Consider the following 56385-nt stretch of genomic DNA (forward strand, 5'->3'; position numbering starts at 1 on the left):
GCCTCCACATACGCGCACACAAAAGTCCCTCTCTATGCAAATGCCCCTTGTTGGTCAGCGACGTCCTGCTCTCCCACGGACTTCCTCCGCAGTACCATCGGCGCTCGGGAGCTTAACTTCTGGGTTCGGAATGGGACCAGGTGTGCCTTCCCTGCCATAATCGCTGACCAACAAGGGGTATTCGACTTTCAAGCGAGGCTTTCGCTCACGTACCCTGAGGGCCGCACAGTGTGATTGTTCGATCGAAGAAGGATCGCGTTTGGTAAAAGTATGTTTGAAAAGAAGAGCTCGACCGATTAGTATTGCTCGACTAAATGCGTTGCCGCACGTACATCTGCAACCTATCAACCTCGTAGTCTACAAGGGGTCTTACCGAAAGGAAAACTCATCTTGGGATGGGCTTCCCGCTTAGATGCTTTCAGCGGTTATCCCAACCGGACTCAGCTACCGGGCTCTGCCATTGGTTGACAACCCGTACACCGGAGGTCCGTCCACCCCGGTCCTCTCGTACTAGGGGCAGCCTCCCTCAATTTTCCTACGCCCACAGAGGATAGGGACCGAACTGTCTCACGACGTTCTGAACCCAGCTCGCGTACCGCTTTAAATGGCGAACAGCCATACCCTTGGGACCTGCTCCAGCCCCAGGATGCGATGAGCCGACATCGAGGTGCCAAACCTTCCCGTCGATGTGGACTCTTGGGGAAGATCAGCCTGTTATCCCCGGAGTACCTTTTGTCCGTTGAGCGACGGCCATACCACTCTGAGCCGCCGGATCACTAGAACCTGGTTTCCCATCTGCTCGACTTGTAAGTCTCGCAGTCAAGCCTGCTTATGCTCTTGCACTCAAAAGAATGGTTGCCGACCATTCTGAGCAGACCTTACGTGCGCCTCCGTTACATTTTAGGAGGCGACCGCCCCAGTCAAACTACCCACCTGACACGGTCCCCACGCCGGATAACGGTCGCAGGTTAGGATGCCGAAACGTCGAGGGTGGTATTCCAAGGGTGACTCCCCAGAAACTGGCGTCCCTGGTTCAAAGTCTCCCACCTATCCTCTACACGACGAACCGGCAGCCAATGTCAAGCTGCAGTAAAGGTTCACGGGGTCTTTCCGTCCTTCTGCGGGTAAGTCGCATCTTCACGACTAGTGCAATTTCACCGGGTCTATGGTTGAGACAGCGTCCAAATCGTTACGCCTTTCGTGCAGGTCGGAACTTACCCGACAAGGAATTTCGCTACCTTAGGACCGTTATAGTTACGGCCGCCGTTTACTGGGGCTTAGATTCGCTGCTTCGCATACGCTAACAACTCCTCGTGACCTTCCAGCACCGGGCAGGCGTCAGACCCTATACGTCGTCTTACGACTTCAGCAGAGTCCTGTGTTTTTGATAAACAGTCGCTTGGACCTATTTACTGTGACCGGCCGAGGCTCAAAGAGCGTGTCTTATCACCCAAACCGGCACCCCTTCTTCCGAAGTTACGGGGCAATTTTGCCGAGTTCCTTAACCATAGTTCTCCCGATCGCCTTGGTATGCTCTACCCACCTACCTGTGTCGGTTTTGGTACGGGCTCCGACAAGCTCCCTAGAGGTTTTTCTTGGAAGTATGGGCTCACTAGCTTCACTCAGTTGCTTCGTCAGACACCTCAGCCTCATAAGAAGCGCGTTTTACTACTTCTTAGCCTACGTGTCTTCACGGGGACGTCCAGAACCCCGACCAGCTACCCTGCTCCGTCACCCCATTGGTGATAGCGCTTGTGCGGAGGGACAGGAATATCTACCTGTTGTGCATCGACTACGCCTTCCGGCCTCGCCTTAGCTCCCGCCTGACCCTGGGAGGATTAGCCTTGCCCAGGAACCCTTAGGTGTACGGCGGACGAGTTTTTTACTCGTCTTTCGTTACTCATGCCAGCATTCTCACTTCTGGTCAGTCCACAGCCGGTTATCCGACTGCTTCAACCCAAACAGAAAGCTCCCCTACCACTTACACATACGTGCAAGTCCGCCGCTTCGGTACTATGCTTAGCCCCGTATATTGTCGGCGCATGTCCACTCGACCAGTGAGCTATTACGCACTCTTTAAATGAATGGCTGCTTCTAAGCCAACATCCTGGTTGTCTGAGCAAACGCACATCCTTTGCCACTTAGCATAGATTTTGGGACCTTAGCGGGCGGTCTGGGCTGTTTCCCTTTTGAATACACAGCTTAGCCCACATATTCTGACTCCCGGACTTTGGACCCTATGGTATTCGGAGTTTGATTAATCTTGGTAGGCGGTGAAGCCCCCGCAACTATTCAGTGCTCTACCCCCACGGGTAAACGTCCGAGGCTAGCCCTAAAGCTATTTCGGGGAGAACGAGATATCTCCAGGTTTGATAGGCCTTTCACTCCTATCCACAAGTCATCCCCTCAGTTTTCAACCTAAGTGGGTTCGGCCCTCCACGGGGTCTTACCCCCGCTTCAGCCTGCTCATGGATAGCTCACCTGGCTTCGCGTCTACGGTATGCGACTCACGCGCCCTATTCAGACTCGCTTTCGCTGCGGCTCGCTTTTGAGCTTAACCTTGCCACATGCCGTAACTCGCTGGCTCATTCTACAAAAGGCACGCCGTCACAGACAAAAGTCTGCTCCGACTGCTTGTAGGCAAACGGTTTCAGGTACTATTTCACTCCCCTCATCGGGGTACTTTTCACCTTTCCCTCACGGTACTGGTTCACTATCGGTCACAAGAGAGTATTTAGGATTGGAGGGTGGACCCCCCAGGTTCCCACCGGGTTTCACGTGTCCGGCAGTACTCAGGTGCCACACGAGAAGACATCGCAGATTCGCATACGGGGCTTTAACCCTCTTTGGCCGGCCTTTCCATACCGTTTTGCTTCCACGATGTTTTGTAACTTCTATGGTGTGTGGTCCTACAACCCCGAAAGCGCTTGCGCAACTTCCGGTTTGTCCTATATCCCCGTTCGCTCGCCACTACTTGGGGAATCTCGTTTGATTTCTCTTCCTCGGGGTACTTAGATGTTTCAGTTCCCCCGGTTACCTCACTCCTGCCTATAGATTCAGCAGGAAGTACTAGACGATTAAATCTAGTGGGTTTACCCATTCGGACATCCACGGGTCAAAGGTTATGTGCACCTCACCGTGGCTTATCGCAGCTTATCACGTCCTTCATCGGCTTCTTGTGCCAAGGCATCCACCGTTTGCCCTTACCATCTTCTTTTAATGGTTTGAACATACTTGATTGCACTTTTGCCGTATCGGCAAAAGTATCTACAGATGCGATCTTCTTGAAGAAAATCGAATTAATCACACTATGCAGCTCTCAAGGTACGCGAGGGCGAACCCTCGAGACCGGATACTGACGCATATGCGGACAAAGATTTCAGTGTTGATACATTGCGAGGGTACTCAAATAAAGTAAATCAATCTAGATGAGGGTATCTCCCTAGAAAGGAGGTGATCCAGCCGCACCTTCCGGTACGGCTACCTTGTTACGACTTCACCCCCCTTACCAACCACACCTTCGGCGTCTCCCTCCAAACGGTTAGGCTGACGACTTCGGGTGCAATCGACTCGGGTGGTGTGACGGGCGGTGTGTACAAGACCCGGGAACGCATTCACCGCGGCGTGCTGATCCGCGATTACTAGCAACTCCGACTTCATGGAGGCGGGTTGCAGCCTCCAATCCGAACTGGGGCCGGCTTTCGAGATTCGCTCACCCTTGCGGGTTGGCAGCTCATTGTGCCGGCCATTGTAGCACGTGTGTAGCCCAGGACATAAGGGGCATGATGACTTGACGTCGTCCCCACCTTCCTCCGGCTTGACGCCGGCGGTCTCGTATAGGTGCCCGGCCGAGCCGCTGGCAATATACGACGAGGGTTGCGCTCGTTGCAGGACTTAACCTAACATCTCACGACACGAGCTGACGACAGCCATGCACCACCTGTATAGGCTCCTTTCGGCCACGACGTTTCCGCCGCTTCACCTATATGTCAAGCCCTGGTAAGGTTCTTCGCGTTGCTTCGAATTAAACCACATGCTCCGCTGCTTGTGCGGGTCCCCGTCAATTCCTTTGAGTTTTAGCCTTGCGGCCGTACTCCCCAGGCGGGACACTTAATGCGTTAGCTGCGGCACGGAGGAAAGGCTCCCCCACACCTAGTGTCCATCGTTTACAGCTAGGACTACCAGGGTATCTAATCCTGTTTGCTCCCCTAGCTTTCGCTCCTCAGCGTCAGTTATGGCCCAGAAGGCCGCCTTCGCCACTGGTGTTCTTCCTAATATCTGCGCATTCCACCGCTACACTAGGAATTCCACCTTCCCCTACCAAACTCAAGTCTGCCGGTATCGGGAGCGGACGGAGGTTGAGCCTCCGGATTTAACTCCCGACCTAACAGACCGCCTACGAGCGCTTTACGCCCAATGAATCCGGATAACGCTTGCCCCCTACGTATTACCGCGGCTGCTGGCACGTAGTTAGCCGGGGCTTCTTCTGCAGGTACCGTCACTTACGCCTCGTCCCTGCTGAAAGCGGTTTACAACCCGAAGGCCTTCGTCCCGCACGCGGCGTCGCTGCATCAGGCTTTCGCCCATTGTGCAAGATTCCCCACTGCTGCCTCCCGTAGGAGTCTGGGCCGTGTCTCAGTCCCAATCTGGCTGGTCGGTCTCTCAACCCAGCTACCCATCATTGCCTTGGTAGGCCTCTACCCCACCAACAAGCTAACAGGCCGCGGGCCCATCCTTCTCCGCAAAAGCTTTCTCACTTGAGTCATGCGGCTCAAGTGAAGTATCGGGTATTATCCTCGGTTTCCCGAGGCTATCCCCAAGAGGAGGGCAGGTTGCCCACGTGTTACTCAGCCGTTCGCCACTTTATACACACCTAAAAGGTGCTTTAATCGTTCGACTTGCATGTGTTAGGCGCGCCGCCAGCGTTCATCCTGAGCCAGGATCGAACTCTCCATTCAAACTGATACAGACACATGTGCCTGTAGAGGTTAAAAGAGGTGAGTATAAATCCTCGCTTAGATCACGCTGATCTCGGATTCGCTGAAATATAAGAATTGGCGTGAATTTGCATTCACATTCGATTATTTCGCTAGTCTGTCTTTGTCGATCTTTTACGATCTCAGTATCCGGTTTTCAAGGTTCGCTGCGCTGCGCTTTTAGTAGGTCTGTCAGCGTCGCGCGGGGAATAACTATAGTCTCTACCCCCCTTCGAAAGACCCGAAAAGGCCGTCTTCACAAATCCTCCACAATTCGGGAACGAGAGGGTGGGTGGAAGGGAGGCTGACGGGTGGAAAACGCTACTTGAGTGGCGGCATGGGCTTCCATGTAGGATCTCGATAGATAACACGCGCATCACGCCAACCTTGGTAGAGCTTGGCCCACCCTGAGCGGAAATGTTTACGGTCGACAAGCGCAATGCGTATCAGCTCTTTCGCAAATGTCAAAAACGTTCCCAACCCAAACATCCAACGGTTGTAATCGCCCTTTTCTTGAAAATAGCGAGCCATATAGCCGCGGTTGCGCGTGATGTAGTAGCGCGTCATATCGGATGTGGAATTGAGCTGCCGCACAGAGCCAATCCCTTGACCAGGTACTTCTCGGCAACGCCTCAGTATGAAATCGGGAATGAGAATTGGTTGCGTCACCTTGCTGGCAAGGTATCCGTACAGAGCGTCGTCCCAGTAAATGAAGAAGCGGGCGTCCGGCAGACCGATTTGCTCAACGATCGTGCGGCGAAAGAATGCTCCTTCAAAACACATGACATTGCACTTACGGTACGCGACACCTTGAAAGCCGGCTTTAGCGAGCGGGTTGTAAATACCCATTGACGTGCTGAAACGATACTGCCAAAAGAATGGTGATCCGTCGACGTCATAGCGCTGACCTTGGATAACGTCGGCCTTGTCGCACCACGCGTCCAAACGCTCCAGACCTTCAGGCACGACGGCAACATCATCGTCCATCACCCAAAACCACTCGGCGCCAAGTTCGTACGCCTGCCGTACACCCTCGGAAAAGCCGCCGGAGCCACCGGTATTTTGAGCCATTGGCACGTACAGCACGCGGGATGTACCTCCCCGCGCGTCAGGATCGTCCTTAGTGGCGCCCCATTTCTTTTCCACTTCCGCTGAAAAACGCTCTACCAAATCGGCGGTCAGACGGGAATGTTCATTGTCGACAACGATAATGCGCCACGGAGCGCGCGTAAGCTCCACAACAGACTTCAGCAAACCGCTCAGCAGTTCCTGGCGCTTATAGGTCACTATCACAAGGGCAGGACGATTCATAATCCCCCAAAAGACGAATCCGTTTGGTGCGTATGTATCTGTCGGTATAGTATAGAACAGCTACAAAAGGAGTCAGCATGAGCAATTCAAAGACAAGCACTCATCTTGTTTCCATCATCGTTCCTATATACAACGCCGAGAAGTACCTTGCGCAATGTCTGGACAGCGTACAGGCGCAGACCTATACGAACCTTGAGATTCTCTGCATAAACGATGGTTCAAAGGACAACTCGCTCGACATCCTTCATGCGCGCGCGGCTCACGATAATCGTATCACCGTTATCGACAAAGCAAACGCGGGCTATGGAGCCGCCTGCAACCTTGGTCTTGCCACCGCCCGCGGCGACTGGATCTCAATCGTAGAGCCGGATGACTACCTTGAACCGCGCATGTATGAGGCGCTTCTCGCGCAGGCCGACGCTCTCGGAGGAAACGAACACGTTGATATCGTCCGCTCTGCATACTGGCGGATATTTGATAGCGAGAAGGGCGCTCACGACCCTGGTGCCGCCTCACAAAAGCGCGAATCTTCCCGTAATCGTCCGCTGCCCTGCGCCTATAAGGACCGCGTCAAACCGGCCGGCCAGCCGTTTTTTATCGGCGATGGCATTGAGCTTTTGCTCCACCACCCCTCGATTTGGTCGGCAATCTACCGCAGAGAATTTCTCCTTGAAAACAAAGTCCGTTTCAAAGAGATTCCCGGTGCGGGATGGGCGGATAACCCGTTTCTTGTGGCTTCTCATTGCGCGGGGGCTCGCCTTGCCTACGTTGATGAGGCATTCTATTGCTACCGAGAAAACGGCATCGCGGAAGCGCGTGATTTTGCTAGGCGTGCTCCCCTTGTACCCCTTGAGCGCTGGAACGACATGATGGATGAGGCTGAACGCCGCAACATAACCGATGAACGTGTGCTGCGAGCGCTGACGGTGCGCGGCGTTAATTATGCGCTGCTTACCAAAGAGGCTCTTGAAGAGCGCGCGGTGCACGGAAAAACAGAGACGATCGATGTGTGCGCGCACAAGCTCCTTACCCAAAGCACACATCGCCTGCGAGCTGACTTGGTCTTTTCGGACGCGCGTATTGGCAGAGCGGGAACAGTGCTGGTAGCGGAAGCGCAGGGCCTGCGGGTACCAAAAAGACACGCACTGTCACATATGCTGTATCTGATTAGTGAAGGCTGGTATCGCACGAAAACCGGCGGCGCGGCAACGGTGCTCAGCCTGCTCAAGAGTCGCCGCTCATCGTAACCGGAGCGTCGCTCGTGCCTAAACCGGCCAAACAGGTCTCATTGCGCGCGGGCTAGTTTCGTACAGGTCAATTGTGGACAGATCTAATTGCGTACCAAGAGCCCGACACTTTGTCCGAGGCTTACCTGATCGAGTGTAGTGCCTGCTTCATCCTCGGACGTCTCTATGTCCACGCGGTTAAGATTTTCGATGCCAATAGGTTGTACTGTTTCAGCAAGTTCCAACAGCTGGCTGGGTTTCATATCCGTGTAAAGCGTCGACAGAAGCTTGCCTGAATTATTGACGAGCGCCTGCGCACCCGATCCCGACAAATTCGCAATCTGCTCCCATGTGTCCTGCGTCGCCAGGATAACGTGGGTGATTTTTATATTTGACGCCGCGGCGAGAGGAGCAACGCAGGCTTCAGCGCCTCCTTTAGTAAACAATTCCGCCAAGGTAGTGGTATTTCCGGCGGCATCCGTAACCACCGTGTTAAGCGGCAGCTTTACCAGCGTTCCACTACCGGCTGTCTTATCGACTACCAAAAGGGACGCTGATTGCAGATTCGGAGCGTCACCGCGCAGCTGATCTGTTGTCAAAAGAAGCACGCTGGTAAACTCATCTTGCGAACGCGTATACCCGTCTACATCGTCCGATGAAACTTTTTGCTGAGCCAGCGCCGAGTGGAGCGCATGATCTCCCAAATGAGATTCAAGTTGCACCCGATTCCAAAGCGTTGAACATACAAGGGCTACCACAATGCAGACGGCAACCACAACAGCGCCGCCAATAATGTTGCGATACGGATTGTTGTCGCGAGGCACGTCAATGCGTTCAAATTTCTCGCGTTTCTTCAACATATACGCTCCCCGCTCACCCTATCTTCGCAATGTTTGTTCTTATCCCATTTTGACGGCAAGGCAAAACCATTGAAAAGGCTTACCGCGCGAATGGTAGCAACAAAACGGCGAGTGGAGTCATTGCGCCACAGCGCAAAAGAGAAATTGGCTTGTCAGACCCTAAAGGGTGGTCATTGCTCCCACGGTTGCAACATCCCCTGCGGATATGAAACGTCAACAAAGGTCAGTCCCTTCGCCGGCGCGGTTGGCCCAGCGGCGCACCTATCGCACGCGAGAAGTACCTCGTGTACCCAGCTCTGCGCTCGATGTCCGCGTCCAACCTCAACAAGCGTGCCAACAATAGTTCGCACCATCGTATGCAAAAAGGCGTTTCCCTTGATGTCGAAAGCGATGATTTTCTCGCCTGCCTCGTCAATTTCCACAACCGAAATATGCTCGACATAACGGTGCGTCGGTTTGTCGACGGCTGAGACAGCCTTGCAAAAACTCTTAAAATCATGTTCGCCAACAAGTGCCTGAGCAGCAGCGTTCATAGCCGAAACGTCAAGGGCGCCGCTGTACCACCACGCATGATCCCACGCCAATACCGGGCGCGGCCCCGCGGCAACGCGATACCGGTAGCTTCGTGACAGAGCGTCGAAACGTGCCGAGAAACCCTCGGGAGCCCGATAGAGATCGCGGATGGAAATATCATCATCGGTAAGCGCGTTCAGCGAACGCATGAGGCGCGTGGCAGGAATTGCCGCTTCCTCTGTCAAAACAGGCACGCTTATGTACTGCGCCAACGCCGATACGCCCGCGTCAGTCCTTCCCGCACAGGCGAAATCAACCTCACGTCGAAACATCGTTTCCAGGGCGCGGCGTAGCTCTCCAGCAACGGTACGCTCTCCAGGCTGCTCGGCGAAACCGGAAAACGCGGCGCCGCGGTAGCCAAGCTTTATTCCAAGCGTACCTGCTGAAAAGACAGATTCGCGACACTCGACAGCCTCATCCGTTTTGCACATACCCGCTCCCTAGTCCCTCTCGCTTCTCTGCCACCTACAAGATTATGCAAGCCGCTGCGACAATTGCCAACACCAACCCTAACACTATCCAGCCGCATGCGCGCGGCGCCGAAAGCAGGCTCGTGCGCGGAGCCGCTCCAAAGGCTCGATCTGACAGAGCTCGCGCGAGCTCTTCAGACCGGCGGAAAAGCGATACCACCAGAGGTACCAGCACGGAAAACCAGGATTTGAGCTCTGAAAGAACTGTACGCCGGGCTGTCGCGCCGCTTCTGATCAGCTGCGCCGTACGGATGCGGTCAAGCTCTTCCATAGTAATCGGGATGAAGCGCAAAGCGATTGAGACCATCATCGAAAACCCGTCAACATCCAGCCCGAACTTTGAAAGTGGCTTCAAGACACGAGTAAGCGCCGCGCTTACCTCAGTCGCCGATGTTGTCGCGGAGCAAACCAGAACGAAGCCGAGTGCAAGCGTCATACGAGCAACGGCCCAAACTCCACGCAGAGCTCCCGCGTACGAGAGACCCACCGCGCCTAGGCGCACATCGGGAGCTCCTACGACTACCAACGTATTTGCCGCAAGTGAAGCTATCAGCACCACAGTCAGAGGCTTGAGCGCGCGAACCACGGTAAGCGGGGCGGTTTTTGACGACGCAAGCGCTACGGCCAAAAGCGCTGTCATGCAGGCTATGCCCAAAGGCGGACGGGCAGCAAACGACCCCACCACACAGACGCACAAGGCGAGCAATTTGATACGGGGATCAAGCTGATGAAGAGGGGTGTTGGCGATGCGATAGACACCGAGACCGTTCTTAGTCATAGGCATCAACGCCGCCTTTCTCGGCATCCGTAAGACAAGACAGGAGCTGCACCGAAAGCGGCGCCTCAAGACCTGCTGCCTGATACAGGTCTTCTCTCGTCTGCGCCTCAGAGGCGCTTACCGAGGCAACAGCATGTCCATCGGCCATAAAGACAATGCGGTCGGCAAACGCGAGCCACTCCCCCACGTCATGCGAAATAACCACTACCGGACTGCCATCGTCCGCCAGTTTACGAACCGCGGCGCGGATACGCTGGCGAGAAGTACCGTCAAGTCCGGCTGTCGGCTCATCCAGCACGAAAGAGGTGAAATGGCAGGCCATAAGACCCGCGAGCGCCACACGCCGCAGCTGCCCGCCGGAAAGCTCAAAGGGAGACCGCTCCAGAAGAGCATGTTCGAGGTCGACAGTCTGCGCTGCAGTGAAAACGCAGTTTTCAAGAGAGGCTCCCGCCAGACCGCGGGCCTGAGGACCGAAAGCAATATCGTTAAAGACTGTATCGGCAAAAACCTGGTTTTCCGAATTCTGAAACGCAAGACCTACGCTGCCCAGACGAACTGCTTCTCCGTCAAGAAGCGCCCCTCCCTCCTGTGGCTGGATAACTCCTGCTATAACCTGAGCCGCCGTAGTCTTTCCGGAGCCGGAGCGTCCCGCTACAAGCACCAGCTCACCTTCCGCCTCAAGAGAGCACCGGGAGAGCGCTGTCATGCCGTCGTGGGTAACCGTTGCACCAATAAGCGCGAGCTTCTTCGCCTGCGGTTTAAGGCTCGGTATTGCTGTTGCATGCGCGTTTGAAAGCAGACGACGTCCCTCTGCCACAAGGCCCTTCTCGCGCATAAATGCGGCAAGAGCGGGCAGAGGGCATCTGCTGGAAAGATTAAAACCCTTGGCAACCGCGCTCTGCAGGACTCGGGAGAATTCCGTAGACAACATGCCCGCACGAGCGGCTAAAGCGGAGTTGGAAAGAAAGTCGTTCGGAGAGCCGCTCCACGCGATACATCCGCCATCGAGCCAGATTACACGGTCGGCGCCCCACAGCGATTCCACGGAATGCGAAAGTTCCAGCACTCCCATGCCTTCATCGACCAAAGCGTCAACGCGAGAGCGGATTTTGGCGCGCGTATATCCATCAAGTTGCGCATAGACTTCATCAAGCAAGAGATAGCGCGGCGACAGCGCGAGAGTTGACGCAAGCGCTACAAGCTGCTGCTCGCCGCCGGAAAGCCCATGCGTTGCGCGATGGCGCAGGCAGGTAATACCGCACAGAGCAAGCGCCTCGTCAACGCGACTGTCAATCTCTTTCTTCGCAAGGCCAAGATTCGACGGACCAAAAGCAACTTCCTCATACACAGCAGCGCTGACCAGCTGATTTTGAGGATCTTGCCGAATCATGCCCACCCGCGAAGAGATGCTCGCTGACGGCGCCGTTGTAACAGTGCCGTCAACGCGCACTTCTCCTGAACTCGGACACAAAGACGCATTCATTAGTCGCGCAAGCGTAGTCTTGCCCGATCCGTTTGCACCGAGAAGAACAACGCGCTCTCCTCGATGTAGCTCACAAGAGACATCGGTTAGTACCGCTTCTGTATGAGGATAGGCAAAGCCTGCCTGAGATACCGCAATCATAGTCACCACCTTTGCCTTTTGTCGCGGTCATATCCTGTGCGTTAATCACGCCCGCCAGCAATCACGCTTCATAGCACAGAGGCCCCAGCGAACGCCGGGGCCTCTGAAAGTTGCTGTATCAGCGAGTTACTCAGCAGGTTTCTCGTCTGCAGGAGCCTCTTCGGCCTTTGAAGTCTCTTTGGCCGGAGCATCACTCTCCGCCTTCTCGGCCTCCTCATCCTTCTCGACTTTTTCAGCCTTGGCAGGCGCAACCTTGGTGGCCTTCGCCTTTGCTTTCTTCGGAGCAGCCTTGGCGGTCACCGGCTCGGTTACGAGCTCAATGATAACGACCTCAGCAGCGTCTCCCTTGCGAGGACCGAGCTTCATGATGCGGGTATACCCGCCCTGGCGATCCGCCCACATACCCTGGGCAGCCTTCTCAAAGACCTCGCGGACAAGCTCAGCGTCGCCAACCTTGGCAATGGCAAGACGGCGCGCATGAAGATCGCCACGCTTTGCCCATGTGATAACGCGATCAACCTCAGGGCGAATCGCTTTGGCGCGCTCTGAAAGAGTCTTGATACGATCATTCTTAAACAGGGCTTGCACCAGGCTTTTCTTCATAGCCTTGGTGTGGCTGGCGTCAGTGCCCAGCTTCATGCCCCTCTTTTTATTGTGCCTCATAATATAGCTTCTCCTATGCGTATGTGCGGCGTTGGTTAAGCCTTAAGGGACAGACCCATAGCCTCAAGCTTTTCTTTCACTTCTTCGATGGACTTAACGCCGAAATTCCTGATGTTCAAAAGATCGTTCTCAGAGAAATCAACGAGCTGACGCACCGAATGGATGCCCGCGCGCTTAAGGCAGTTGTAGGAGCGGACGGAAAGGTCCAAATCCTCAACCTGCTTATCAAGCTCGCTGTCATCTTGGACGTCCTCATTTGCGAAAATGGAGACTTCCTCAAGGGGCTCTTCAACCTCAGTCAAGCCCATAAAGGCATTCATGTGCTGGTTGATAATGTTCGCCGCTTCGACGACAGCCTCACGAGGACTTACAGCGCCGTTGGTCTCTACCTCAAGCACCAGACGGTCGTAGTCGGTATGACGCCCAACGCGGCAGGGCTCCACCGCTTTGGCGCAGCGACGTACCGGAGAGAAGATCGAGTCGACGCTGATAAATCCAATGGGATCACCGTCATGCTCGTTATCCTCGCCAGAAACATAGCCGCGACCCTCGCCAATACGCAGTCTCATGGAGAGATGAGCTCCCTCAGAGAGCGTGCAGATGTGCTGCTCGGGATTGACAAGCTCAAAGCCGGCAGGCACCTCAATATCAGCGCCCGTAATGACCTTGGGTCCATCAACAGTGATGGAAGCCTCAGCCTCATCAAAGTTCTCAAGCGAACGGAACACAAGTCCCTTGACGTTTAAGACAATATCGGTGACGTCCTCATAGACGCCATCAACCGTCGTAAACTCATGCTGAACACCATCAATCTGAATGGCCTCGACTGCCACGCCCTCAAGAGAAGAGAGCAGGACACGGCGAAGAGAATTGCCCAGCGTATCGCCATAGCCACGCTCAAGCGGCTCAACACTTACGCGCGCGACGTTTGCGCCAATTTCCTCAACCGACACGGACGGCCGGATAAATTCGGACATTGCTACCTCCAAACGGTGTCGGCTTACTTAGAGTAAAGCTCGACGATCAGCTGAGCGTCGATGTCGAGGTCAATCTGATCACGATTGGGAAGCTCAAGTACCGTACCCTGGAGCTTGTCAAGATCAAGCTCAATCCAACCGGGAACCGCCGTATGCTCGGAAGCAATGAGAGATTCCTTGATGGGGAGAAGATCTTTGGCCTTAGAGGCAACCGCGATGACATCACCCTTCTTAATACGATACGAAGGAATATCAACGCGCTTTCCGTTGACGGTAATGTGGCCGTGACGGACGGTCTGACGTGCCTCTTTGCGCGTGCGGGCAAAACCAAGGCGGAAGACCACGTTGTCAAGGCGGGTCTCAAGAATGCTCATGAGATTGTCGCCTGTAATACCCGGAGTCTTCTTAGCAAGTTCGTAATAACCATGAAATTGGTTCTCAAGGACGCCGTAGATGAACTTGGCCTTCTGCTTCTCACGAAGCTGCATACCGTATTCGCTCTCCTGGCGACGACGGTGACGCGGCTCACGGTGAGATTCCTTATTGATACCCATCACGATGGGATCGATGCCAAGCTGGCGGCACCTCTTAAGGACCGGGGTCCTATCAATTGCCATTGCTTGTCCTTTCCTGGCTAGTTGCGACGGCGCTTTTTAGGACGGCAGCCGTTATGCGCAATAGGGGTCTTATCCTGAATGCCCGAAACCTCGAGGCCTGCGGCCTGAAGGGAACGGATAGCGGTCTCGCGGCCGGAGCCGGGACCCTTTACAAAGACAGCAACCTTATGAAGACCATGCTCCATAGCTGCCTTCGCAGCAGCCTCCGCGGCAAGCTGTGCCGCAAACGGCGTGGACTTACGGGAACCCTTAAAGCCAACGGTGCCGCCGGACTGCCAGGAAATGACGTTACCCTGGGGATCAGAAATAGACACGATCGTGTTGTTGAACGTGCTCTTAATGTGGGCCTGGCCCACTGCGATGTTCTTACGCTCCGAGCGGCGGACGCGCGTCGTGCGAGCGTTTTTCTTTTGTGCCATATGACTTCTCCTGCCTACTTCTTCTTGCCGCCCACCTGACGCTTCTTACCCTTGCGGGTGCGAGCGTTGGTGTGGGTACGCTGACCGTGGACAGGAAGCCCCTTACGATGGCGAAGACCGCGATAGCAGCCAATCTCCATCAGGCGGGCGGTGTTTTGACGCACTTCACGGCGAAGATCGCCCTCAGTGGTGTAATGTGCATCAATAAAATCACGAATCTTGGTGACCTCATCTTCGGTCAGATCCTTGACACGCGTATTTACATCGATACCAGTCTCTGTGCAAATCTTAGTTGCACGGGTCTGGCCAATGCCGTAAAGATAGGTGAGTCCGACCTCAACGCGCTTGTCGCGCGGCAGGTCGACGCCGTTAATACGGGCCAACTTGGTGCTCCTTCCTTAGCCCTGACGCTGCTTGTGGCGCGGGTTCTCGCAAATCACGTAAACCTTACCGTGGCGACGAATAACCTTGCACTTGTCGCACATCTTCTTTACCGAAGGACGTACCTTCATTTGTGTTCCTTTCGGTCTGCTGACACGAACTTATATATACTCGCCCAGCCGCAGGCGTGAAATACAGACGTATCGTCTTACTTGTACTGCTGTATCACCTATTTGTAACGATAAGTGATGCGTCCCCTCGTGAGGTCATACGGAGAAATCTCCACAACGACCTTGTCACCAGGGAGAATCCGGATGTAATTCATGCGGATTTTGCCGGAAATCGTGCAGAGGATGGTCTTGCCGTTCTCGAGCTCAACGTTAAACATAGCATTTGGCAAGGGCTCCAGGACCTTACCTTCCAGCTCAATAGCGTCTTGTTTGCTCAATGTACATCCTCTCGACACAATGACAGCGATATGAAATCATACCAAAACACCCGCTTCTCGTCCAACGGAAATTGCAAGAACACATAGTACACCATATATGGCTCCTGAAAGCCGCATATCCAAGGCGAGAAGTACCTTGCACCCGCCTATGCTTCTCCGCCCTGCATGGAGCACCAGGGGCCTTCGGCATCCTCGGTAAGGACAACCGGTCCATCAGCCGTAATGGCAATAGTGTTCTCATAGTGAGCGGCAGGCAGTCCGTCATCGGTAACAACGGTCCAGCCGTTATTCAACACCGTGCACTCATAGGTGCCCATGGCAATCATCGGCTCAATAGCAATGACCATACCCGCCTGAAGCTTCACGCCACGGCCGCGCTTGCCGTAGTTTCTCACTTCCGGATCCTCATGCATAACATGGCCGACGCCATGCCCAACAAAGTCGCGAATAACCCCGTAGCCATGAGACTCCGCGAGTTCCTGAACGGCGGCTCCGATATCGCCTAAATGATTGCCAGGAACGGCGGCTTCGATGCCCGCCTTCAGGCACTCGCGCGTAACCTCGCAAAGCGCACGGGTCTTCTCGTCAACTTCTCCGACATAAAACGTCCAGGCGTTGTCGCCTACCCAACCGTTGAGCGTCGCGCCGGTGTCAATGGAGATGATGTCCCCTTCCTGCAATACGACATTGCTTGAGGGAATACCATGAACAATCTGCTCGTTCACGGATGCGCATACGGTACCGGGAAATCCACCATACCCCTTAAACGTGGGTACCGCGCCGTGGAGGCGGATAAAAGCTTCAAGAGCCTGATCAATCTCAAGTGTTGTGACACCCGGCTTAACCATGCGGCCGGCACGGCGAAGAGCCGCCTTTGAAAGCGCGCCGGCGGCCTTCATTTCTTCAATCTCTTGAGGAGTCTTAATGTTAATCATAGGGCAAGGATCTCCTTGACATCGTTATAAACCGCATCGACAGGACGATCTCCGTCAACCTCTTTCAGAATGCCATGGCCCCGATAATACTCAATCAAAGGGCTTGTCTGGCTTTCGTAAATGTCAAGGCGCCGTTTGATAGTCTCGGGCTTATCGTCATCGCGCTGGTACATCTCACCGGAGCAATTCGGGCATACGTCAATGCCGGCCGGCGCTGTATAACCACAATTCCTGCAGGTACGCCGCGCGCTCAGGCGATCGATGATGATCTTGGGATCAACGGAGACAAGCAAAGCGGCGTCAAGGGAGAGGCCCATGGCGGACAGCTCAGAGTCAAGCGTCACCGCCTGAGCAGTGTTGCGCGGAAAGCCGTCCAAAATAAAACCCCTCTGCGCGTCGTCGGCGCTGAGGCGCTCTTTTACCAAATCAATAACGAGCTGGTCGGGAACGAGCCGGCCTGCATCCATGTAGCCCTTTGCCTCGATTCCCAAAGGAGATTGGGCTTTAGCTGCCGTGCGGAGTAAGTCCCCGGTAGAAATGTGAGCAAGACCAAAATCAGCAACAAGGCGCTGTGCCTGCGTTCCTTTTCCCGCGCCTGGCGCACCGAGAAGAACAATGTTCATGATTTGCCTAGCCTTTCTATTCTTAAACAAGAGGCCCGTTGCCGGGCCTCTTTAATCTGCTTGTATCCGACTTACTTAAAGAAGCCTTCGTAATTATGCATCTTCAGGTGACTCTCTATCGATGCCAGCGTATCCATTGCAACGCCAACCATAATCAAGACTGACGTTCCGCCAAAGGCTTGAATGAGCTGATCTCCGGTAAACCAGAAGATGATTGACGGGACAACCGCGAGCACCGCCATAAATATAGCACCAGGAAGGGTAACGCGGTCAATAACAGACTTAATGTAGTTTGCCGTAGCCGCTCCGGGACGGACGCCTGGGATAAAGCCCCCCTGCTTCTTCAGCTGATCAGCTGTCTCCTCCGGGTTGAACACCATTGAGGTGTAAAAGTACGCAAAGAACACAATCAGAAGGATTGAAAGCACCCAGTTGACCCAACCTCTGGAAAGCGCCGTAGCAAACGCCTGGACTCCCCCAACATTCGGGAAGAACACCGCTATCTGAGCCGGAAGATACAGGATGGCGGACGCAAAGATAATAGGAACGACGCCAGCCGTATTGACCTTGATAGGAAGATAGGTTGACTGTCCACCCATCAGCTTGCGGCCAACGACGCGCTTCGCGTATGTAATAGAAATGCGGCGCTGTCCACGCTCGACATATACGATGATGGGCACGATGATGAGCATGATAACAACGGTTGCCACAGTCAAAATAGCATTCCCGCGTGTGGTAACAGAAGAAATCAGAGCCGTCGGCAGACCCGCCATAATATTGGCGAAGATGATAAGCGACATGCCGTTTCCGACGCCGCGCTGCGTAATAATCTCGCCAAGCCACATGATGATGATAGCGCCGACCAGCATAGTAAAGATGACCAGCACATGCTCAAGCGCCTCGGGAACTCCGTCCATAGCCGCAAAAGAAACATGATAGCTCTTGAACAGGAAGAGGTAGCCGATAGCGTTAAGAAGCGCAAGGGCGACCGTAAGGTAGCGCGTGTATTGCGTGATCTTGCGCTGGCCGCTTTCGCCGTCCTTTGCAAGCTCGCCAAGGGACGGAATGACCGACTGCATCATCTGAAGAATAATCTGCGCCGTGATGTAGGGCATAATGCCAAGGCTGAAAACAGACATGCGGGAAAGAGCGCCGCCTGAAAACAGGTTCAAAACCGCCATGGCACCATTAGAGGAAAGACCGTTTTGGTATCCCTTAAGCATTTCCTGGAACGGAGCACCCGGTACCGGAAGATAAGCTCCAAAACGATACAGAAGAAGAATCAGTATCGTCAAAAGGATCTTATTTCTTAGTTCTGAAACGCGAAACGCGTTGGCGATTCCCTTAAGCACTACTCTGCCTCAACCTTTCCGCCGGCCGCTTCAATCTTGGCTTGCGCAGAAGCGGAGACCTTGTCCACTTTGACGGTGAGCTTCTTGGAGAGCTCACCTGCGCCGAGGACCTTGACAGGAATGTAGTTGTGCTTGATAACTCCCTTTGCGACAAGCGCATCTGCGTCAACGGTATCGCCGTCAGCAAAAAGCGCATCAAGGCGAGCTACGTTAATAGGAGCGTACTCACAACGATTATGACTAGTAAAACCAGGGAGCTTTGGAAGACGCATAGCCAATGGCTGCTGGCCGCCTTCGAAGCCCGCGCCCTTTCCGCCACCAGAGCGGGAGAGCTGGCCGTTCATACCACGTCCGGCAAAAGTACCCTTGCCGGAAGAGTTGCCGCGACCGACGCGCTTACGATTCTTGCGCGAGCCCTCAGCGGGGCGAAGATCTTTGAGCTGCATATCACTTACCTCTAGTTCTCTTCAACCTCGACAAGGTGCTTGACCTTGAAGATCATTCCACGAATGCTTGGATTATCAGGCTGTTCAACGGTGCTGCCGATCTTGTGAAGACCGAGAGCTTTCACGGTAGCCGTCTGATCCTTCTTGACGCCTGCTACCGCGCCTCGAACCAGCTTGATGGTCAGACTCTTAGCCATCGTTAGTTCTCCTTCCCGACGAACATCTCGCGGGTAGTAATGCCGCGACGCTCGGCAGCCTGCTCGGGGCTTGAGAGCGCTTTGAGGCCCTCTGCAGCCGCCTTAATGATGTTAAGGGCGTTGCTGGTGCCCAAAGACTTGGAAAGTACATTGGTGATGCCGGCAAGCTCGAACAGCGGACGGATAGGACCGCCAGCGATAACGCCGGTACCTTCAAATGCCGGCTTAATCAAAACGCGGCCGGCGCCAAAGTGACCAATCACCGCGTGAGGGACAGAGCCGGACTCAGTCAAAGGAACCTTAAACATGTTCCTCTTTGCGTCCTCAACGCCCTTTTGAATTGCGAGGGGCACCTCAGCGGAACGTCCCTGACCAATACCAACATTACCCTTGCCGTCGCCGACGACCACGAGGGCCACCAGAGACATACGACGTCCACCTTTGACGGTCTTAGAAACGCGGTGAATATAAACGACGCGCTCCTGAAGATCCGTATCCTGCTGGCGCTTACGATCTCGTGCCATTGAATCCTCCTAGAACTTCAGGCCCGCGTTGCGGGCACCGTCTGCTAAAGCCTTGACGCGACCGTGATAGATGCGACCGCCGCGGTCAAACGTGACCTCAGCGATGCCCTTCTCGATAGCGCGCTTGCCAACGAGCTCACCCACAAACTCCGCCGCCTCCTTGTTGGAACCGACAGCGCCCTTGGCGCGGAACTCGGAATCAAGCGTAGAGGCAGAGCAGAGCGTTCTGCCGGATGCGTCGTCAATGACTTGAGCGTATATGTGTGCGTTCGTGCGATGCACGGTGAGACGCGGGCGCTCGGCGGTGCCAAAGACTTTGGCGCGAACGCGGCGCTTGCGACGGGCAAGACCCGCCTTTTTCGCCTGCAACTTGTTCATTACTTCTCCTTAGACGTTGCCGCCACCTGACGGGGTGACGGTCTTTTGCCTGTCAAGACGCTTTACTTAGCAGCCTTGCCGAGCTTCCTGCGAATATGCTCACCTTCATAGTGAATACCCTTGCCCTTGTATGGCTCAGGCGGGCGCTTCATACGAATTTCTGCAGCAACCTGACCGACCTGCTCTTTAGAGATGCCCTTGACCGTAATGTGAGTATTGTCAGGAACCTCAAACGTAATGTTTGCAGGCGCCGCATACACAACAGGATGGGAATATCCCAAGGAAAGATCCAGGTCTTTGCCCTTGAGTGTAGCACGGTAACCAACGCCGGTAAGCTCAAGCTTCTTCTCAAAGCCTTCGGATACTCCGACAACCATGTTGTGAAGAAGGGTGCGAACGAGTCCCTGCTGAGCATTGGACTCGCTTGACTCATCAACGCGGGAAACGAGAAGCTCCTCGCCCTCCTGCTTGATGGAGACAAGCTCTGAGAACGTGCGGTCAAGCTCTCCCTTAGAACCTTTAACGGTTACGTGAGTGTTATCAACTGTCACAGTGACTCCGGCTGGAATCTGGACAGGCTTCTTACCAATACGAGACACAACAGTCTCCTTTCATTCCTGCCGAGAGTTACCAGATATAGGCGATGACCTCGCCGCCGATGCCTACCTTACGAGCATCACGGTCGCACATCATGCCTTTAGAGGTGGACACCACTGCCGTGCCAAGACCGCCGATGACGCGAGGAAGCTTCTCGGCGGTGGAGTAAATGCGCAGACCGGGCTTGGAAATACGGCGAATGCCACGGATGATGCGTGCGCGCTTCTCGCCATACTTAAGCGTAATGTGAAGCGTCTTTTGGGGCTTCGTATCCTCAACGGAATACCCCTCGATGTAGCCCTCTTCAGAAATGACGCGGGCAATCTCAACGAGCACCTTGCTCGACAGCATAGAAACACTGTCCTTGCCTGCTGAGTTTGCGTTACGAATGCGCGTCAGCATGTCCGAAATGGGATCGGTAATCTTCATTGATCCTTCTCCTTTTGTTAATGATGAAACTGCGTGTCCGGTTCGTCCGCGCCCTTAGCGTGAACGCCTGGACGCCAGAGCTCCCTGTCCTTACCAGCTTGCCTTGCGGACACCAGGAAGCTCGCCCTTGTTCGCTAACTCGCGGAAGCACACACGGCACAGACCAAACTTGCGGTACACGGAGTGGGGACGCCCACAACGCTGACAGCGGTTCTGTGTACGGGTAGAGTACTTCGGCTCGCGCGACGCTTTGACGATCATCGAAGTCTTAGCCACAAATCCTCCTTCAAATGCAACTAGGCGGACGCCTAGAAGATTTCTTGCTCGTAGTTGTACTTAGTCCTGTTTGAACGGGAAGTGGAAGGCCTCAAGCAGTGCCTTGCCCTCCTCGTCGGTGTTGGCGGTAGTAACGATAGTAATATCCATACCGCGCGTATGATCAACCTTGTCAAAGTCAATCTCCGGGAAGATGAGCTGTTCCGTTACGCCCATAGAAAAGTTGCCGCGCCCGTCAAAGCTCTTGGCGGAAATGCCACGGAAGTCGCGGATACGAGGGATTGCGATGGCAATCAGACGATCCAAAAACTCCCACATGCGCTCCCCGCGAAGCGTAACTTTAGCGCCAATCGGCATACCCTGGCGAAGTTTGAACGTAGCAATCGACTTACGCGCGTGCGTGATGAGCGGCTGCTGGCCGGTAATCGTACGCAAGTCAGACACGGCGCCATCGATGGCCTTGGCGTCAGTTGCCGCCTCGCCAACGCCCATGTTGACAACGATTTTCTCAAACTTTGGAATCTGGTTGACGTTTGCGTAACCAAACTGCTTCTGCAGCGCGTCACGAACCGTCTTGTAGTACTCCTCTTTCAGACGAGGAACATACTTTTTCTCTGCCATGACTGTCTCCTTGACTCTTGGGGATTTACGTGCGGGGATCGCCTCGCACCTCCTGGTTTGGCACGCCAGGAGCCATACGCGCTCTCGACAGAACTAGCCTATAGAAAGACGCAATGAATTATATTAGCCTTTATCTCCCACAATTGAAACAACAATTTTAGGCTTTGTGCAAATTGTGGACACATCGCGCCTGTAGTCGATGCGCGCTGCGCGCCGGATGCCGTGCGACATAAAAAACGATCCGACATATACGCCGGATCGTTTAAACGTACCTTGTACGAAGAGCGTGGCACAAGCGAGAAGAACTTAGAGCTCCTCGCCGGAACGCTTGGAAACGCGGATCTTCGTGCCATCATCCTTGACGCTATAACCAACGCGAGTCGGTTTGTCGTCTTTAGGGTCAATGAGAGCGACGTTGGAGGCATCAATTGCCGCCTCGTGCTCAACAATACCGCCCTGCTGGTTTGCCGCATTGGGCTTCATGTGGCGCTTTACCACAGCGACACCCTCAACAACAACCTTGTTGTCTTTGGGGATAACACGCAGGACTTCTCCGCGCGTACCCTTGTCCTTACCAGTGAGGACCTCGACCGTGTCGCCTTTCCTGATCTTCATCTTGGGCATGTGTCAGTCCTCCTTACAGCGTCTCGGGTGCGAGTGAGACGATCTTCATGTACTTATGGTCACGCAGCTCGCGAGCGACTGGTCCAAAGATACGGGTACCCTTGGGCTCACCCTCTTTGTCGACCAAAACGCACGCGTTCTGGTCAAAGCGGATGTAGCTACCGTCCTTGCGACGGGTGTCCTTAGCAGTGCGAACGATGACGCAGCGAACGATGTCGCCCTTCTTCACCGAACCGCCGGGAGTTGCCTCCTGGACAGCGCCAATGATGACGTCGGCAAGGCCGGCGTAACGACGCTTGGAGCCACCAAGGACCTTGACGCACTTGACGCGTCGGGCGCCGCTGTTGTCAGCGACGTTAAGCATGGTCTCCATCTGAATCATGTGACGTTCCTCCGGAACTTGGTTTCTTAAGAGCGCGCAGGCTCATAAGAAACGACGAATGTTACTTACTTAGCGCGCTCAACGATCTCAGCGAGACGCCAGCGCTTGGTCTTTGACAAGGGGCGGGTCTCCATAACGCGAACCGTATCGCCCAAACCAGCCTCGTTCTTCTCGTCATGAACGTGAAGTTTCTTGCCGATAGTCATCATCTTGCCGTACTTAGGGTGGTGCTTGCGGTAGGTAATCTCAACCGTGATCGTCTTCTCGCCAGAGATGGAGACGACGGTTCCGGTACGAACCTTACGCGCATTCCTGCTTTCGGTCTCTGCCATAACTTATCTCCTGCGACTATTTCTGATCTGCGGCTGATTCCGCAGCAATTTGACGGGAACGCATCTCGGTCTGAACGCGAGCAATGTCGCGCTTGACCGTCTTCACGCGGGCCGTGTTGTCCAGCTGGCTGGTTGCCATCTGGAAGCGAAGGTTAAAGAGCTCTGCACGGCCTTCTTCGAGCTTCTTAGAAAGCTCTTCATCGCTCATCGCCTTGATGTCCGTGTATTTCATTATTCCTCCCCGTCCTGGTCGGCGCGGGTGACAATCTTGGTCTTGATGGGAAGCTTGTGCTGTGCCAGACGAAGTGCCTCGCGGGCGACCTCTTCGGAAACGCCGTCAATCTCAAACATGATACGGCCAGGCTTAACTACAGCGACCCACTCTTCAGGATTACCCTTACCCTTACCCATGCGGGTTTCTGCCGGCTTCTTTGAAACAGGCTTGTCGGGGAAGATGGTAATCCAGACCTTACCGCCACGCTTCATTTCGCGGGTAATAGCGATACGGGCAGCCTCAATCTGGCGGTTAGTAATCCAGTGAGCCTCCTCTGCACGGATGCCCCAGGAGCCGAAGTGCAGCTGGGTATTACCCTTTGCATGGCCCTTCATGGAACCGCGCTGAACCTTACGGTGCAAAACACGCTTAGGTGCAAGCATTAACGGCCCCTCCTCTCATTGCGACGGCGAGGACGCGAGGAGCCTTCAAGCGCCGGATTTGGCGCAGGCTGACCCGGCATCTTTTCGCCAAGATAAATCCAAACCTTGATACCGCAGGCACCCATGGTGGTACGAGCAGTTGAAGTGCCGTAAGCGACAACAGCGCGAAGGGTGTGCAGAGGCACGCGACCCTCACGGTACCACTCACGACGGCCCATCTCGGCGCCGTTCAGACGGCCGGAGCACTGAATACGGATTCCCTTTGCTCCCGCTTTGCGGGCGGACTGAACCGCCTTACGCATAGCGCGGCGGAATGCGACACGCTGCTCAAGCTGCTCTGCGATGGACTGGGCAACGAGGGTTGCGTCAAGCTCAGGACGCTTGACCTCGATGACGTCAACATTGACCTGACCCTTGCCAACCTTGGCGACACGCTCAAGGTCAGTGCGAAGTCCGTCAATCTCCGCACCCTTTTTGCCAATGACAATGCCGGGGCGGGCAGAGAAAATCGTGACCTTGATTTTGTCGCCAGCGCGCTCGATATCGATGCGGGCGATGGCCGCCTTCTCAAGACGCTTCTCGAGATACGAGCGGATAACAAGGTCATTGCCAAGATTCTCGGCGTAGTTCTTATCGGCGTACCAACGGGAGCGCCAGTTCTCGGTTACACCAAGACGAAAGCCGGTAGGCTGAACTTTCTGACCCATATGTTCCTACGCCTCCTTTCGGGGTGCAACGACAACAGTGATATGGCTCGTACGCTTATTGATGCGCGAAGCCGATCCCTTTGCGCGGGGACGGATGCGCTTGAGCGTCGGGCCCTCATCAACATAGGCACTCTTGACAATAAGGTCGTTTGCGTGCAGGTGATTGTTGTACTCAGCGTTAGCGACAGCCGAGCTCAAAACCTTTGCGACATCCACAGCGGCCGCACGCGTTGAAAACTGAAGGACCTCGAGGGCCTTCTCGACAGACTTGCCACGCACCAGCGCGATAATTGCGCGAGCCTTGCGAGGGGCAACGCGTACATACTTTGCGGTAGCGCGAACCTCAATTGAATCGGTTTTTTTAGCCATTTACTACACTCCCCCTAGTTGGCCTTGTGACCACGGAAGGTGCGGGTCAGCGCGAATTCGCCCAGCTTATGACCGACCATGGATTCGGTGATGTACACAGGAACGTGCTTGCGGCCGTCGTGAACGGCGATTGTATGGCCAACCATCTCAGGGAAGATGGTGGAGGAACGTGACCAGGTCTTGATAACGTCCTTCTTACCAGCCTCGTTCATTGCAGCGACACGCGCAAGGAGGCGAGTCTCCACAAACGGGCCTTTTTTGAGACTTCTGCTCATAAATCTACTCCTACTCGTGTCTTACTTGGACTTGCGACGACGGATGATCAGGCGGTTTGAAGCCTTCTTCGGGTCGCGGGTCTTGTAGCCTTTGGTCGGTTTACCCCACGGGGTAACGGAGGGACGGCCGGAAGTGTGGTTCTTGCCCTCGCCGCCGCCGTGCGGGTGGTCAACAGGGTTCATGACCGTACCGCGGACGGTAGGACGAACGCCAGCCCAACGCGCGCGACCGGCCTTGCCGATAACGATGTTGGAGTGCTCGGCATTGCCGACCTCACCGATGGTGGCGCGGCAGCCGAGAAGAACGCGGCGCAGCTCCGAAGACGGAAGACGCAAAACGGCGTACCCGTTGTCCTTACCCATGAGCTGAACGGAAGTACCGGCGGAGCGAGCCATCGCAGCGCCTTTACCGGGCTGGAACTCAACCGCGTGCACAAGCGTACCGACAGGAATCTGCTCAAGTGTTGTGCAGTTGCCGGGCTTGATGTCGACGTCCTTTATGCCGGAGACAACAGTGTCACCGACAGTCAGTCCCTCCGGGCAAAGGATGTACGCCTTCGCGCCGTCCGCATAGTGCAGAAGCGCAATGCGTGCGGAGCGGTTTGGATCGTACTCGACCGTAGCAACCTTCGCGGGAATATCGTCCTTGCGGCGCTTGAAGTCGATGCGGCGATACTGACGCTTGTGTCCACCGCCCTGATGACGTGTGGTAATGCGGCCGTTGTTATTGCGACCGGCTTTTTTAGGCAGGGGCTCGAGAAGAGACTTCTCGGGCTTATCAGTCGTAATCTCTGAGAAATCAGAGATCGTCTGGAAGCGCCTGCCTGCGCTTGTTGGCTTTAGATGCCTTACTGCCATAAAACTTTTCCCTTTCTTTCCGTTGGCCAGTCCGTTTGGGAATTGGCGGACTGACACCGGACAACCACGGCGCCGCGCGTATCTATCGAGGCGCCCTTAACACCCGTGCAGGATTCTACACGGGTGGAAAAACCTACTTACTCAGCCGATTGATTGGCAAAAATCTCGATCTGCTCGCCGGCGGCAAGCGTCACGATTGCCTTTTTCCAGCTGCGAGTCTTGCCCTTTTGCTGATAACGAACACGCTTGCTCTTGGGCTTGACCGAGATAGTATTTACCTTGGTCACATGGACATTGAAGAGTTTCTCGATAGCCGCAGCTATCTCTTCTTTGCCAGCGGACTTGGCAACCTCGAAGGTGTACTTGCCCTCGCCCATCAGATCGTAAGCACGCTCCGAAACGATCGGGCGAATGATGACCTCATATGCGGAGTTCATTATGCGAGCACCTCCTCAAAATGCTTTGCGACATCTGCGGACATGATAAGCGCAGCGTTGTCGATAAGTGAACGAGTAGTTGCCTCGGAAACGCCATAGATGGCAGCCTTCTGAATGTTGCGGAAGGACAGATAGGTGTTGATGTCATCATCGGGAACGATGACGGTAACACGCTTGTCTTCAAGGCCGAGAGCCTTAAGGACAGACACCGCCTGCTTCGTGGAAGGAGCGTCAAACTCAAGGCTGTCAACGAGGACGAGCTCAGAGTCAGCGACCTTGCCGGAAAGAGCGGAGCGCATCGCAAGCTTTACCATCTTGCTGTTCACCCGGCGAGCGTGGCTGCGCGGCGTAGGTCCAAAGATAACGCCGCCGCCGGTCCACTGACCTGCGCGGATGGAGCCCTGACGGGCGCGGCCGGTGCCCTTCTGGCGATACGGCTTGGTGCCGCCGCCGGACACCTCATGACGATTCTTAGTTGAATGGGTACCCTGGCGCAGAGAAGCAGCCTGGCAGGTCACAACCTGGTGCACCACGGGGATATTCGGCTCAATGCCGTACACGTCGGAAGAAAGATCGGCGTCGCCAACCTTCTTACCTTCCATGTTTTTAATCTCATACTTGGACATGTTGTCTCCTTGTTAGCCTAAGTGTTTGCCTGTAAAAGCGGCCCTTAGGCCATGCGGACTTGGACGAGAGCGTTCTTGCCGCCGGGGACAGCACCCTTGATAAGCATGAGGTTCTGCTCAGCGTCAACGCGAACAAGCTTGAGGTTCTTAACAGTAACGCGCTCTGCGCCCATATGGCCGTACATGTGGAGGCCCTTACGAACACGCGCAGGATAAGCGCACTGACCAATGGAACCGGGGCGGCGCTGGTTGCGGGAACCATGCGTCATAGGACCACGGGAGAAGTTCCAACGCTTGATGGTGCCCTGGAAGCCCTTACCCTTGGAAGTGCCGATGACATCAACAGCCGCAACTTCAGCGAAGTCAGCGACGGTAACCGTGTCGCCGCACTTGTGCTCCTCGCCAGCGGGAACGCGAACCTCGCGAAGGTAGCGCACAGGCTCAACACCCTGAGCCTTAAAGTGACCGGCCATAGGCTTGTTAACATGCTTCTCGGAGATATCGCCGAACCCAATCTGCACGGCATCGTAGCCGTCCGTCTCCGTCGTCTTTACCTGCGAGACGGTGCAGGGGCCTGCAAGAATGACGGTAACAGGAACGACGTTGTCGTTCTCGTCCCACACCTGGGTCATGCCCAGCTTGCGGCCGAGGATGGTATTCACCATGCTCTTTCCTCACTCTCGGTGGTCATGGGACCCTTGAGGGCACATCGGATGCCCTTCCCCAGCGGACCACTTCCTCTATATGCTGCCTCGAGACATACCTGTCCCGTTTGAGCAGCTTGTCTACTTTACGCTTGTTCACAACGTTTTACAAGGAAATTTTTGAAATTCGTGTGCAAAATGTGGCCGTGAAACGTCAGCGAATTTAGACGCGGTTTGGAACGCAATCTGAAACGCGATTCGGAACTCGAAATCGCGTACAGAACAACCCTCCGGCGCGTGTCCGAAGGGTTGCAGGGTTAACGCTGGGACGAGAAGGGCTTCTCGCCATGCCTTTTGAAAAAGCTTAGAGCTTGATCTCGATGTCAACGCCAGCAGGGAGGTCAAGACGCATGAGCGAATCGACCGTGGTGGAGTTGGGATCGAGGATGTCGATGAGACGCTTGTGCGTGCGCATCTCAAACTGGTCGCGGGAATCCTTGTCCTTGTGCGGAGAGCGGATAACCGTATACAGGTTGCGCTCGGTTGGCAGAGGAATAGGGCCGGACACGCGTGCGCCGTTCTTCTGAGCCGTATCGACGATCAGCTTTGCGGACTGATCAACAACCTCGTGATCATAGCCCTTGAGGCGGATCCTAATCTTTTGATTTGACACTTTGGGTACCTCCATACATGAGCTTGAGCTCGTGGTTGTTACTAGGACTCGGAACCGCCGTTTTTGGCGACGATTTCATCACGGACTGCCTTGGGAACAGGCTCGTAGGAATCAAACTGCATAGTGTAGCTTGCACGACCCTGAGTCTGGGAACGAAGATCGGTCGCGTAACCAAACATCTCGCCCAGGGGCACCTTCGCGCGAATAACCTTGGTATCGCGGCGATCTTCCATGCCCTCGATCTTGCCGCGGCGAGAAGAAAGGTTGCCCATAACGTCGCCCATGTACTGTTCCGGAGTTTCAACCTCAACGGATTCGACGGGCTCCAGAAGAACAGGGTCGGACTTCTTGAGAGCATCCTTGATTGCCATGGAACCGGCGATCTTAAACGCGGCCTCAGAGGAGTCGACCTCGTGGTATGAACCGTCAACAAGAGTGACCTTGATGTCTACGACAGGATAGCCGGCGATAACGCCACTATTGAGCGCCTCGCGGATACCCTTATCGATAGAGGGGATGTACTCCTTGGGCACGACGCCACCGACGATAGCGTTGACAAACTCGTAGCCCTTGCCCTGCTCGTTGGGCTCCATGTCGATGACGGCATGGCCGTACTGACCACGACCACCAGACTGACGGACAAACTTGCCCTCGGCGTGAGTGACGGCTTTACCGGCAGTCTCGCGATAAGCGACCTGCGGCTTACCAACGTTGCAGTCGACCTTGAACTCGCGGCGGAGACGGTCAACGATGATCTCAAGGTGCAGCTCGCCCATGCCGGCAATGATGGTCTGGCCGGTCTCGTGATCCGTGTGAACCTGGAAGGTTGGATCCTCCTCGGCAAGCTTGGCGAGGCCAACAGACATCTTCTCCTGCTCAGCCTTAGTCTTAGGCTCAACAGCAACGTCGATGACAGGGTCGGCAAAGCTGATGGACTCAAGCACAATGGGGTGCTTCTCGTCACAAAGGGTATCGCCGGTAGTGGTGTTCTTGAAGCCGACGCAGGCGACGATGTCGCCGGCGGAGCACTCTTCACGATCCACGCGGTCATTGGCGTTCATCTCAAGGATGCGGCCCAGACGCTCACGACCGTCCTTGACGGAGTTGTACACATAGGAACCCGCCTCGGCCTGGCCGGAATACACGCGGATGTAGGTCAGCTTACCAACATACGGGTCGGTCATAATCTTGAAGGCAAGCGCGGAGAAGGGCTCCTTGACGTCCGCGTGACGAACCTCTTCCTCGCCCTTGAGGTTGGTGCCGTCAATCTCGGGCACGTCGAGAGGGCTGGGGAGATAGTCAATGACGGCGTCGAGAAGTTCCTGGATGCCCTTGTTCTTATAGGCGGAACCCACAAAGACGGGGTTCATCTTGCCCGCGAGGACTCCGGCGCGGATGGCGCGCTTGAACTCGTCGACATCGATTTCCTCGCCTTCAAGGATAGCCATCATGAGATCCTCGGAGAAATCGGAGGCTGCCTCAAGGAGCTCCTCGCGCTTCTCGGCTGCGATCTCTGTGAACTCGGAAGGAATCTCGTCGAGAGGCTCAGGGTAAATCATGCCCTTTGCGTCTTCCTTGAAGTCCCACGCGGTATTGGTCACAAGGTCAATCAAGCCCCAGAAGTTGGACTCGGAACCCATAGGAACCTGAGCTGCAATAGCCGGAGCGGAAAGACGCTCTTTCATGGTCTCGATAGCGCGGAAGAAATCAGCGCCCACGCGGTCGAACTTGTTGATGAAAGCGATGCGGGGAACGTTGTACTTAGTTGCCTGACGCCACACGGTCTCGGACTGCGGCTGAACGCCTGCAACGGCGTCAAAAACGGCAACAGCGCCGTCGAGAACGCGAAGCGAGCGCTCGACCTCAGCGGTAAAGTCAACGTGACCCGGGGTGTCGATAATCTGGATAACGTGATCTTTCCAGAAACACGTAGTAGCAGCAGAGGTAATGGTAACGCCGCGCTCCTGCTCCTGGACCATCCAGTCCATGGTTGCCGCACCGTCGTGAACCTCGCCAATCTTGTGGGTCTTGCCGGTGTAGTAAAGAATGCGCTCCGTAGTGGTGGTCTTACCGGCATCGATGTGAGCCATGATGCCGATGTTGCGGAGGTCTTTAAGGTTGTACTTGGTCTTAGCCATTGTGTTGAACTCCTGATTTCCGACTTAGAAGCGGTAATGGGAGAAGGCGCGGTTGGCCTCTGCCATCTTGAACAGGTCTTCACGGCGCTTAACAGAGGCACCGACGCCATTGGTTGCATCGATAATCTCATTGGCAAGGCGCTCGGCCATGGTCTTCTCTTTGCGGGTACGGCTGAAGTTAACAATCCAGCGGATAGCAAGAGTGGTTGCGCGGCGAGAGTTAACCTCCATAGGCACCTGATAGGTGGCGCCGCCTACACGCTTGGGCTTGACCTCAAGGGTAGGACGGATGTTATCCATAGCCTTCTTGAAAACAGTAAGGGCATCCTCGCCGGTCTTCTCGGCAACGATATCAAAGGCACCGTAAACGATGCGCTCTGCAGTTGCCTTCTTACCGTCAAGAAGAACCTTGTTGATAAGCTGGGTGACCAGTCGATTGTTATAGACGGCGTCAGGCATAACCTCACGACGTACTGCTGCTGCGCGACGCGGCATGTTTATCTCCTAAGAACTAAATCGAGTAGTGGGTTACTTCGCACGCTTGGTGCCGTAACGGGAACGAGCCTTTGCGCGGTTCTGAACCGCAGCGCAGTCATACGCACCACGGACGACCTTATAACGAACGCCAGGAAGGTCGCGGACACGGCCGCCACGGACAAGCACGATGGAGTGCTCCTGAAGATTGTGGCCCTCGCCAGGGATATAGGCGGTAACCTCAATGCCGTTGACAAGGCGCACACGAGCAACCTTACGAAGCGCCGAGTTAGGCTTCTTAGGGGTCGTGGTGAAAACGCGGGTGCAAACGCCGCGCTTCTGGGGGTTGTGCTGCAGGGCGGCGTTCTTGGACTTGGCCTGAACACTCATGCGGCCCTTGCGGACAAGCTGGTTGATAGTAGGCAAGATCTTCTCCTTCTTATACCTATCTACGTGCACATTTACAAATTCAAAAGGCGACACAGCACTGTCCCCTTGGAATTACGCAAGGAAGAACTTTACGCCGATGTTTGCTGCTCGTCAACACACCACGTTGCCGGGCGTATCCATACCATGGGGAGAAAATGTTTTGTCGTTGGCGAGAAGTGCCTCAGTGTTGGACATTCCTTCAGGTACATCTGAGGATAACTTCAAAACGGCAATCAATTCCTCGCCGTCCTTCTCGCCCGTTTCAACAAATCCAAACGAACGATAGAGATTTCGAGCAGCTTCATTTTCAGGCTCATAGGAAAGCCAGCAATAATCTGCCCTCCCGCAGGGGAAGGTGCGTATAAACTCCAGCGCGAGCTTGAGGGCTTCTTTCCCATATCCTTTACCCTGATGCTTTGCGTCTATCATCAGACGTCTGAGATCGTAGCTGTCATAAGCTATCGCCGGAGCGTCGTCCCAGAAGTCGTCCGCACCAAACCCAATCATCAAAAAACCTACCGGTACAGTACCCTCGTAGATACCAAAAGGAAATACCTGTCCGTTTCCTGTTATGGAGGTATAGGCCTCGATAATGCTTGTATCGTTTCCGGCGACAAAGCTTTGTTGTTCCTCGGACACCTTGAGCTTAAGAATGTCCCATACATTTTTTCCGTTTATGCGTTCCAGTCTTAGCACGGGTTCACCATTCGATCGGGCAATTGCTTGTTGAAGGACAGTCACATTTTACAATAGTAGAGTTGTTAATACGCGGCGGACAGATGTCACAAATCTCTCATGTGGCTTCAATCTCATCAAGTTCAAGCTCTTGACCTTGGATAAGCTCGGTCTTCTCGCTTGCACAATACGGACACGTACGGCCATACTCAACGGTGGCATAGGTGCGATTGCAATCAAGACAGCGCGTTATTGCCGGTACGCTCTCAATCTCAAGCTCGGCCGCGCGCATCAACTCCGTGCGGTCGGCCGCCCAACGCCATACGTCTTGAAGATACGACGGAATGACACCGGAAACCTCCCCCAGCCGCAGCTTTACGCGGGCGACTGAGGTGAGGTCATTTTGGCGCCCAAGGTCCTCGACCATATCAATGATATAAAATGCAATGCCCAGCTCGTGCATGAACCGTCCGCCTTAGCCTGTCCGTTATTTTGACTGCGCCATCGTCTCGGCCCTAGTCCGTTACCTTAACTCAGCCGTCGCTCTGCCTAGCGCAATCAACGTCAGCTTGAAATGCCCGTACTACCAGCCGGTACCGGATTACCAAGCTCATCGGTGGTCACGTGCGACTCGGGCTTTGCGGATTTCACGCTGCGCTTCTTGTTCTTGATAATCTTAACGGCGCGTTTGCCAATATATCCCAAGATCTTTGTTTTCTTGTCTTCCGCACGTACCATCGTGGAGCACTCGGGGTTGTCTCGGAAAAGATGGATGGCATCAAATTCACAGCGCGTCGTGCACAAGCCGCAGCCGATACATTTGTTGGCATCAACCACGGACGCACCGCACTTAAGGCAACGAGCGGTCTCAATGCGCACCTGCTCAGGCGTGAACGTCTTGCGAACATCGCTCCAGTTATGACGAATACTCTCAACTTTTCCGCACGCAGGAACCTGTCTGCCCGCATGATCGTACGAATCAGGATTGAGTTCAATCTCGCTTTTATCCAGCTCAACGTAATGGCGCTGATTGCGGCCAATGGTAAGCGATGATCCCGCTTGCACAAAACGATGCAGCGAAACCGCCGCTTCATGACCCGCGGCAATGGCGTTGATAACAAAACTCGGACCGGTATATACATCGCCGCCGACAAAAATATCAGGCTGCGCCGTCTGGTACGTCTTGGGGTCAGCCACAGCCCCCCTGCCACGGCCCAGCTCCACAGCTTCGCCCTCAAGCAGATTTCCCCACTCGATGGACTGGCCGATGGAAAGCACCACGTTATCGGCTTCAACAAAGACGGTATCGGTCTCGTCATAGCGTGGCGAGAAGCGCTTGTTTTCGTCAAACACCTGTGTGCAGCGCTTAAAGGTGACACCACGGACACGACCGTCTTCCGTGGTTTCTATTGCGGCCGGTCCCCAGCCGTTATTGATGGTAACGCCATCTTCACGAGCCTCCGCAATCTCTTCGGGAAGCGCCGGCATCTCATCGGGCTGCTCAAGACAGTACATAGCTACCGACTCAGCGCCGCAGCGCATAGACACGCGAGCGGCATCGATAGCAACGTTGCCACCACCGACGACCACGGTCTTTCTGGAAACGACATGCTCCGGATTATCCAGAGCCGTTCGCAAAAACTCAACGGCGGTGGTAACGCTGTCAGCGTCTTCACCTGAAACGCCAGCCTTACGGCCCCCTTGACAGCCGATGGCCACATAGAATGCCTTGAAGCCGTCACGGCGCAAGTCGCTCAAAGAGATGTCCTTGCCCACTTCAACGCCGCAGCGAATCTCAACGCCCATTTCGCGCAAGACGTCAATTTCCGCGGCCACAACGTCTTTTTGAAGCTTATAGGCGGGAATGCCGTAGACCATCATGCCGCCCGGCAGTGGATTCTTTTCGAAAACCACCGGCTTGTATCCACGTTCCGCAAGATAGAAAGCGCAGGAAAGGCCGGCGGGACCGGCGCCGATAATGGCAATCTTTTCTTTGAAGCCGCCACGGTTTGAGGGGATAACCGGCTCGGGAACAAAGCGATGCTCTGCCTCAAGGTCCTTCTCGGCAATGAACTTCTTGACTTCATCGATGGCGATAGCTTCGTCAACGGTACCGCGCGTACAGGCTGCCTCGCAGCGGCGATTGCACACGCGCCCGCAGACTGCCGGGAACGGGTTTTCCTTCTTGATGAGTTCAAGGGCATCGCGATAGCGACCCTCGGCTGCCATACGAAGATATCCCTGCACCGAAATATGAGCCGGGCAGGCAACTTTACAGGGAGCGGTACCGGTATCATGGCACTCAATGCGATTGTTGTTCTTGTAATTCCAGTCCCAGTCGGCTTCGCCCCAGAACTTGTCGTCCGGAAGGTCCTGTGTGGGATAGGTAAGCTGGCCGTTGACGGTTGAAAGCTTTTGTCCCAGCTGAGGGGCGCCTGCCGGACACACCTCCACGCAGCCGCCGCAGGCCACACATTTTTCCGCGTCCACATGGGCCACAAAAGACGAGCGGGAAAGATTGGGCGTATTGAACAGCTGCGAGGTACGCAGCGCATAGCACACATTCACGTTGCAGTTACAGATAGCAAAGACTTTGTCCTCGCCGTCAATGTTGGTGATCTGATGGACAAAGCCGTTCTTCTCGGCACGCTGGCAAATATCAATGACCTCGTCGTAGGTGATGTAGTGGCCTTTGCCAGTTTCCACGCAGTAATCGGCCATGTCGCCGATGGCAATGCACCAGTCCTCGGGATCGTCGGCGCACCCGTCACCACGAACGCGTTCGGCAAGCCGGCACGAACAAGGCGTCGCGGCATAGCGGTCGTATTTTTTGAGCCAATGCGAGATATGCTCCACCGAAACCGTATGGTTGACCTGCTCAATGGAACGCTCGACGGGAATCACGTGCATGCCTATGCCAGCGCCTCCGGGAGGCACCAGCTTTGTCGCCATTTTAAGGGGTAGATACGTCATGCGCTCAAACAGCGTACCTATCTCCGGATGCTCCTCGAGCTGGCGCTCGTTCATCACGGTAAACTCAGCGGAGCCGGGCACGAACATGGGAAGCACGTATTGTTTTTCACGCGCGGCATTTTCCCAGTTGTACTCGATGATGCCTTTAACGGACATGCTGTCGAGAAGCTCCTGCAACCGCGCCGCTTCAAGGCCGGTAGCGCTTTGAAGTGCCGAGAAGGTCATGGGCACGCGCACCTTCATCTGCTTGGTAACGGCAGCTTCTTCTTCAGTCATGACGGAAGCTATGCCCCAATACTCGGGGTCATCCTTGATGACTTTGTGGCCCAGGCGGTCAGTAATCTTTTGAACCTCATCGCGGACGCCGGGCTTAAACGGCTCAGCAGCAGCAGGACCGGGCTCATTTGGATCCGGCTTGCGATACAGAACCACGTCTTCATTTTCGGTAATGTGATTCTCTGCGATTACGCGGATAGCCTCACCCGCGGGATTTGTCGTGGGCAATACGTTTCGAGCCGCAATCTCCGCGTCAGTCAAATCTCCGCGCATGGGATTGCCGTCAGACGGAGTTACTCGAACCGGAATCTCCTCAGCCATTTCCCTCTCCTATCTGGCCGAATCTGCTGTTTTAGACAAGAAGCGGTCTGTTTCTTGTTCTTGTTTTTGTTCTTGTAAAAACTACCGCTCTGCCTTCCATGCAGCCACGCGCTCGCAGAGCCACTCATACCACGCGTCCATTCCCTCGCCGGTCTTGGCGGAAAGAGGAATGACCCTCGCATGAGGATTGCGCGACGCAACATTTTTACGCAGCTTATCAAGGTCGAAATCAAAGTAAGGCGCAACATCGATCTTATTAACGAGCACCAGGTCGCAGACCTGATACATAAGCGGATACTTCAGGGGCTTATCGTCGCCTTCGGGCACTGAAAGTATGGTAACGTTGACGCCTGCTCCCGTGTCAAATTCCGCGGGACACACCAGATTACCAACGTTTTCAAGGAAGATGAGGTCAGCGTCGCCTGCCGCGAGACCTTCAAGCCCCTGGGCACACATGGCTGCGTCAAGATGACACATGCCTCCCGTATGGAGCTGTATCGCCCGGGCACCCGTTGTTGCAATGGCGGCGGCGTCAACGTCGGAATCGATGTCCGCCTCCATAACGGCGATGCTTAGCCGATTCTTAAGCGCGTCAATGGTACGCAAAAGTGTGGTCGTTTTGCCGGAACCAGGAGACGACATGAGGTTAATCAGCAGGGTTCCTTTTTCCTTCATGTCGGCGCGGAGCTTGTCCGCCTCTTTCTCGTTGGATGCAAAGACGCTTTGCTTGACCTCCAGTACACGATATTCGCCCATCATTCCTCCTGGAATGTTTCTCGTATGCAAACGCATACCTTGTGGCAGGTATTCGTATCCATAAAATCTACCAATGTTCAATTCTATAAGCATACTTGAAACGAAGCGTAAAGTACGCCGGTTTTCTCGCCAATCGACGAGCGGCGCAACGTTTTAGCGCACCGTTTTGGTGAAACCTCTTTAGCGCAACGTTTCGGTGAAATCTTTTAGCGGCGCACCGCTTTTAGCGCAGATGTGCAGCGTGCGCGAGACCGACGCTGATAAGCGTGATAACGTGCTCGTCTGCAAGAGAATAGATGACACGGCGGCCGTCTCTTTTAGCAGTCACCAATCCCCTGTCGCGCAAAAGCCGCAACTGATGCGACGTAGCCGACTGAGAGACCGGCAAAAGATCCTGCAGTTCAGTCACGCTTTTTTCGCCTAGGGTCAGAGCGCCGAGGATTTGAAAGCGCGTAAAGTCCGATAGAGCGTCAAAAATCTGCGTAGCGTCACAGATGACGTCGTCATCGTTCAAAAAACCACGGAGCGCTTCATCGGAAATGGGACCGCATTCCGCATTCATATCGTTTATATCTTTCTCATCTACGTCGCTCATTACAACCCTTTCGTCGACATATCAGCAAAAGTGTACTCCAAACGCAAGGGAGCCCCGACCAAGGCCGAGGCTCCTCTCCCTATGAAAGCATTCGCATACCAAGGTATGGTTGCCGGATCTGCCGTGCTTGCCAAGCTTATTGGACTTACCAAATCTGCCAGGCTTACCGGTCTACCATGCTTGCCGGTTTACTCGGTATCACCCTCCGCGTCAGCCTGCGCGTCAAGACGCACAACCTGAGAGAGAAGATCATCGAGAGAACCAAGATCCTCATTGATAACGTCGGCATTTTGACCGTCAGCGCTGTTGCCGCCGATAAGCTCCAAATCAGAATCACTATGAGTGGTCGGAGCGGCGGTGCCCAACATCAGACCTCCATCGGCATCTGGCGAGAAGACCATATTGAGCAGCTGAGAAAGATCTTCAGCATCGGCCTCATCATCATCAGGCTCAAGGATGTACAGAAGGCCGCGAGCATCAAGTCCCTCGCGGAGCTCTTCTATAGCCTTTGCCCCAATGCCGTCAATGCGCAGCAGGTCATCTTCGGTCTTACCGATAAGATCGCCGACCGTCTCAATGCCGACCTCCGAGAACTTATTGGTCCAGCGCTGTGACACGCCAAGATCATCAAAGAGGTACAGCTTGGCGTCTTCGCTGGAGAGTGTCCGGCCGTTTTTGGAGAAGATGCCTCCGTTGCCGTACTCATCGCCCACCCAGTCAAGCTGCTTGGGAAGTTTCTCCTCGATATCCTTAAGGCTCTGAGGTGCCCAATCAGGCAGCGTCTTAGCCTTGTCGGTGGTGGGGCCATCAATCTTCTCGCCATGATAGGTGAGCTCGACATCGTGGTAGGCGGAAAGACCGGTACCCGCCGGAATCTGTTTGCCCACAATGACGTTGGACTTGAGGTCGAGCAGGTGGTCCACATCGCCCCCGATAGCGGCGGCCGTCAGAACGCCTGCCGTACGAATGAACGACGCGCTTGACAACCAGGAATCGATGGAGCTCGCGACTTTAAGCGTGCCGAGAATAGCAGGCTCAGCCTCAGGCGGCGTGCCTCCTGCAAGAGCGATATTGCGAACGGTATCCGCAAAGATATAGCGATCGACATACTGGCCAAGCAGATACTGGGAGTCGCCCGGGTTGGTAACCTGAACGCGGCGAAGCATCTGGCGGGCAATAACCTCGATGTGCTTATCGTTCAAATCGACGCCCTGGGAGGTGTAGACATCCTTGACGGACTCGACAAACGTGTGCATGGTGGATTCGATATCCGTAAGCTTGCGCAGCAGGCGGAAGTTGACGAAGCCGCGGGTAATCTGATCGCCCGCGCGGACCTCGACACCCTCTTCAATGCCAGGCATGAAGCGAACGGACGCCGGAACGCGCCACTCCTCGAGGATGCGTGATGTATCGTCAGAATCGACAATACGCAGCAGGTACTCGGTAGTTTCCGGCGTAATCATCAGCGTACCGGAAACAGGAGCAAGATCGGCCTCGCGGCCAAGGATCTTCTCGTTAACATTGCCAACGACATCGAACATGCGGGCAACGGTCGGAAGACCCTGCGTAATATCGTCCGCGCCGGCAACACCGCCGGAGTGAATGGTACGCATCGTCAGCTGAGTACCCGGCTCGCCAATGGACTGAGCGGCGATAATGCCGACCGCCGTGCCAATGGTGACGGGACGACGGGTGGAAAGATCCCAGCCGTAGCACTTCTGGCAAACGCCATACTTAGATTTGCAGGTCAGAAGCGCGCGGAGCTGAATCTTCTTGAGACCGTGCTCAACCAGGCGCTTGAGGTCATCAATGGACTCCACGTAGTTGCCCGCGGCGATAAGAACCTCGCCGGTCTCAGGGTCAACGATATCCTCAAGCGTACAACGACCGACAAGATCGGCGTCGACTGAGGTCTGACCGGGCTTGATAAGAGGATAGGTGACCGCCTCATCGGTGCCGCAGTCCTCCTCGCGAACGATGACGTCTTGAGCTACGTCAACAAGACGGCGAGTCAGATAGCCCGAATCGGATGTGTGCGAAGCCGTATCGACAAGGCCCTTACGGGCGCCGTAGGTAGAAATGAAGTACTCCAGCGGCTGCAAGCCTTCGCGGAAGTTAGCCTTAATGGGAAGGTCGATGGTTTCACCAGACATGTCAGCCATAAGACCGCGCATGCCGGCGAGCTGTCGAAGCTGCGTTTTGGAACCACGGGCGCCGGAATCAGCCATCATGTAAATGGGGTTATTCTCGGCAAAGCCCTCAAGCATCTCAGAGCCAAGCATATCGGTGCACTCGGTCCACGCGTTAACGACCTCGGTGTGCCTCTCGCGCTCCGAAAGGAAGCCGTCCTCATAGTACTCGTTGATTTGGTCAACGCGCTTCTGAGCCTCAGCCAAAAGCTGAGTCTTATGCTCGGGGATTACCGCATCCCACACGGATACCGTCAGACCGGCAATAGTCGCGTAGTGGAAGCCAGTCGTCTTAATGGCGTCAAGAATGGGCTCCACGTCAGCCATCGGATAGCGGTCGCAGCAGTCATTGACCAGCGTGCCGATATCGGACTTGACCATCTTATAGTTGATGAACGGATAATCCTCAGGCAGGCACTGGCGGTTGAAGATGATGCGTCCGACCGTAGTCTCAAAGCGCTGCGGGTGCTCGGAAACATCGAGATCCTCAAACTGCCCGCGGCCGCATACGATACGGAAGACCGGACGGCCCTGCTCGTCATGCGCGTTTGCGTCCGCCGCGCTGACGCGAACGATTACCTTCGCCTGGATATCCTGATCGGGATGCGTATCGATGGCGAGAAGTGCATCGTTGAAGCTGGCAAATGTCAGCGTCTTGTCCTGCTCGCCCGATTTCTCTGAAGTCAGGAAGTACACGCCGAAGACCATGTCCTGTGAAGGAACGGTCAGCACCTTACCCGACGCGGGGCTGCGCAGGTTGTTGGAGGAGAGCATGAGGACGCGCGCCTCGGTCTGAGCCTGAGTAGAAAGAGGCACATGGACCGACATTTGGTCGCCGTCAAAGTCCGCGTTAAACGGTGCGCAAACCAGAGGATGCAGGTGAATTGCCTTGCCTTCGACAAGGACGGGCTCAAATGCCTGAATGGAAAGACGGTGAAGCGTAGGTGCGCGGTTCAACAGCACGAGACGGTCTTGGATAACCTCATCCAGAACGTCCCACACCGCGGGAAGACCGCGGTCGATGGCACGCTTGGCTCCCTTGACGTTTTCAACCTTGTGCAGCTCAACCAAGCGGCGCATGACAAACGGCTTGAACAGCTCAAGAGCCATGGCAGAAGGAAGACCGCACTGGTGCAATTTCAGATAGGGGTCGACAACGATAACCGAACGACCGGAGTAGTCGACGCGCTTACCCAAAAGGTTCTGACGGAAGCGACCTTGCTTGCCCTTCAGAGCCTCGGCAAGGGACTTCAGCGGACGACCGCCGCGACCCGTTACCGGACGCCCACGGCGCCCGTTGTCAAAGAGGGCGTCTACGGATTCCTGAAGCATGCGCTTCTCGTTGTTAACGATAATAGCCGGCGCATCCAAGTCGAGCAGACGCTTCAGACGATTATTGCGGTTGATAACACGACGGTAGAGGTCGTTCAGGTCGGAAGCAGCGAAGCGGCCGCCGTCAAGCTGAACCATAGGACGAAGGTCAGGTGGAATGACGGGTACAACATCCAAAATCATATTGGCAGGATCGTTGCCGCCTTTCAGGAAAGCGTCCACAATCTCAAGGCGCTTAATGGCTTTCTCGCGCTTCTGCTTCTGAGCGTCTTCATTGGCGATAATCGCGCGGAGCTCCTCGGCTTCCTTTTCAAGGTCAACGCCGCGGATAAGCTCACGAATGGCCTCGGCTCCCATGCCGCCTTTGAAGTAAATGCCGTAATAGCGCTTCAACTCGGAAAAGAGTCCTTCGTCGGTAATCAGCTCACGAGCTTCAAGCTGCATAAACTTCTCGTAGGCCTCGCGGCGGAGCACCTTTTCTTCTTCATACTCTTCTTCGAGGTCAGCGATACCAACGCGAATCTCGTCCTCGGAAAGAGGTTCAAAATCGTCAAACTCATCGCCGGCGGGCTTGCCCTGCTCCTTGAGACGAGCAATCTGGTCGTCGCGCTCAGCGTCAAGCTCCTCAAGATCAGCCGCGAGCTCCTCGCGGAGGTCGTCAGCGTCAGCCTCGCGAGCCTCGGTGTCGACGCTCGTGATGATATACGAGGCAAAGTAAAGGACCTTCTCGAGATCTTTGCTCTTGATGTCGAGAAGACGCGCGAGCGGGAAGCTCGTCGGACTCTTGAAATACCAGATGTGGCTAACCGGAGCGGCAAGCTCAATGTGGCCCATGCGCTCACGGCGAACCTTGGCGGTAGTTACCTCAACGCCGCAGTTTTCGCAGACAATACCCTTAAAGCGGATGCCCTTGTACTTACCGCAGTTACACTCCCAGTCCTTGACCGGGCCAAAGATCTTCTCGCAGAAAAGACCGTCGCGCTCCGGCTTCAAAGAACGGTAATTGATAGTCTCGGGCTTCTTTACCTCGCCGTGGGACCATTTGCGGATATCTTCAGCGGACGCCAAAGAAATTTTGATGGCGTCAAAATCAGTGGAATCGAAATCTGCCACAGTCGCTACTCCTTATCGGTGGTCGCGTCGCCAACGAGCGCTGCCGCGTCGTCAACAGTTTGGGACAGGTCGGAGTCAAGCTCGCTGGCTCCAAGACCGGCAAGAACATCGAGAGCATCCTCAGCAGACTCCTCTGCCGGTTTATGAGCGCGCTCGGTGCGCTTGCGGTATGAGATGGGCTCGATGTCAAGCGCAAGCGAGCGAATCTCCTTCACAAGAACCTTGAAGGACTCAGGAATGCCCGCCACAGGAATGTTCTCGCCCTTGACGATGGACTCGTAGGTCTTTACGCGACCGTTCGTATCATCAGATTTGACGGTCAAGATCTCTTGGAGCACATTGGCGGCGCCGTACGCGTACAGAGCCCAGACTTCCATCTCGCCGAAGCGCTGGCCGCCAAACTGAGCTTTGCCGCCCAGAGGCTGCTGAGTAACGAGAGAATATGGTCCGGTCGAGCGGGCGTGGATCTTATCGTCAACCATGTGGCCGAGCTTCAGGATATAGGAGCAGCCAACGGTAACGGGGCTCTTGAACGCCTCACCCGTACGGCCGTCATAGAGCGTCGTCTTACCGCGCTCATTGAGCTGTGGAACAAACTCTTCACGCATGTGCTCGCCGTAGTCCTGCATCGCCTTATTGATCATGTTGATATTGGTGCGGCGCATAATCTCCGCCACGGCCGTATCCGTTGCGCCGTCAAAGAGCGGCGTTGACACGGGAATAGGTCCGGGTACATAGCACTTGGAATCGGCGTCAGTGTCATCCCAACCGTGTGCCGCTCCCCAACCAAGGTGGCATTCAAGCAGCTGGCCGACGTTCATACGTGAAGGAACGCCCAGCGGGTCGAGAATAACGTCGATTGGAGTGCCGTCCGCCATATAGGGCATGTCCTCAACAGGAAGAACCTTGCAGATAACGCCCTTGTTGCCGTGGCGTCCGGCGATTTTATCGCCCTGCTGAATCTTGCGGCGCTGAGCAATGTAGACGCGGACAAGGGTATTGATTCCCGGCTGAAGCTCGTTGCCCTTCTCGTCAGAATTCTTTTCCTTGCGGTCAAAACGCACCACGTCAACGACACGGCCGTATGAACCGTGTGGCACGCGCAGCGAAGTGTCGCGGACGTCATTGGACTTGTTGCCAAAGATAGCGCGCAGAAGCTTGGCCTCCGCGGTCTCGGAAGTCTCTCCCTTTGGCGTTACCTTACCCACGAGAATATCTCCAGGGCCTACCTCCGCGCCGATACGGACGATGCCATCTTCATCAAGGTTGGCGAGCATGTCCTCACCAACGTTGGGGATCTCACGGGTGATTTCCTCAGCGCCGATCTTGGTGTCGCGAGCGTCAATCTCGTGACGGGAGATGTTAACGGAAGTCAGCAAATCCTCCTGCATCACGCGCTCGGAAACGATGATACCGTCCTCGTAGTTATAGCCTTCCCACGGCATATACGCCACTGTAAGGTTAGCGCCGAGCGCCAGCTCGGAGTGGTCCACGGAAGGACCATCGGCAAGCGGCTGGCCGCGCTTTACCCTATCGCCCAAATGGACAATAGGACGGTGATTGATACAGGTAGACTGATTGGATCGCTCATACTTGGGAAGGTCGTAGGTCTCCGAGCCGTACTCATCGGAGTACACGGTCACGTGCGCCGCGTCCACCTCAGTGACCTCACCATCGTGCTTTGCGCAAATGAGCTCACCGGAGTCAAGCGCCGCGCGAGCCTCCATGCCCGTGCCCACAAACGGAGCGTGGGAGCGAATTAAAGGCACGGCCTGACGCTGCATATTCGCACCCATGAGCGTACGCTTAGCGTCGTCATGCTCAAGGAACGGAATCAGGTTTGCCGCGACAGAAAGAAGCTGGCGAGGAGAGACGTCCATATAGTCAACGTCTTCAACAGGCACCTGCGCGGGCGCGCCGAACGAACCGTCGAAGTCGCGCGTACGAGCGATAACGCGCTCAGCGTTAACCACCTTGCCCTCATGGTTAATCTCGACAAAACGTCCCGTCTTAGGATCAATGGGCGTATTCGCGGGAGCGATGATGTGATTTTCTTCCTCATCCGCGGTCATCCACGCAACTTCATCGGTAGCCTTGCCGTTGACGACCTTGCGATACGGAGCCTCAATGAAGCCGTATTCGTTCACATGGGCGTAAAGAGCCAGCGAACCGATAAGACCAATATTCGGACCCTCGGGCGTCTCGATTGGACACATGCGGGAGTAGTGCGAGTTGTGGACGTCGCGGACGGCCGTTGGCACGTTGGTGCGGCGGCTGGAACCGGACTTGTGACCCGCAAGACCGCCAGGGCCAAGCGCGGACAGACGACGCTTGTGGGTAAGGCCGGCAAGCGGGTTAGACTGATCCATAAACTGGGACAGCTGAGAAGAGCCGAAAAATTCCTTGATAGCGGCCACGATGGGGCGAATGTTAATCAGTGTATCGGGAGCGATATCATCGGGATCTTGGGAAGCCATGCGCTCGCGAACCACGCGCTCCATACGGCTCATGCCGATACGGAACTGATTTTGCACCAGCTCGCCGACCGTACGGACGCGACGGTTGCCAAAGTGGTCGATGTCATCGAGATGCTTTGACTCATCGCCGGCGTGAACGGCAAGCAGGAACTGAAGCGCCGAAACGATGTCTTCATTGGTCAGCACGCGCTGATCGGAAGGGGTATCAAGGTGCAGCTTCTTGTTGATTTTATAGCGACCAACCCGAGCCAGGTCATAGCGCTGACGGTGGAAATACAGGTTGTTGATGAGCGTGCGGGCAGAATCCACGGTTGGCGGCTCACCCGGACGCTGACGGCGAAACACCTCAAGAAGCGCGTCCTCTTTCGTAGTCGCGGTATCGCGCTCAATAGTGTTACGCACAACATCGGAATCACCGAGAAGCGAGAGAATCTCGTCATCACTTACGGCAATGCCAAGCGCACGGAGAAACACCGTCGCGCTCATGCGGCGCTTGCGGTCAATGGAAACGACAAGGTGTCCGCGCTTATCGACCTCAAACTCAAGCCACGCGCCACGCGCGGGGATGAACTGAACGTGATGAACGAGTACGCCATTGTCCATTTCAGCCGAGAAGTACACGCCCGGAGAGCGGACAAGCTGCGAGACTACGACGCGCTCGGTGCCGTTGATGATAAACGTACCCCGCTCGGTCATAAGAGGGAAATCGCCCATGTAAATGAGCTGTTCTTTCTTCTCACCCGTTTCCTTGTTAAGGAAGGTGATGTCAACCATGAGCGGAGCCTGATAGGTCATATCCTTGGCTCGGCATTCAGCAATGGAACTGATAGGATCGCCAAATTGGTGATCGCCAAAGATGACCTCCATGGTTCCATTGTTGCTCTCGATTGGTGAAAACTCTGCGAAGGACTCTTGCAGTCCTTCACCCATGAAACGCTCAAACGACTCACGCTGTACCTCAATGAGGTTAGGGAGTGTCATGGCTTCTGGGATTTTGCTAAAGGTCCTCCGACCAGTTAGTGCCTGGGGTGTAGTAAGTGCTACATTCTTTGCGTTAGACACCAGGTTGTCCTCCTTCATAAGGGTGGAAGGTGGCAATTATCGCAACGTAATAATTTAGTCAAGTCTTGTTTTAGAGTCAATGAAAAATACTTGATTTCCTGAGGTTAATTCGCTATCTTGTTTATTTTCATTATTCAACTGCAGTTTTACGTTTTCGCATATAATTTATGTGTAGAAATTGTGGAGAAATGGTTTGTCTTCCTCTCCCCTTTTGTATCTGTCTGTATCTCTATCAACAGTAAGCTCCCGCCGCCTTACGAAAGCGCATAACACCGGCTTCCCGCAAAGCGCCCCGTATGCTGTAAGCACACCTGTCCGGCGCAATAGCACGCCCATCAAAAAAAGAGGCCGGACAAACGCCCGGCCTCTGATGTCAAAAACAGGAGCGAGAAGTACTTCTCGCTCCTGCGTATGTGAAACCCTCGTTTACTTAAGGGTAACGGAAGCGCCAGCCTCTTCGAGCTTAGCCTTAGCAGCCTCAGCGTCTTCCTTCTTCGCGCCCTCGAGGACGGCCTTAGGAGCGCTCTCGACAACCTCTTTTGCCTCCTTGAGGCCAAGGGAAGTCAGCTCACGGACAACCTTGATGACGGCAATCTTGTTGTCGCCGAAGCCCTCGAGAACAACGTCAAAGTTGGTCTTCTCCTCAGCAGCGCCAGCGTCAGCGCCACCAGCTGCAGGAGCAGCGGCAACCGCTACAGGAGCAGCGGCGGAAACGCCGAAGACATCCTCAAGCTCGTGAACGAGCTCAGAAAGCTCGAGGGCGGGCATCTCTTTCAGGGCCTCAATGATCTCATCTTTAGTGACAGCCATGTCATATCTCCTTTTTGAATGGCGTGGTCTTCACGCCTGGGCGCAAGCGCCCGCTTGTACATCAATCGACACCTACGTGCCGTGTTCTTATGCTGCTGTTACGCAGCGTTTTTCTGATCTGCGATTGCAGACAGAGCTGTTGCAAGAGCCCTTGCGGGACCTGCGGTAACCTGTGCAATACCGGAAAGCGGGCTTGCGGCGACAAACACAAACTTCGCGATAAGCTCCTCGCGAGAAGGAAGATCCGCGTACGCTTGCGCGTCACTTGCAGACAGAGCCTGACCATCGGCGATGCCGCCAATAAACTCAAGCTTCTTGAGCGTCTTGGCCTTCTCCTTGATGACCTTCGCTGCATCAACAGGATCATCCTCGAAGAAAACGTATGCGCATGTACCGGCGAGCATATCGTCGATCTCGGGCATGCCGGCGTTTTTGAGGGCAATCTTGACGATATTGTTCTTGTACACCTTCATCTCGGAGTGCGCCTCGCGAAGCGCGCGACGAAGCTCCTGGGTCTCCTTGACGGAAAGACCGCGGTAGTCGATGACAAAAACACCCTTGGAGCCCTCCAGAGACGCGGAGACTTTCTCGAGCATATCAACTTTAGACTGTGCTGGCATTCAGTACACCTCCTTCATTCACGCATCAGGCACGAACGCCACGCGGTTAGCCCTCTACATGAAAAGACCTCGCTCTGCAACCAAAGCGAGGTCTGAGGATACTATCTCCAAGACCACCTCGGCAGGCGGGAGAACCCTTTAAGCCTTATCGGCACCGGCTGTCTTTGGCAGCGGACGTGCGAATGCAAGACAGGCGTCTTGCGGGAGATATTCTCCCACGAAATCCCCTGTCGCGTCAACCCAAAACGGCATTTTCTCATGATTTCTTTCGTACGCGATGCCGTATAAAAAATGAGGCCCGAAATATCGGACCTCATCTGCACGTACTTCTTTATTGCCTTTGTCGCTCGTATCGAGAAGAACGCACGCGAAGCGTACAAGCCGCACGCGCGCCCGTCTGAGACGCTAGTCCTCCATGAAATTGCGAACCTTGGTGGGGTCAACCTTGATGCCAGGGCCCATCGTGGAAGAAATGACAACGGACTTGACGTATTTACCCTTTGCAGAAGAAGGCTTCACACGCAGAATCTCAGTCAAAAGCGCACCGTAATTCTCGACAAGCTGCTGAACCTCAAAGGAAGCCTTGCCCATAGGAACATGGCAGATACCATAGCGGTCGGCGCGATACTCAACGCGGCCGGCCTTGAGTTCGGAAACCATCTTGGCGACATCCATAGTCACCGTGCCAAGCTTGGGGTTAGGCATAAGACCACGAGGTCCAAGGATGCGGCCAAGCTTGCCGACCTTACCCATCATCTGGGGAGTCGCAATCGCCGCGTCAAAGTCAAGATTGCCCTTTTCGACCTCGGCTACAAGCTCGTCGCCGCCAACAAGATCAGCGCCGGCAGCCTCAGCCTCACGCGCCTTCTCGCCCTCAGCGAACACGGCTACACGAACAGTCTTGCCGGTGCCGTGAGGAAGGGAAATGGAACCACGGACGTTCTGGTCCGCTTTGCGGGTATCGACGCCAAGACGAATCGCGACTTCAACCGTCTCATCGAACTTCGCGCTTGCAAGCTCTTTGGCAAGAGTCATTGCTTCTTTAGGGGTGTAGAGCTTTGCGCTCTCGACCTTTGCTGCGGCGGCAGCATAATTCTTTCCGTGCTTTGGCATAGTAGCACCTCCTGTGGTCAACGAGCTCACGCTCTCCCACATCTTGACCGCGCTGTATGTGCAGTCGCTTTCAGAGAAGCATCAGGCCGGCTACGCAGACGCGCGGCCGGCGAGAAGAACAACGTTACTCGGCGATGGTAACGCCCATGGAACGGGCGGTGCCAGCGACGACTTTCTTTGCCGCCTCAATGTCGTTGGCATTGAGATCGGGCATCTTGATCTCAGCAATCTTAGTAAGCTGCTCATCGGTAAGCTGGCCTACTTTATCACGCTGCGGAACGCCTGAGCCGCTCTTGAGCTTGAGCTCTTTCTTGATGAGCTGAGCCGCGGGCGGAGTCTTGGTAATAAAGTCAAACGAGCGGTCCTCATAGACTGAAATCTCAACCGGGATAATATCTCCGGCCTTGTCCTGCGTAGCGGCGTTAAACGCCTGGCAGAACTGCATGATATTGACCTGAGCGGCACCCAGAGCCGGTCCTACCGGAGGCGCAGGGTTTGCCTGACCTGCAGGAATCTGAAGCTTTATGAAGTTAACAACCTTCTTAGCGGGCATGTTACTCCTCCTGAATATCCTGAATACGTACGTTTGCGATCTATCATCGCGCTCTTCCTGAGAAGCAATCCTCAAAGAGGCAGGTCAAGCGGATTTACCACAGTTAATCCTTTACGGAAATCTGATCAAGCGTAAGCTCAACCGGAGTTTCTCGTCCAAAGATGGTAAGCATGACTTTAATCTTGCCGGATTCGGCGTTGACCTCAGACACGATACCGTCAAAATCTGCCAGCGGTCCTGAAAGCACATGAATTGACTGACCAACTTCAACATCGGTAGTCACGCGCTTTACGGCAGCTGCGTCAGTCTTGCCGCCGGAACGGCGCATCATCTTATTGAACTCTTCACGACGAAGCGGCGAAGGCTTCCCGTTGACGCCCAAAAAACCGGTAACGCCAGGGGTATTGCGAACGACCGACCACGTGTTGTCATCAAGCTCCATGCGCACGAGAACATATCCGGGATAGAACTTGACCTCTTTTGTGGAAGTCACGTCCTTCTCGCCACGCTTTTTAACTTCAGTGACCATTTCGCCGGGAGCCTGAACGTCCACAACCGCGTCCTGAAGACCGTACGCCTCTACGCGATGCTCAAGATCATTCATAACCTTGTTCTCGTACCCGGAATAGGTGTGAAGAACATACCAATGCTTTGCCATACCTATCCCCTCAGCCCCGTGAACGCAACAAGACCAGCCACAATGCCGGTATCTACCAGGAAGGTAACAAGACCGAAGAAGATGATCATGCCGATAACAGCAACCGACCAGTTAGCGAGCTCAGTTCTGGTTGGCCACACAACACGGTGCATCTCAGTGCGGACGCCGGCAAAATAGTTTTTGATCCGTCCGAAAAAGCCAGGATTGTTCTTACGCTCAAGCGCCTTTTCCTGCTTTGCGGATGCTTTTGCAACTTTGGCGGGCTTAGCCTCCGCGACAGAAGCGTGTTCGGCCTGCGTTGCTTCACGCTCTGCGCGCTGCGCGGCACGGGCTTTGCGGGCGCTTCTTTTGTTACGCTCTCGGTTTGCCATCCCTTAATTCCTTTCGGAGTCTCAAACATGCAAACCGGCCCACCCTTACGGGTAAGGCCGGTGGTCTTATCTGGCAGGCCAGGAAGGACTCGAACCCTCAACAAACGGTTTTGGAGACCGCCGCTCTACCATTGGAGCTACTGGCCTAGATGACTCACTGGCCTAGCGAGTCTCACGGTGTACCGTGTGCTTGTGGCACCACGGGCAGTACTTCTTCAACTCCATACGATCGGGGTTGTTGGACTTGTTTTTGTCCGTAGTGTAATTACGACGCTTGCACTCAGTGCAGGCGAGAGTAACGAGTGTACGCATTATGCCTCCTGAACACGGTCACGTGTTAATCCGAAATGTGACGCGATTGATAAGTCTATTACCTAGCAGCGTCCTCTGTCAATAAAAACTATTTCTTCAATAACAAAACATGTATAACTGTCTGATCAAACACTGTCTGACATAAAAACCCGGCACCTTGAGGGTGCCGGGTCACTAGTACCAATGGTTGTGTAAACCCGTTGATAGCTCAGGTTACTCAATAATGGTGGAAACACGGCCGTCGCCGACAGTGTGGCCGCCCTCGCGGATAGCGAACTTGAGGCCTGCCTCCATAGCAATCGGGTGAATGAGCTCGCAGCCAACGGTGATATGGTCGCCAGGCATAGCCATCTCAACCTTGCCGCCATTAGCATCGGTGAGCTCATAGATATCACCGGTGACGTCAGTAGTACGGAAGTAGAACTGAGGACGATAGCCGGAGAAGAACGGCGTGTGGCGGCCGCCCTCGTCCTTGGTCAGAACGTAAACCTCACCCGTGAACTTCTTGTGCGGGGTAACGCTGCCGGGCTTGCAGAGAACCTGACCGCGCTCGATGTCCTCGCGCTTAACACCACGGAGAAGGATACCGACGTTGTCGCCTGCCTCACAGAAGTCCATGGTCTTACGGAACATCTCGATGCCCGTAGCGACAGACTGCTGCGTGGGCTTGATGCCGACAATCTCAACGGGCTCGTTGAGCTTAAGCTCACCACGCTCAACACGGCCGGTAGCAACGGTACCACGACCAGAAATGGTCATAACATCCTCAATTGCCATCAGGAAGGGCTTCTCGTTGTCGCGAGCAGGCGTTGGGATGTAGGAATCAACGGTGTGCATGAGCTCGCGGACGGACTCCATCCACTTCTCCTCGCCGTTGAGGGCGCCGAGAGCGGAACCACGGACGATAGGAAGATCGTCTCCGGGGAAGTCATACTCGGACAGAAGGTCACGGGTCTCCATCTCAACAAGGTCAATGAGCTCTTCGTCATCAACCATATCGCACTTGTTCAGGAAGACGATGATGTAAGGAACGCCAACCTGACGTGCAAGAAGAATGTGCTCGCGGGTCTGAGCCATAGGACCATCGGTAGCAGCAATAACGAGGATTGCGCCGTCCATCTGAGCTGCACCAGAAATCATGTTCTTGATGTAGTCTGCGTGACCTGGGCAGTCAACGTGAGCGTAGTGACGCTCCCATGTCTCGTACTCAACGTGAGCAACGGAAATAGTAATACCGCGCTGACGCTCTTCGGGAGCCTTATCGATGTTCTCGAAGGCAGTGAAGTCTGCCTTGCAGCCTTCGGTCTCAGAGAGAACCTTAGTGATAGCTGCGGTAAGGGTGGTCTTACCGTGGTCGACGTGACCAATGGTACCGATGTTTACATGTGGCTTAGAGCGGTCAAACTTTTCCTTGGCCATTGCCATTCCTCCTTCTGGAACTAACCCTCGGGCTAGACCGTGGTAAAACTTCCTTTTATACTCCAACGGCGTATATACATTGCTGTATGTACCCCGTAAAGAATCTGGTACCGGTGACTGGATTCGAACCAGTGACATCGCGGGTATGAGCCGCGTGCTCTAACCAGCTGAGCTACACCGGCATCGGTGCGCGCTTGAGAGTGGAGCCCGCGACCGGATTTGAACCGGTGACCTCTTCGTTACCAACGAAGTGCTCTACCTACTGAGCTACACGGGCGTGGTGGGGATACTTGGACTCGAACCAAGGAACCCAGAGGGAGCGGATTTACAGTCCGCCGCAGTTGCCGCTGTGCCATATCCCCATGTGCTCTTTTCAAGCTCCTACTAGGCAAGATATACAGAAAATATCTCCGTTCTCCACCTCGTAAGCGGGAAAATAATACGTTGCTTCTTTGCTCTTGTCAACGTAAACCACGCGCCCGGGCGTATCTTATCAAAAAATCTCCATTTCTTAACGAGAAGTGCTTTGGTATATTGTGCGCTTCTTATTTCTTCCCCACTAGGAGTTTTGAATCCGTGAGCATGAGCCAACGACTTTCGCGCATACTCATGAACTTTCCTGAGGCCGTATCTAAAAGCTCCACACTCTCGTAACCCTTATCTTTCAGGCTCTGTATAAATGTCTGCATATCGCCATAGCGCCGAGGACTCATAAGATCATGTATGGCAAAGGTACCGCCTTTTTTAAGTACGCGGAGCGTTTCGCGCAGAAGCTGCTGTCGATCAACACGAGCTATATTGTGGTAAACGTAATTGCTGACAACCGCATCGAAAGTCTCGTCAGCAAAATCAAGTTTTACGGCATCGCCTGCTTGAAACGAAGCATTGCCGATCTTCTCGGCACGAGCATTGTTCTCGCACAGACGCTTACTGAACGAAGCGTACTCCTTCCCCCAGCGGTCAATCCCGACCATTGACGCTTGAGGATTTGCTTTTGCACAAGCTATGGTCAAAGCTCCGCTTCCGCAGCCAACATCAAGTCCCAAACCACCCTGAGGAAGCTGCACGTATGCGGCCACGCCTTCAACGATGTCTTTTGAAAGATGTCGCCTGCCACGATACGAAAACGCACGATATGCAAAGGCTGCCCATAAGAAGAACAAGCTGAACGCAACAAATGCCGCTCCAAAAAGAATCAGTGCACCGAGACGAATGCCCTGTATAGTCCAACTCATTTTGCATATCACCACGCCGACAAGCGCCACGAGAGCTCCGCCTCCCAAAGCTGCCAACATACCCCGTGGAATCCAATTCTTATAGTCAGACATCCTATTTCCTTTCATATTTCATATGAATAGTTCATAGAGCCTCATACGATATCGACCTGTACAGGGCGCTGGTTTACGCTAGCTAGTAATGGCTAGCGCTGGTTCGTGATGGCTCACGCTAGCTAGTGCTAGGCATATATTGTAAACGATGGCTAACTTATTGAAAGCACGCAGAAGTAATAAAAAACCTGCCGGGAAACCCAGGAGGTCAAAATGCAATGGTGCCGCCACCAGGCTTCGAACCCGGGACCTACTGATTACAAGTCAGTTGCTCTACCAGCTGAGCTATAGCGGCTTTTGATGCGTGAGTAATGATACCGAGTTTTATCGGAGGAGTCTAGGGACATTTTATTGAAAGTTACTTCTCTTGGAAAACTCACAAATAATAGTGCTCAAGCTGTTCCATTGAACGCCTGTGAGGACACGGCCACAGTGTACAGGGCAGAATGCTCTTCTCGCCACTGACCGAGGTACTGCCGTTAGCTGTGGCCCGGCAAGCCGAGGGTTGTTGCCAACCGCGATTGCCGACAATTGAAATCGCCACTAAACGAGATTACGGCGAGCCAAATCCACCACTAAAGAGCGCTTTTGATACGTTTTTTGAAATCTGAGTGTTTAGTGGTGGTTTTAAGAGACGGATGGTCATGAAAACCACAAGTAAACGATTGCTGCGGGGCATTTCGAATGAGTACTCCAAGCGGAAATTCCAAGCGGACGAGCCAATAAGCAGACGAGCAACAGCGCATGGTAGCCGCACGTGGTACAGCTGCAAGCAGGTGTTTTAGGCAAGAACAACGCTAGGATACCTGAGATTCCTTGGATAGCTGGGATAGCTTGAGTCGCTGGAACAGCCGGGACAGCTACAACCCCTACTGATCCAGCAGATCCCAAAGGCGTTGTCGCTGCTCGGGAGACAGACGATCCTCCAAAGTCATACGCATACGACCTGTTTCACGCTGTAAATCATCAATAGCCGTATCACTCACCTCAACATCACGAACAAGCGCAGCACTTGAAATGCGTGTCACCTCACCGGGACCAAAACCGACCGTTGAACGAACATCCTTATCGGAAGTGACAAGAGAAACGGATCGACCGGCCTCCCGCGCTTCCGTAACCAGCTTTTCGATAACGGTATCCGCACTCTGATTGGGCTTTGAGAAAATGAGTTTGACGCCACCTCGCGAACGATCGGGGCGTTCAGGGTTTACGTTACCTGCCCCGTCAAACACAATGACCGCCTTGTATCGATGATGCGCAAACGTTGCCACATCGGAAATGAGTGCCTCACGAGCGCGAATAAAGGGATCGCTGTCCATATGATATGCAGCATCCGCTGAGCTCACCAAGCCGTCGGTTTGATTTTCCTCATCAATCAGACCTTCATAGCGAGCGGTGGCATGCATCACGTTATAGCCGTCAACGATGAGAAGTTCGCGTTCTTCTCGCACAGACATTATGAAACGCCACCCATACTCACACGACGCAACCATTCGTAACACATAACGGTCGTAGCCTGTGCCACGTTCAGCGATTCAATCTTTCCACGCTGCGGAAGCTTACAGGTGAAGTCGCATGTTTCAAGCACGAGGCGAGAAATGCCTGCACCCTCAGAACCCATCACGAGTGCAAGGCGGCCGCCCAAGGGTGCGCCCCACACATCGTCCGTGGCATGCTCAGTAGCGCCACATGTCCAAAATCCTGCGGATTTCAGTTCTTCAAGCGCTCGTGATACGTTAGAAACCCGGGCTATCGGCACATGCAAAACAGCACCGGCAGAGGTTTTGTATGCTCCTACGCCTACCTGAGCAGCACGTGCATTGGCAATCACCACCCCTGCAGCACCAACTACCTCAGCAGATCGGACAATAGCGCCAAAGTTACCTTCATCGGTCACATGGTCGAGCACCACTACCAGCGCGTCTTTTGAGCCCGCTTTCTCAAGAATGTCGGAAAGTTCCGCGTATTCAAAGGGTCGGGTCCGCACAATAACACCCTGATGAGCGCCATGACTTGAAAGGGCGTCCAAAACCTGCCGAGACACCCGTTCAACAGGAACGCCTTCGGATGAGAACTGTTTGGCAAGCGTTTCAATCTCTTGATCACGCTCGCCAGACGCAACCTGCACCAGCGCATTCTTAAGCGGAATGTTTAAGGCAAGCGCCTCCGCCACAGCGCGGCGCCCTTCAATCAAATCGGAAACGCTCCGTTGGCGAGAAGGACGGGGGGCGCCGCTCAGAGCGCCTTTGCCGCCGCGACTGGCACCACGGCCAGCCCGACTGCCCCGTGCGGAGTTGTCATGGTCATGTTCACGGCCACTGCGTCGATCTTTCGGCCCAAACGCCTCGTTCCAGCTAACACGCTTCTTACCTTTGTTCGATTTCTGTTGACGCGCCATATGCTCAGTCCTTGTCGTGCGCTCGCTTCAAGCGCGCTCCGGAAGCTGTATCTTCAATCAGAAGTCCCAGACCGGCAATGCCATCACGGATAGCATCTGCAGCCGCCCAGTTCTTCTCAGCACGTGCGCTTTGGCGAGCAGAAAGAAGAGCTTCTGCCGCTTGCATGACGCTTTCCCCCTCATAACCTGCTTGAGACTTTGCCAAATCAATAAGCTCATGAGGAAGTTCGTCGGACGCTTTGTCCGTGTTGACGCTAATTCCCAACACTCCAAAAAGTTCTGTCAACGTATCCGCAGCATGAATCGTCAATTTTGCGTTAATTGCATTGGCCGCATTGGCAAGATAGGTATTTGCAGCAGTAACCAGCGTGAACATCGCGGCAAGGGCTTCTGCCGTATTGAAATCATCCGCCATGGAACGCTCAAAGTTCTCGCGTGCAGTGCCAATGGCTGAGGTAAGCTCATTTTCGCAGTCAGACTGCTTGTGATTTTGTGCCGCATCTCCGGTATTGGCAGAGCCTCCAGCGTCAACAGAACGCTCAGTACTCTCGGCGTTTTTGGCGGCCCAGCGCAAATTAGCCACACAGGTCTTCATACGCTCAAGCGTACCGACAGCACCGTCCAAGCGCTCGAAAGAAAAATCAAGCGGTGCACGATAGTGCGTCTGAAGCATCAAAAGTCGGACCGCATCTGCTGCGTAGGAATCCAGCACCTCTTTGAGCGTATAGAAGTTGCCCAGAGACTTGGACATCTTCTCGCCCTCCACGCGAAGCATGCCCGCATGCATCCAATAGTTTGCCAAAGGCTCATGCCAGCAGCAGCTTGCCTGAGCCGTTTCGTTTTCATGATGTGGAAACACGAGGTCTGCCCCACCGCCGTGGATATCAATTGGCGTTCCAAGGTAGCGGTGAATCATGGCACAGCACTCAGAATGCCAGCCGGGACGTCCTTCTCCCCATGGACTCGGCCAGCTGGGCTCACCGGGCTTTGCGGCCTTCCAAAGGGCAAAATCAAACGGATCGCGCTTCTCGGTATTGACCTCAACGCGCTCACCTGCACGCAGCTGATCCAGATCGCGACCAGATAACACGCCATAATTGTGATCCGCTCGCACCGAGAAGTACACGTCTCCCGACGGCACTGTGTAGGCAAATCCCTGTTCAATGAGGGATTGGATCATCTCAACCATGGCATTGATCTCATGCGTGGCGCGCGGGCGAATATCGGGGTCAAGAATATTAAAACGATGCATTTGCTCAATGAAAGCGGCAGAGTATTCCTCTGCAACCTCCTGCGCCGTACGAGCCTGCTCAAGAGCACGATTGATAATCTTATCGTCAACGTCCGTCAAATTTTGTGCAAAGGTAACCTCGTATCCTGCATGCATGAGGTACCGGCGTATTACATCAAACGACAAGAACGTGCGTGCATTACCGATATGTATCTGGTCATACACCGTAGGACCACAGACATACATCCGAACTTTGCCCTCATCAATAGGTGTAAAAATCTCTTTGCGATGCGTCTGAGTATTGTAAACGAGCATGTACACTCCCTATTTGAAAAAGACTTCATTCAAAATTTCATTTGTCTTTGTATGAATTAGAAAAGCACGAAAAAACGATACTATAGTATGATGCTACTCACAAGATTTGAAATTTAATACAAAAAGATAGTAAGCACAATACCACTCGGCCGATAGTAACAT

Annotated in this window: 60 protein-coding genes, 5 tRNA genes, 3 rRNA genes and 1 other annotated feature; of the genes, 1 reads left to right on the forward strand and 67 read right to left on the reverse strand. The window is 54.6% G+C overall.

What is annotated here, in order from left to right:
* Positions 1-52 precede the first annotated feature (52 nt).
* The 4 genes from rrf to HMPREF1527_RS06010 all read right to left on the reverse strand — a co-directional run bounded on the left by rrf (position 53) and on the right by HMPREF1527_RS06010 (position 6287).
* Positions 53-168: ribosomal RNA gene (gene rrf, locus HMPREF1527_RS05995) — 5S ribosomal RNA — on the reverse strand.
* A 108-nt stretch (positions 169-276) separates the two neighbouring features.
* Positions 277-3217: ribosomal RNA gene (locus HMPREF1527_RS06000) — 23S ribosomal RNA — on the reverse strand.
* A gap of 229 nt (positions 3218-3446) precedes the next feature.
* Positions 3447-4958 (reverse strand): 16S ribosomal RNA (locus HMPREF1527_RS06005).
* The 16S, 23S and 5S rRNA genes sit together here, the layout of an rRNA operon.
* A gap of 339 nt (positions 4959-5297) precedes the next feature.
* On the reverse strand, positions 5298-6287 hold the full coding sequence (locus tag HMPREF1527_RS06010) for a glycosyltransferase (protein ID WP_016477810.1): 990 nt from the start codon (positions 6285-6287) through the stop codon (positions 5298-5300).
* Positions 6288-6364: 77 nt separating this feature from the next.
* Between HMPREF1527_RS06010 and HMPREF1527_RS06015 the strand changes: the two genes are divergently transcribed.
* Positions 6365-7534, forward strand: coding sequence for a glycosyltransferase (locus tag HMPREF1527_RS06015; protein ID WP_016477811.1), 1170 nt, complete (start codon positions 6365-6367; stop codon positions 7532-7534).
* Positions 7535-7617: 83 nt separating this feature from the next.
* Here HMPREF1527_RS06015 and HMPREF1527_RS06020 read toward each other — a convergent pair whose 3' ends face one another.
* The 63 genes from HMPREF1527_RS06020 to cysS all read right to left on the reverse strand — a co-directional run bounded on the left by HMPREF1527_RS06020 (position 7618) and on the right by cysS (position 56223).
* Positions 7618-8373 (reverse strand): hypothetical protein, encoded by a 756-nt coding sequence (locus tag HMPREF1527_RS06020; protein ID WP_016477812.1) that lies wholly within the window; start codon positions 8371-8373, stop codon positions 7618-7620.
* 170 nt (positions 8374-8543) lie between these two features.
* On the reverse strand, positions 8544-9377 hold the full coding sequence (gene truA / locus HMPREF1527_RS06025; RefSeq protein ID WP_016477813.1) for a tRNA pseudouridine(38-40) synthase TruA: 834 nt from the start codon (positions 9375-9377) through the stop codon (positions 8544-8546).
* 34 nt (positions 9378-9411) lie between these two features.
* Positions 9412-10200 carry an energy-coupling factor transporter transmembrane protein EcfT gene (locus HMPREF1527_RS06030; protein WP_016477814.1) on the reverse strand — a complete coding sequence of 263 codons (789 nt, stop codon included), beginning with the start codon at positions 10198-10200 and terminating at the stop codon, positions 9412-9414.
* Positions 10187-11818: an ABC transporter ATP-binding protein gene (locus HMPREF1527_RS06035; protein ID WP_016477815.1), complete on the reverse strand. Its 1632-nt coding sequence runs from the start codon at positions 11816-11818 to the stop codon at positions 10187-10189. Before HMPREF1527_RS06035 ends, HMPREF1527_RS06030 begins: the two co-directional genes overlap by 14 nt.
* Positions 11819-11944: 126 nt before the next feature.
* The gene (gene rplQ, locus HMPREF1527_RS06040) at positions 11945-12481 is read right to left on the reverse strand and encodes a 50S ribosomal protein L17 (protein ID WP_016477816.1); all 537 of its coding nucleotides are present in this window, start codon (positions 12479-12481) and stop codon (positions 11945-11947) included.
* A gap of 35 nt (positions 12482-12516) precedes the next feature.
* Entirely contained in the window at positions 12517-13458 is a 942-nt protein-coding gene (locus HMPREF1527_RS06045) for a DNA-directed RNA polymerase subunit alpha (RefSeq protein WP_016477817.1), read from the reverse strand.
* A 23-nt stretch (positions 13459-13481) separates the two neighbouring features.
* Positions 13482-14075 (reverse strand): 30S ribosomal protein S4, encoded by a 594-nt coding sequence (gene rpsD / locus HMPREF1527_RS06050; protein ID WP_016477818.1) that lies wholly within the window; start codon positions 14073-14075, stop codon positions 13482-13484.
* Positions 14076-14092: 17 nt separating this feature from the next.
* On the reverse strand, positions 14093-14494 hold the full coding sequence (gene rpsK, locus HMPREF1527_RS06055) for a 30S ribosomal protein S11 (RefSeq protein ID WP_012809220.1): 402 nt from the start codon (positions 14492-14494) through the stop codon (positions 14093-14095).
* Between the two features lie 14 nt (positions 14495-14508).
* Positions 14509-14877, reverse strand: coding sequence for a 30S ribosomal protein S13 (rpsM, locus tag HMPREF1527_RS06060; RefSeq protein ID WP_016477819.1), 369 nt, complete (start codon positions 14875-14877; stop codon positions 14509-14511).
* A gap of 15 nt (positions 14878-14892) precedes the next feature.
* On the reverse strand, positions 14893-15006 hold the full coding sequence (gene rpmJ / locus HMPREF1527_RS06065; protein WP_002563183.1) for a 50S ribosomal protein L36: 114 nt from the start codon (positions 15004-15006) through the stop codon (positions 14893-14895).
* 98 nt (positions 15007-15104) lie between these two features.
* Positions 15105-15323: a translation initiation factor IF-1 gene (gene infA / locus HMPREF1527_RS06070; RefSeq protein WP_003149988.1), complete on the reverse strand. Its 219-nt coding sequence runs from the start codon at positions 15321-15323 to the stop codon at positions 15105-15107.
* Positions 15324-15469: 146 nt separating this feature from the next.
* Positions 15470-16258, reverse strand: a complete 789-nt coding sequence (gene map, locus HMPREF1527_RS06075; RefSeq protein ID WP_016477820.1) for a type I methionyl aminopeptidase — start codon at positions 16256-16258, stop codon at positions 15470-15472.
* On the reverse strand, positions 16255-16881 hold the full coding sequence (locus tag HMPREF1527_RS06080) for an adenylate kinase (RefSeq protein WP_016477821.1): 627 nt from the start codon (positions 16879-16881) through the stop codon (positions 16255-16257). Before HMPREF1527_RS06080 ends, map begins: the two co-directional genes overlap by 4 nt.
* Before the next feature lie 71 nt (positions 16882-16952).
* Positions 16953-18233, reverse strand: a complete 1281-nt coding sequence (gene secY / locus HMPREF1527_RS06085) for a preprotein translocase subunit SecY (RefSeq protein WP_016477822.1) — start codon at positions 18231-18233, stop codon at positions 16953-16955.
* On the reverse strand, positions 18233-18679 hold the full coding sequence (gene rplO, locus HMPREF1527_RS06090; protein WP_016477823.1) for a 50S ribosomal protein L15: 447 nt from the start codon (positions 18677-18679) through the stop codon (positions 18233-18235). The genes secY and rplO overlap by 1 nt, the downstream gene beginning before the upstream one ends.
* A gap of 11 nt (positions 18680-18690) precedes the next feature.
* Positions 18691-18876: a 50S ribosomal protein L30 gene (gene rpmD / locus HMPREF1527_RS06095; protein ID WP_016477824.1), complete on the reverse strand. Its 186-nt coding sequence runs from the start codon at positions 18874-18876 to the stop codon at positions 18691-18693.
* 2 nt (positions 18877-18878) lie between these two features.
* Positions 18879-19400 (reverse strand): 30S ribosomal protein S5, encoded by a 522-nt coding sequence (rpsE, locus tag HMPREF1527_RS06100; RefSeq protein ID WP_016477825.1) that lies wholly within the window; start codon positions 19398-19400, stop codon positions 18879-18881.
* Between the two features lie 9 nt (positions 19401-19409).
* A complete protein-coding gene (rplR, locus tag HMPREF1527_RS06105; RefSeq protein WP_016477826.1) occupies positions 19410-19778 on the reverse strand; it encodes a 50S ribosomal protein L18 in 369 nt (122 codons plus the stop codon).
* A gap of 62 nt (positions 19779-19840) precedes the next feature.
* Entirely contained in the window at positions 19841-20377 is a 537-nt protein-coding gene (gene rplF / locus HMPREF1527_RS06110; RefSeq protein WP_016477827.1) for a 50S ribosomal protein L6, read from the reverse strand.
* 28 nt (positions 20378-20405) lie between these two features.
* Entirely contained in the window at positions 20406-20804 is a 399-nt protein-coding gene (gene rpsH, locus HMPREF1527_RS06115) for a 30S ribosomal protein S8 (RefSeq protein WP_016477828.1), read from the reverse strand.
* Between the two features lie 90 nt (positions 20805-20894).
* Positions 20895-21080: a type Z 30S ribosomal protein S14 gene (locus tag HMPREF1527_RS06120; protein WP_016477829.1), complete on the reverse strand. Its 186-nt coding sequence runs from the start codon at positions 21078-21080 to the stop codon at positions 20895-20897.
* A gap of 60 nt (positions 21081-21140) precedes the next feature.
* Entirely contained in the window at positions 21141-21701 is a 561-nt protein-coding gene (rplE, locus tag HMPREF1527_RS06125; protein ID WP_016477830.1) for a 50S ribosomal protein L5, read from the reverse strand.
* A 306-nt stretch (positions 21702-22007) separates the two neighbouring features.
* Positions 22008-22325 carry a 50S ribosomal protein L24 gene (rplX, locus tag HMPREF1527_RS06130; protein ID WP_016477832.1) on the reverse strand — a complete coding sequence of 106 codons (318 nt, stop codon included), beginning with the start codon at positions 22323-22325 and terminating at the stop codon, positions 22008-22010.
* A 13-nt stretch (positions 22326-22338) separates the two neighbouring features.
* On the reverse strand, positions 22339-22707 hold the full coding sequence (gene rplN / locus HMPREF1527_RS06135) for a 50S ribosomal protein L14 (protein WP_003148475.1): 369 nt from the start codon (positions 22705-22707) through the stop codon (positions 22339-22341).
* 65 nt (positions 22708-22772) lie between these two features.
* Positions 22773-23039 (reverse strand): 30S ribosomal protein S17, encoded by a 267-nt coding sequence (gene rpsQ / locus HMPREF1527_RS06140; protein WP_016477833.1) that lies wholly within the window; start codon positions 23037-23039, stop codon positions 22773-22775.
* A gap of 16 nt (positions 23040-23055) precedes the next feature.
* A complete protein-coding gene (rpmC, locus tag HMPREF1527_RS06145; protein ID WP_016477834.1) occupies positions 23056-23271 on the reverse strand; it encodes a 50S ribosomal protein L29 in 216 nt (71 codons plus the stop codon).
* Positions 23271-23696, reverse strand: a complete 426-nt coding sequence (rplP, locus tag HMPREF1527_RS06150) for a 50S ribosomal protein L16 (protein ID WP_016477835.1) — start codon at positions 23694-23696, stop codon at positions 23271-23273. Before rplP ends, rpmC begins: the two co-directional genes overlap by 1 nt.
* Positions 23696-24403 carry a 30S ribosomal protein S3 gene (rpsC, locus tag HMPREF1527_RS06155; protein WP_016477836.1) on the reverse strand — a complete coding sequence of 236 codons (708 nt, stop codon included), beginning with the start codon at positions 24401-24403 and terminating at the stop codon, positions 23696-23698. The genes rplP and rpsC overlap by 1 nt, the downstream gene beginning before the upstream one ends.
* Positions 24404-24409: 6 nt before the next feature.
* Positions 24410-24772, reverse strand: coding sequence for a 50S ribosomal protein L22 (rplV, locus tag HMPREF1527_RS06160; protein WP_016477837.1), 363 nt, complete (start codon positions 24770-24772; stop codon positions 24410-24412).
* A gap of 14 nt (positions 24773-24786) precedes the next feature.
* Positions 24787-25047 carry a 30S ribosomal protein S19 gene (gene rpsS, locus HMPREF1527_RS06165; RefSeq protein ID WP_016477838.1) on the reverse strand — a complete coding sequence of 87 codons (261 nt, stop codon included), beginning with the start codon at positions 25045-25047 and terminating at the stop codon, positions 24787-24789.
* Between the two features lie 21 nt (positions 25048-25068).
* Positions 25069-25905 (reverse strand): 50S ribosomal protein L2, encoded by an 837-nt coding sequence (gene rplB / locus HMPREF1527_RS06170; protein ID WP_016477839.1) that lies wholly within the window; start codon positions 25903-25905, stop codon positions 25069-25071.
* Between the two features lie 137 nt (positions 25906-26042).
* Positions 26043-26342, reverse strand: coding sequence for a 50S ribosomal protein L23 (rplW, locus tag HMPREF1527_RS06175; protein ID WP_016477840.1), 300 nt, complete (start codon positions 26340-26342; stop codon positions 26043-26045).
* Positions 26342-26968 (reverse strand): 50S ribosomal protein L4, encoded by a 627-nt coding sequence (gene rplD / locus HMPREF1527_RS06180; protein ID WP_016477841.1) that lies wholly within the window; start codon positions 26966-26968, stop codon positions 26342-26344. Before rplD ends, rplW begins: the two co-directional genes overlap by 1 nt.
* 44 nt (positions 26969-27012) lie before the next feature.
* Entirely contained in the window at positions 27013-27633 is a 621-nt protein-coding gene (gene rplC, locus HMPREF1527_RS06185) for a 50S ribosomal protein L3 (RefSeq protein WP_016477842.1), read from the reverse strand.
* 343 nt (positions 27634-27976) lie between these two features.
* Entirely contained in the window at positions 27977-28285 is a 309-nt protein-coding gene (rpsJ, locus tag HMPREF1527_RS06190; RefSeq protein ID WP_003148726.1) for a 30S ribosomal protein S10, read from the reverse strand.
* A 41-nt stretch (positions 28286-28326) separates the two neighbouring features.
* Positions 28327-30423 (reverse strand): elongation factor G, encoded by a 2097-nt coding sequence (fusA, locus tag HMPREF1527_RS06195; protein ID WP_016477843.1) that lies wholly within the window; start codon positions 30421-30423, stop codon positions 28327-28329.
* A 24-nt stretch (positions 30424-30447) separates the two neighbouring features.
* Positions 30448-30918 (reverse strand): 30S ribosomal protein S7, encoded by a 471-nt coding sequence (rpsG, locus tag HMPREF1527_RS06200; protein ID WP_016477844.1) that lies wholly within the window; start codon positions 30916-30918, stop codon positions 30448-30450.
* 33 nt (positions 30919-30951) lie between these two features.
* Positions 30952-31323 carry a 30S ribosomal protein S12 gene (rpsL, locus tag HMPREF1527_RS06205; protein ID WP_003148259.1) on the reverse strand — a complete coding sequence of 124 codons (372 nt, stop codon included), beginning with the start codon at positions 31321-31323 and terminating at the stop codon, positions 30952-30954.
* Between the two features lie 114 nt (positions 31324-31437).
* Positions 31438-32022 (reverse strand): GNAT family N-acetyltransferase, encoded by a 585-nt coding sequence (locus tag HMPREF1527_RS06210; protein WP_084594837.1) that lies wholly within the window; start codon positions 32020-32022, stop codon positions 31438-31440.
* Positions 32023-32119: 97 nt separating this feature from the next.
* Positions 32120-32464 carry a hydrogenase maturation nickel metallochaperone HypA gene (locus tag HMPREF1527_RS06215; RefSeq protein ID WP_016477847.1) on the reverse strand — a complete coding sequence of 115 codons (345 nt, stop codon included), beginning with the start codon at positions 32462-32464 and terminating at the stop codon, positions 32120-32122.
* A 101-nt stretch (positions 32465-32565) separates the two neighbouring features.
* The gene (locus tag HMPREF1527_RS06220; RefSeq protein WP_016477848.1) at positions 32566-35571 is read right to left on the reverse strand and encodes an FAD-dependent oxidoreductase; all 3006 of its coding nucleotides are present in this window, start codon (positions 35569-35571) and stop codon (positions 32566-32568) included.
* Between the two features lie 81 nt (positions 35572-35652).
* Positions 35653-36327, reverse strand: a complete 675-nt coding sequence (hypB, locus tag HMPREF1527_RS06225; RefSeq protein ID WP_016477849.1) for a hydrogenase nickel incorporation protein HypB — start codon at positions 36325-36327, stop codon at positions 35653-35655.
* A 223-nt stretch (positions 36328-36550) separates the two neighbouring features.
* Positions 36551-36922 carry a metalloregulator ArsR/SmtB family transcription factor gene (locus HMPREF1527_RS06230; RefSeq protein WP_016477850.1) on the reverse strand — a complete coding sequence of 124 codons (372 nt, stop codon included), beginning with the start codon at positions 36920-36922 and terminating at the stop codon, positions 36551-36553.
* A gap of 188 nt (positions 36923-37110) precedes the next feature.
* Positions 37111-41556, reverse strand: a complete 4446-nt coding sequence (locus HMPREF1527_RS06235; RefSeq protein ID WP_016477851.1) for a DNA-directed RNA polymerase subunit beta' — start codon at positions 41554-41556, stop codon at positions 37111-37113.
* Positions 41557-41561: 5 nt separating this feature from the next.
* Entirely contained in the window at positions 41562-45113 is a 3552-nt protein-coding gene (locus tag HMPREF1527_RS06240) for a DNA-directed RNA polymerase subunit beta (protein WP_255344836.1), read from the reverse strand.
* A gap of 408 nt (positions 45114-45521) precedes the next feature.
* Entirely contained in the window at positions 45522-45905 is a 384-nt protein-coding gene (gene rplL, locus HMPREF1527_RS06245) for a 50S ribosomal protein L7/L12 (RefSeq protein WP_016477853.1), read from the reverse strand.
* A gap of 98 nt (positions 45906-46003) precedes the next feature.
* Positions 46004-46525, reverse strand: a complete 522-nt coding sequence (gene rplJ / locus HMPREF1527_RS06250; RefSeq protein ID WP_016477854.1) for a 50S ribosomal protein L10 — start codon at positions 46523-46525, stop codon at positions 46004-46006.
* A 52-nt stretch (positions 46526-46577) separates the two neighbouring features.
* Positions 46578-46711, reverse strand: a sequence feature (ribosomal protein L10 leader region).
* Positions 46664-46912 carry a hypothetical protein gene (locus HMPREF1527_RS06255; protein WP_035434165.1) on the reverse strand — a complete coding sequence of 83 codons (249 nt, stop codon included), beginning with the start codon at positions 46910-46912 and terminating at the stop codon, positions 46664-46666. Its footprint overlaps the feature before it by 48 nt.
* Positions 46913-46930: 18 nt before the next feature.
* A complete protein-coding gene (rplA, locus tag HMPREF1527_RS06260; RefSeq protein ID WP_016477855.1) occupies positions 46931-47638 on the reverse strand; it encodes a 50S ribosomal protein L1 in 708 nt (235 codons plus the stop codon).
* 124 nt (positions 47639-47762) lie between these two features.
* A complete protein-coding gene (gene rplK, locus HMPREF1527_RS06265; protein WP_016477856.1) occupies positions 47763-48191 on the reverse strand; it encodes a 50S ribosomal protein L11 in 429 nt (142 codons plus the stop codon).
* Positions 48192-48294: 103 nt separating this feature from the next.
* A complete protein-coding gene (nusG, locus tag HMPREF1527_RS06270) occupies positions 48295-48849 on the reverse strand; it encodes a transcription termination/antitermination protein NusG (RefSeq protein ID WP_016477857.1) in 555 nt (184 codons plus the stop codon).
* Positions 48850-48851: 2 nt separating this feature from the next.
* Positions 48852-49220 (reverse strand): preprotein translocase subunit SecE, encoded by a 369-nt coding sequence (gene secE / locus HMPREF1527_RS06275; protein WP_016477858.1) that lies wholly within the window; start codon positions 49218-49220, stop codon positions 48852-48854.
* 71 nt (positions 49221-49291) lie between these two features.
* A tRNA-Trp gene (locus HMPREF1527_RS06280) sits at positions 49292-49367 on the reverse strand.
* A gap of 15 nt (positions 49368-49382) precedes the next feature.
* Positions 49383-49532 (reverse strand): 50S ribosomal protein L33, encoded by a 150-nt coding sequence (rpmG, locus tag HMPREF1527_RS07690; RefSeq protein WP_012809261.1) that lies wholly within the window; start codon positions 49530-49532, stop codon positions 49383-49385.
* 213 nt (positions 49533-49745) lie between these two features.
* On the reverse strand, positions 49746-50951 hold the full coding sequence (gene tuf, locus HMPREF1527_RS06285; RefSeq protein ID WP_016477859.1) for an elongation factor Tu: 1206 nt from the start codon (positions 50949-50951) through the stop codon (positions 49746-49748).
* Positions 50952-51056: 105 nt separating this feature from the next.
* A tRNA-Met gene (locus HMPREF1527_RS06290) sits at positions 51057-51133 on the reverse strand.
* Positions 51134-51152: 19 nt separating this feature from the next.
* Positions 51153-51228: transfer RNA gene (locus HMPREF1527_RS06295), tRNA-Thr, on the reverse strand.
* A 1-nt stretch (position 51229) separates the two neighbouring features.
* Positions 51230-51313 (reverse strand) — tRNA-Tyr (locus tag HMPREF1527_RS06300).
* Between the two features lie 183 nt (positions 51314-51496).
* A complete protein-coding gene (locus tag HMPREF1527_RS06305) occupies positions 51497-52279 on the reverse strand; it encodes a class I SAM-dependent methyltransferase (RefSeq protein WP_016477860.1) in 783 nt (260 codons plus the stop codon).
* 219 nt (positions 52280-52498) lie between these two features.
* A tRNA-Thr gene (locus tag HMPREF1527_RS06310) sits at positions 52499-52574 on the reverse strand.
* A gap of 574 nt (positions 52575-53148) precedes the next feature.
* A complete protein-coding gene (locus tag HMPREF1527_RS06315) occupies positions 53149-53736 on the reverse strand; it encodes an NYN domain-containing protein (protein ID WP_016477861.1) in 588 nt (195 codons plus the stop codon).
* Positions 53736-54677: a 23S rRNA (guanosine(2251)-2'-O)-methyltransferase RlmB gene (gene rlmB / locus HMPREF1527_RS06320; protein WP_016477862.1), complete on the reverse strand. Its 942-nt coding sequence runs from the start codon at positions 54675-54677 to the stop codon at positions 53736-53738. Before rlmB ends, HMPREF1527_RS06315 begins: the two co-directional genes overlap by 1 nt.
* Positions 54678-54681: 4 nt before the next feature.
* Complete coding sequence (gene cysS, locus HMPREF1527_RS06325) at positions 54682-56223, reverse strand: cysteine--tRNA ligase (RefSeq protein ID WP_016477863.1); 1542 nt, start codon at positions 56221-56223, stop codon at positions 54682-54684.
* Positions 56224-56385 lie beyond the last annotated feature (162 nt).

Source organism: Atopobium sp. oral taxon 199 str. F0494 (assembly GCF_000411555.1).
GTDB lineage: Bacteria > Actinomycetota > Coriobacteriia > Coriobacteriales > Atopobiaceae > Lancefieldella.

What these genes read in the sequence shown, in the direction of transcription:
- rplO (WP_016477823.1), bottom strand. Translation starts at nt 18,679, where the DNA reads ATGCAGCTCAAAGATCTTCGCCCCGCTGAGGGCTCGCGCAAGAATCGT.
- rplA (WP_016477855.1), bottom strand. Translation starts at nt 47,638, where the DNA reads ATGCCAAAGCACGGAAAGAATTATGCTGCCGCCGCAGCAAAGGTCGAG.
- rpmD (WP_016477824.1), bottom strand. Translation starts at nt 18,876, where the DNA reads ATGGCTAAGAGTCTGACCATCAAGCTGGTTCGAGGCGCGGTAGCAGGC.
- rplN (WP_003148475.1), bottom strand. Translation starts at nt 22,707, where the DNA reads ATGATTCAGATGGAGACCATGCTTAACGTCGCTGACAACAGCGGCGCC.
- rplX (WP_016477832.1), bottom strand. Translation starts at nt 22,325, where the DNA reads ATGCCCAAGATGAAGATCAGGAAAGGCGACACGGTCGAGGTCCTCACT.
- rplJ (WP_016477854.1), bottom strand. Translation starts at nt 46,525, where the DNA reads ATGCCAGCACAGTCTAAAGTTGATATGCTCGAGAAAGTCTCCGCGTCT.
- HMPREF1527_RS06045 (WP_016477817.1), bottom strand. Translation starts at nt 13,458, where the DNA reads ATGTCCGAATTTATCCGGCCGTCCGTGTCGGTTGAGGAAATTGGCGCA.
- rpsC (WP_016477836.1), bottom strand. Translation starts at nt 24,403, where the DNA reads ATGGGTCAGAAAGTTCAGCCTACCGGCTTTCGTCTTGGTGTAACCGAG.
- rpsK (WP_012809220.1), bottom strand. Translation starts at nt 14,494, where the DNA reads ATGGCACAAAAGAAAAACGCTCGCACGACGCGCGTCCGCCGCTCGGAG.
- rplK (WP_016477856.1), bottom strand. Translation starts at nt 48,191, where the DNA reads ATGCCCGCTAAGAAGGTTGTTAACTTCATAAAGCTTCAGATTCCTGCA.
- rplV (WP_016477837.1), bottom strand. Translation starts at nt 24,772, where the DNA reads ATGGCTAAAAAAACCGATTCAATTGAGGTTCGCGCTACCGCAAAGTAT.
- truA (WP_016477813.1), bottom strand. Translation starts at nt 9,377, where the DNA reads ATGTGCAAAACGGATGAGGCTGTCGAGTGTCGCGAATCTGTCTTTTCA.
- rpsE (WP_016477825.1), bottom strand. Translation starts at nt 19,400, where the DNA reads ATGGCACGAGATCGTAAGCGCCAGCAGGATACGGATCTTCAGGAGCGC.
- secE (WP_016477858.1), bottom strand. Translation starts at nt 49,220, where the DNA reads ATGGCAAACCGAGAGCGTAACAAAAGAAGCGCCCGCAAAGCCCGTGCC.
- rplW (WP_016477840.1), bottom strand. Translation starts at nt 26,342, where the DNA reads ATGAACTCCGCATATGAGGTCATCATTCGCCCGATCGTTTCGGAGCGT.
- rpmG (WP_012809261.1), bottom strand. Translation starts at nt 49,532, where the DNA reads ATGCGTACACTCGTTACTCTCGCCTGCACTGAGTGCAAGCGTCGTAAT.
- HMPREF1527_RS06305 (WP_016477860.1), bottom strand. Translation starts at nt 52,279, where the DNA reads ATGTCTGACTATAAGAATTGGATTCCACGGGGTATGTTGGCAGCTTTG.
- HMPREF1527_RS06035 (WP_016477815.1), bottom strand. Translation starts at nt 11,818, where the DNA reads ATGATTGCGGTATCTCAGGCAGGCTTTGCCTATCCTCATACAGAAGCG.
- rplC (WP_016477842.1), bottom strand. Translation starts at nt 27,633, where the DNA reads ATGGTGAATACCATCCTCGGCCGCAAGCTGGGCATGACCCAGGTGTGG.
- rplP (WP_016477835.1), bottom strand. Translation starts at nt 23,696, where the DNA reads ATGCTTGCACCTAAGCGTGTTTTGCACCGTAAGGTTCAGCGCGGTTCC.
- rplQ (WP_016477816.1), bottom strand. Translation starts at nt 12,481, where the DNA reads ATGAGGCACAATAAAAAGAGGGGCATGAAGCTGGGCACTGACGCCAGC.
- rpsD (WP_016477818.1), bottom strand. Translation starts at nt 14,075, where the DNA reads ATGGCAATTGATAGGACCCCGGTCCTTAAGAGGTGCCGCCAGCTTGGC.
- cysS (WP_016477863.1), bottom strand. Translation starts at nt 56,223, where the DNA reads ATGCTCGTTTACAATACTCAGACGCATCGCAAAGAGATTTTTACACCT.
- fusA (WP_016477843.1), bottom strand. Translation starts at nt 30,423, where the DNA reads ATGGCTAAGACCAAGTACAACCTTAAAGACCTCCGCAACATCGGCATC.
- rplL (WP_016477853.1), bottom strand. Translation starts at nt 45,905, where the DNA reads ATGGCTGTCACTAAAGATGAGATCATTGAGGCCCTGAAAGAGATGCCC.
- rpsS (WP_016477838.1), bottom strand. Translation starts at nt 25,047, where the DNA reads ATGAGCAGAAGTCTCAAAAAAGGCCCGTTTGTGGAGACTCGCCTCCTT.
- rlmB (WP_016477862.1), bottom strand. Translation starts at nt 54,677, where the DNA reads ATGGCGCGTCAACAGAAATCGAACAAAGGTAAGAAGCGTGTTAGCTGG.
- rpmJ (WP_002563183.1), bottom strand. Translation starts at nt 15,006, where the DNA reads ATGAAGGTACGTCCTTCGGTAAAGAAGATGTGCGACAAGTGCAAGGTT.
- HMPREF1527_RS06015 (WP_016477811.1), top strand. Translation starts at nt 6,365, where the DNA reads ATGAGCAATTCAAAGACAAGCACTCATCTTGTTTCCATCATCGTTCCT.
- map (WP_016477820.1), bottom strand. Translation starts at nt 16,258, where the DNA reads ATGATTAACATTAAGACTCCTCAAGAGATTGAAGAAATGAAGGCCGCC.
- HMPREF1527_RS06020 (WP_016477812.1), bottom strand. Translation starts at nt 8,373, where the DNA reads ATGTTGAAGAAACGCGAGAAATTTGAACGCATTGACGTGCCTCGCGAC.
- nusG (WP_016477857.1), bottom strand. Translation starts at nt 48,849, where the DNA reads ATGGCAAAGCATTGGTATGTTCTTCACACCTATTCCGGGTACGAGAAC.
- rplE (WP_016477830.1), bottom strand. Translation starts at nt 21,701, where the DNA reads ATGGCAGAGAAAAAGTATGTTCCTCGTCTGAAAGAGGAGTACTACAAG.
- rplD (WP_016477841.1), bottom strand. Translation starts at nt 26,968, where the DNA reads ATGTCCAAGTATGAGATTAAAAACATGGAAGGTAAGAAGGTTGGCGAC.
- tuf (WP_016477859.1), bottom strand. Translation starts at nt 50,951, where the DNA reads ATGGCCAAGGAAAAGTTTGACCGCTCTAAGCCACATGTAAACATCGGT.
- HMPREF1527_RS06215 (WP_016477847.1), bottom strand. Translation starts at nt 32,464, where the DNA reads ATGCACGAGCTGGGCATTGCATTTTATATCATTGATATGGTCGAGGAC.
- rpmC (WP_016477834.1), bottom strand. Translation starts at nt 23,271, where the DNA reads ATGAAATACACGGACATCAAGGCGATGAGCGATGAAGAGCTTTCTAAG.
- HMPREF1527_RS06315 (WP_016477861.1), bottom strand. Translation starts at nt 53,736, where the DNA reads ATGTCTGTGCGAGAAGAACGCGAACTTCTCATCGTTGACGGCTATAAC.
- HMPREF1527_RS06080 (WP_016477821.1), bottom strand. Translation starts at nt 16,881, where the DNA reads ATGAACATTGTTCTTCTCGGTGCGCCAGGCGCGGGAAAAGGAACGCAG.
- HMPREF1527_RS06240 (WP_255344836.1), bottom strand. Translation starts at nt 45,113, where the DNA reads ATGAAGGAGGACAACCTGGTGTCTAACGCAAAGAATGTAGCACTTACT.
- rpsQ (WP_016477833.1), bottom strand. Translation starts at nt 23,039, where the DNA reads ATGGCAGAGACCGAAAGCAGGAATGCGCGTAAGGTTCGTACCGGAACC.
- HMPREF1527_RS06230 (WP_016477850.1), bottom strand. Translation starts at nt 36,922, where the DNA reads ATGAGCGACGTAGATGAGAAAGATATAAACGATATGAATGCGGAATGC.
- rpsH (WP_016477828.1), bottom strand. Translation starts at nt 20,804, where the DNA reads ATGAAGATTACCGATCCCATTTCGGACATGCTGACGCGCATTCGTAAC.
- hypB (WP_016477849.1), bottom strand. Translation starts at nt 36,327, where the DNA reads ATGGGCGAATATCGTGTACTGGAGGTCAAGCAAAGCGTCTTTGCATCC.
- HMPREF1527_RS06220 (WP_016477848.1), bottom strand. Translation starts at nt 35,571, where the DNA reads ATGGCTGAGGAGATTCCGGTTCGAGTAACTCCGTCTGACGGCAATCCC.
- HMPREF1527_RS06030 (WP_016477814.1), bottom strand. Translation starts at nt 10,200, where the DNA reads ATGCCTATGACTAAGAACGGTCTCGGTGTCTATCGCATCGCCAACACC.
- rplR (WP_016477826.1), bottom strand. Translation starts at nt 19,778, where the DNA reads ATGAACAAGTTGCAGGCGAAAAAGGCGGGTCTTGCCCGTCGCAAGCGC.
- rpsG (WP_016477844.1), bottom strand. Translation starts at nt 30,918, where the DNA reads ATGCCGCGTCGCGCAGCAGCAGTACGTCGTGAGGTTATGCCTGACGCC.
- HMPREF1527_RS06010 (WP_016477810.1), bottom strand. Translation starts at nt 6,287, where the DNA reads ATGAATCGTCCTGCCCTTGTGATAGTGACCTATAAGCGCCAGGAACTG.
- rplB (WP_016477839.1), bottom strand. Translation starts at nt 25,905, where the DNA reads ATGGCAGTAAGGCATCTAAAGCCAACAAGCGCAGGCAGGCGCTTCCAG.